The organism is Cupriavidus sp. BIS7 (genome assembly GCF_000292345.1).
In the GTDB taxonomy this organism is placed as follows: domain Bacteria; phylum Pseudomonadota; class Gammaproteobacteria; order Burkholderiales; family Burkholderiaceae; genus Cupriavidus.
This window is the reverse complement of the sequence record NZ_ALOU01000069.1, coordinates 1-55550: the sequence shown is the minus strand read 5'-3', so window position 1 is coordinate 55550 and position 55550 is coordinate 1. Positions and strand designations below refer to the sequence as shown.

Sequence of the window (55550 nt, the reverse complement as noted above, 5' to 3'; positions counted from 1 at the left end):
TGCGCGGCGGCCGCACAACCTTGAAGTACACCCTGAACAGTCTTGGGGTGTTGTCGGTGGCCGCAGCGGTCACCCTGACTGTCAGCCAGCAATGGCGGACGTCGCTTGCCGGCGCGCTGGCAGGCAACGAAGCACCGGCCGTACTGGTCGAGGCAGCGATGACCGATGCCCCGGCCAGCAGCAACGTGCCGGCGATGTCGGCCGACGTGGCCGCTTCGCGCCTGATGGCCGCCGTCGGCCATGGCGCCACGGGTCTGCCGTCCGTATCGGGCGTGGACGAGTGGAGCCAGACGGCAGCAGGCAAGGTGCCGTCGGTAGCCCATCTGGCCGCCCAGATTCCGGTCCAGCGTGTGGCGCTCGACGCGCGCAGCACGTCCGCGCTCGGTTCCGCGCGCGAACAGGCCGCCGTGGCTGAATACATCGCCCGCAAGTACCGCGTGGCGACGCAGGCGACTGCCCAGCTCGTGAAGGCCGCATACATGACCGGCCGCGAGGTTGGCATTGATCCGCTGCTGATCCTTGGCGTGATTGCCATCGAATCGAGCTTCAATCCGTATGCCGAAAGCGGCGTCGGTGCGCAGGGCCTGATGCAGGTGATGACGAAGGTCCACCAGGACAAGTACGAGGCCGTGGGCGGCGTGTCCGCCGCGCTGAATCCGTACGCCAACATCAAGATTGGTGCGCTGGTTCTGAAGGACTGCATCGCGCGCGCTGGTTCGCTCGAAGGCGGCCTGAAGTACTACGTGGGCTCCACGAGCAATACCGACGGCGGCTATGGCGCCAAGGTGCTGGCTGAGCGTGCGCGCCTGCGTGCACTGCTGGGCCTGCCGAACTCCGAGCGGGCTTCGGCCGGCGACGCGAAGACGCAGGCCGAGCATCACCAGGGCAACGAGAAGCTCGAAGCCTCGGGCAATACGGCACAGTCGGCCTGATCGGCGGATTCACGCTGCAAACGAAAAAAGCGCACCAGCTGGTGCGCTTTTTTCGTTTGCGGACAACTTTCGCAAGCCTGCCGGTTGTTTGACGGCCAACGCCGCAAAGCTGTCGGTTTGATCCAGCACGGCAGCATTTGATGCGCCGGCCCTCTCCCCCAGCCCCTCTCCCGCAGGCGGGAGAGGGGAGCAGACCTGCGGGCGAATCGCGAACGCCCTCACCGCAAGAAATGATGCAGCCGCTGCATCGCGTCCTCGATATTCGCCATCGACGTGGCGTACGAGATCCGGATGTAGTCGCGCGCCGTGTGCGGGCCGAAGTCCGTGCCGGGTACCATGACCACGCCGGCGTCGTGCAGGATGGCCTGCGTCAGGCGGTCGGCGTCGCCGGCGGCGGGGTGGTTCACATGGCGGCAATCGGCGTAGACGTAGAACGCGCCGTCCGGCTTGACCGGCACGCGCAGGCCCAGCGCTTCCAGTGCGGGCAGGATCGCATCGCGGCGGCGGCGGAATTCGGCCTTGCGTTCGTCGTAGATCGCCAATGCCTCGGGCGAGAAGCAGGCCAGTGCCGCGTGCTGGGCCACGGCCGATGGGCAGATGAACAGATTCTGCGCCACCTTCTCGAACGCCGGCACCAGCGAGTCCGGCACCACCAGCCAGCCCAGGCGCCAGCCAGTCATGTTGAAGTACTTCGAGAAACTGTTGACGGTCACCACATTGTCATCGAGCGACAACGCCGAGACCGGCGGCGCGTCATACGACAGGCCCTGGTAAATCTCGTCGAGGATGGCAAAGCCCTGGCGCTTGCGGACCTCGGCCAGGATCGCCTTGAGTTCGTCGGGCAGGATAGACGTGCCGGTCGGGTTCGACGGCGATGCCAGCAGCACGCCGCGCGTATTCTCGCCCCAGTGCTCGGTCACCTGGGCGGCGGTGAGCTGGAAGCGCTCGTCCGGGCCGCTCGGAATCATCTTGGCATGGCCGTCGAACGCCGCCACGAAATGCCGGTTGCACGGATAACTCGGGTCCGGCATCAGCACCTCGGCACCGATTTCCACAAGCACGGCGCAGGCCAGCAGCAGCGCACCCGACGCCCCGGCCGTGACAATCACGCGACGTGCCGGGACGTCCAGCCCATAGGCGGTCTTGTAGTAACCGGCGATTGCCTCGCGCAGCGCGTGGATGCCAAGTGCGCCCGTGTACTGGGTGACGCCGCGGCGCATCGCCGCCTCGGCGGCATGGATCACGGGCGCCGGGGCCGTGAAGTCGGGTTCGCCGATGCCCATATGGATGATGTGGCGCCCGGCGCGTTCCAGTTCGGCGGCCTGCTTGGCCAGTTCCATCACGTGGAAGGCGTCGATGTGGGCGAGGCGGGAAGCGGTGGCAAGGCGCGGGAAGTCCATGGCAATCGGGGCTGGCCCGTCAGAGGGCCGCAAAAAGGTTGGCGTGGCACCTTGGCGCGCACGCGGGAAATCGGGTCATCAAACAAAAACACCCGCCGAGGCGGGTGTCTTGCCGGCGCAGGGCATCATCGGATGCCCTGCACAGAAATGCAACATCTGTTTGAAATGCGCGAATCAGCGGCGGGCCGATACTTCCGGAGCGCGCACCTGTGCGGCCAACTTGTCGAGCACGCCGTTGACGTACTTGTAGCCTTCCACGCCGCCGAAGGTCTTGGTCAACTCGACGGCCTCGTTGATGACGACCTTGTACGGGATGTCCAGGCAATGCACAAGCTCGTAGCTGCCAACCAGCAGCGCCGCGCGTTCCACCGGCGACAGTTCGTCGACCTTACGGTCCAGGAACGGCTCGAAAGCGGCCGTCAGGCGAGCTTCCTCGCGCACGGCGCCGCCCAGCAGGGCATCGAAGTGCTCACGGTCAGCCTTGTTGAAGCCCTGGGCATCGCGCAGGTGGGCCTGAATGGCGCCAATATCGTTACGGTTCAGCAGCCACTGGTAGAGGCCCTGAAGCGCGAGTTCGCGCGAACGGCGGCGTGCGCTCTTGGGCGGTGCCTTCGGCTCGGTGCGAGCCTTGGCGCCGGCAGCCTTGTCGCTCACGCCCTTGTCGCCGGTGTCGGGCGCATCACTCATCATCTTCCTCGTCTTCTTCGTCTTCGGCACCGTGCTCGCGCAGCGAATCGAGCGCGACGACCAGGTTCGCCATTTCCACGGCGGTGCGGGCGCAGTCGCGGCCCTTCTCACGCGTGCGGGCGTGGGCCTGGGCGTCCGTGTCGACGGTCAGGATGCCGTTGGCGATCGGTACATTGAAGTCAAGGCCAACGCGGGAGATGCCAGCGCCGGACTCGTTCGAAACCAGTTCGAAGTGGTAGGTCTCGCCGCGCACCACCGCGCCCAGCGCGATCAGTGCGTCGAACTGGCCGCTCTCGGCCATCTTCTGCAGCGCCAGCGGCACTTCCAGCGCGCCCGGCACGGTGACCAGCAGCGTGTCTTCGCCTTCGACACCCAGCTTTTCCAGTTCGGCCACGCAGGCCTCGCGCAGCTCGTCGCAGACGGGCTCGTTGAAGCGGGCCTGCACGATACCGATACGCAGGCCTTCGCCGTCGAGGTTGCTCTCGTAGAAGCCGTGATCCATCGTTATTTCTCCAGTGATTCGGTCAGGCAGCCGCGCGGGACGCGCCGCCGCCAGGTCTATCGGTATGCCCGGTTCCCGCTCAATCGCAGTTCGGCTCGCCACTCATCGACTGGCAGCCGACGATCTCCAGGTCGTAGCCGGTCATGCTCGGCATCTTCTGCGGCGAACCCAGCACGCGCATCTTGCCCACGCCCACGTCGCGCAGGATCTGTGCGCCCACGCCGTAGGTGCGCAGGTCCGGCTTGCGGCGCGGACGGTTGTGCGGGGCATCGAGCGCGGCGAACTGTTCGAACAGCAGTTCGGGCGAATCGCCACAGTTCAGCAGCACCATCACGCCGTGCTCGGCGCCGTGCAGCACTTCCAGCGCAGCCGGAAGGCCCCATGAGTGGGTGGTACGGCCGGCTTCGAGCATGTCCAGCACGGACAGCGGCTCGTGCACACGCACCAGCGTCTCGCGTTCGGGGTGTGGCTTGCCCTTGACCAGCGCCACATGGGCGCGGCCGGTCGGCTTGTCACGATACAGCACGCTGTGGAACGTACCCCACGGCGTCTGCATCTCGCGCTCGCCCATCCGTTCGATGATGCTTTCGGTGCGGCTGCGGTAGTGGATGAGGTCGGCGATCGTACCGATCTTGAGGTCGTGCTCTTGCGCGAACTCGATCAGGTCCGGCAGCCGCGCCATCGTACCGTCGTCCTTCATGATTTCGCAGATCACCGCCGCGGGCGTCACGCCGGCCAGCGCGCCGAGGTCGCAGCCGGCCTCGGTGTGGCCAGCGCGGATCAGCACGCCGCCGGGCTGGGCCGTCAGCGGGAAGATGTGGCCGGGCTGGACCAGGTCGCTCGCCTTGGCGTCGCGCGCCACGGCAGCCTGCACGGTGCGCGAGCGGTCTGCGGCCGAAATGCCGGTGGTCACGCCTTCGGCCGCCTCGATCGAGACGGTGAAGTTGGTGCCGTGTACCGTGCCGTTGCGCGACACCATCGGATACAGCTCCAGCTGGCGGCAACGCTCGGCGGTCAGCGTCAGGCAGATCAGGCCACGGCCGTACTTGGCCATGAAATTGATGGCCTCGGGCGTTACGAAATCAGCTGCCAGGACAAGGTCACCCTCATTTTCACGGTCTTCCTCGTCTACAAGGATGACCATGCGGCCGGCACGAATGTCGGCAATGATGTCTTCGATACGAGAGATAGTCATGGCTGGGGCGACGTAAGAATGGCGAGCGGAATGCTTTTCGGCGGGCAGGGCCGGCGGCAGAATGCTGCGACGCCGGTGAAATCAAGGCCGCTATTGTACGCCAAGCCGTGCATTGCTGGCCCGCCTTGACCCGACCCGCATCGGGCTGGGGTCTTGTACGAATATGAATAAAAAGGCACTTAACGGTGTAATTGCCGTTTTGCAGTTGCCGCACTGACCAGGAGATCACGCATGACCCCGCCGCTGCAAGGCATCCGCATTGTCGAGTTCGAAGGGATTGGCCCCGGGCCGCTGGCTGGCCGCATGCTGGCCGACATGGGCGCGGAAGTGACGGTTATCGCGCGGCGCCAGCGTGTGGCCGTGGCCGAGCAGCTTGGTGGCGACAAGGCCAGCCCGCTGCGGCGCGGCAAGATCATCCGCCCGCTGGATCTGAAGCAGCCCGGCGATCTGGCCGAGGCGATGCGCCTGGTGGAGCAGGCCGATGCCTTGATCGAGGGCAATCGGCCCGGCGTGATGGAGCGGCTCGGCCTGGGCCCGGCCGATTGCGCCGCGCGCAATCCGAAGCTGGTGTATGGCCGCATGACGGGTTGGGGCCAGTCCGGCCCGCTTGCGCAGACCGCCGGGCACGATCTGAACTACGTGGCGCTGACCGGCATGCTGTCGCTGTCGGCCAGGCCGGGCGAGGCGCCGATGATCCCGCCCACCGTGCTTGGCGATGCGGGCGGCGCGCTGGGGCTGGCATTCGGCATCGTCTGCGCGATGCTCGACGCCCGTGCCACCGGGCGAGGCCGCGTCGTAGACGGCGCCATCGTCGACATGGTGGCGATGCTCGGTGGCATCGCGCTGTGGGTGCGCAATAACGGGCAACTCGGCGGACCGGCGCCGAGCCCATTCCATCAATCACCGTTCTACGATGTCTATGCCTGTGCCGACGGCGGCTTCATCACGATCGGCGCGCTGGAGCCGCAGTTCTACGCGCTGCTGCTGGAGAAGCTTGGCATGACCGATGTCGACCCTGCGCGGCAGTATGACCATGCGAGTTGGCCCGCGCTGAAGCAACGGTTCACCACGCTGTTCGCCAGCCAGCCGCGCGCGCATTGGGATGCGTTGCTTGGCGGCACCGATGTCTGCTATGCGCCGGTGCTCAGCATCGCGGAAGCGGCACGGCATCCGCATAACGTGGCGCGCGGCACGTTTATCGGGCAGCAGGATGGAGCGCTCGATGTATCGGGGGCGCCGAGGTTCAGCGCGCTCTCGCCGGATGCCGATTCCGGGCAGAGCATCGACATCAAGCCATGAGGCTGTTCTGAAACAGCCTCTTTATGGTGGTGTGGCCTCCGGTATGCTTGCCGGGGCCGTTTTCAACTGGCGGGACCGGGAGGGGAAATGATGCGATACGCATTGGTGGTGGCTGCACTGTGCCTGAGCTTTTCCGCATTCGCCCAGGAGGCGCCGCTCGACGAGAGCGTCACGACCGTGACCCTGCCACGTGGCACGGAACTGAACCTGGTGGTCAGCAAGAAGCCCGGCTCCAGGCCGACGACAGCCGCGCTGTTGTTTCCCGGCTATCCGGGCGTGCTGAGGGTGGAAGTCCAGAACGGCGCCCCCGTATATCAGTTACGTGGCAATTTCCTGGTGCGCGCGCGCCGCCATCTGGTGTCCGATCAGCTAATGACGGTACTGGTCGATTGTCCGAAGGACCACTGGAACGATTGCGGCGATACGTACAGGACGTCGGGCCAGCATGCGGCCGACGTGGGCGCCGCGATCGACAGGATCAAAGCGGATTTCGGTGTCAGCAAGATATACGTGGTCGGCACGAGTTACGGCACGGTGTCCAGCGCATTCCTGGCGCGCAAGCTCGATGGCCGCATCGATGGCGCGGTGCATTCGGCGACGTTCACCGATCCGAGTGCGGGGCGAGGCCGCAACGTGCACGGCCTGCCAATGTGGAACTTCGACTGGACAGCCACACACGTCGACCAACTCTTCGTCCACCATCACGATGATCCGTGCCCAGTGACGGAATATCGAACCATCGTGGCCAGGCACGGCAGCATCCCGCTGATCACGGTGCAGGGATCGAAAGGCGTGCGCGGCGAGCCGTGCGAGGCGTTCTCGCAACATGGCTTCGTCGGCCGCGAGCAGCCGGTCATGCAGGCGATCGGCGACTGGATCATGACGCGCAAGGTGGTGGAGACCGTGGGCGAAAAGCGGGACGAGTGACGATTTGAGGCCAAGCGAGGCCAAGCGACGCCCAAGCAGGGCTCAAGCTATCCAGAATCCCGCCGAAAACACGGATGCGGGGCCACGTGCGGCCCTATTTTTCGAAAACTCTTCCTCCGTGTGACTCATGGTCGGCTTTCCCGATCCCGGCAATCCGCATTTCATATCCGATGAGGGATTGCCGCAAGATTCCTCGCTGGGTCCGGGCCCGCTTTCCGCCAGCCAACCGTCGAAAATCGGCCTGGCGCTGCAGGATCTTGCCTGGCTGCAATGCCGGGGCCGGCTGCACGGGCGTGGCGGATACACGATGGCATCCACGCTGCTGCAGGTGAATCCGCTGGCGCGGACTTTCGTCCTGGAGGGTTGCCGGACCTCGTCCGAACAGGATTTCCTGCTGAAGTCGGGTGAAGTCGTCTTTTCATCGCGGCTGCGCGGCATGCCGATTCGCTTCCCCATCGTCAATCCGCGAACGATCCGGTACCAGGGCGAACTTGCGTGCGCCTCGGACTTTCCTTCCAACATGGAGTTTGCCGAGCGGCGGCGCCAGCCGCGTGCACTGATCGCTCCTGACAGGAACTACACGTGCCGGCTGCTGGCGCCCGGTGGCCAGTGGCTGGAACTGGGCATCGACAACCTGTCGCAGGGCGGTGTGGGGCTGAGTTCGATGTCGACGCTCTCCAGGATCGTGCCCGCGGGCACGATCCTGAACCGGTGCAGCCTCGACTTCGGCCCGCATGGAAAGCTGGAAGCGTCGCTGCAGACTGCCGGGCACGGGATTATCCGACGCCACGAACTGTTGCATCACCTTGTTGGCTGTACCTTCCTGGCGCTCACGCCTTCGCAGCGGACGTTCGTGCAGCGCCTCGTCTACCAGTTCGAACTATCGGATCTGTCCGGTCGGCCTGACCGCGATTGAATCCAGTCGCCTCGATGCGCGCATGGCGCCGCCGAGCGCCATGACGTGTCGTATGTGGCAGATAAAGCACTGGAAACGTGCCCAATCAGATTGCTTCGTCGGCGGAGGCGTCAGACGCCGACAGCATCCTCTCCACGTACCGCGCGATCAGGTCGATCTCCAGATTCACGCGCTTGCCCGGCGCCAGTTCGTTGAGCGTGGTGACTTCCACGGTATGCGGGATCAGGTTGATCGAGAACACGCAGCCGTCGGCTTCGTCGCTGACGCTGTTGACGGTCAGCGATACGCCGTTGACCACCACCGACCCCTTGTAGGCCAGGTAGCGGCCCAGCTCGCGCGGCGCGCGGATGCGCAGCTCGTGCGATTCGCCAACCGGCGCGAAGCGGACAACTTCGCCGAGTCCGTCCACATGGCCCGACACCAGGTGCCCGCCGAGGCGATCGGCCAGCCGCAGCGCCTTTTCCAGATTGACGCGGCCCGGTTGGTCGAGGCCGACGGTCTTGTCGAGCGATTCGCGCGAAACATCGACGTCGAAGTGGCCGGCATCAAGCGTCACCACGGTCATGCAGGCGCCCTGGATGGCAATGCTGTCGCCAATGCCCACGTCCGTCAGGTCCAGGTCGCCAGCGGCTACGCGCAGGCGCACGCCTGCGTTGGCGTCATTACCGAGCGGTGAGATGGATTCGATGCGGCCAACCGCCGCCACGATGCCAGTAAACATGCTTGCCTCTTCGATGTGTGATTTCGTTCAGAATTTGCTGTCGGCGCGACGCGCGATCAGGCGCAGGTCGTCGCCAATCTGGCGGATCTCGTGCCAGCGGAATGCAGCGGCGTCTTCGAGCCTGGACAGCGGCGGCAGGTTGAACATGCCCTGCGCATCGCCGAGCAGTTTCGGCGCCAGATAGACCAGCAGCTCGTCGGCGCAACCTTCGCGGATCAGCGAACCATTGAGCTTGAAGCCGGCTTCCACGTGGAGTTCATTGATCCCGCGACGGCCGAGTTCCTCGAGCATGTGGCGCAGTTCGACCTTGCCATGCGGATTCGGCAGGACCACGACTTCGGCGCCACGGGCTTCCAGCGCACGCTGGCGGGCCTTGTCTTCGATGGCGCAGAACACCAGCACCGGTTTGGCGAAGTCACCGGTATCGCGATTCAGGATCTGCGCGTCCAGCGGGACTTCCAGCCGCGAATCGACCAGCACGCGTTGCGGTTGGCGCGGCGTGGGAATCGCGCGCACTGTGAGCGCCGGGTTGTCATCGCGGACGGTACCGATGCCGGTCAGGATGGCGCAGGCGCGGGCACGCCACGCGTGGCCGTCATCGCGCGCGGCCTGGCCAGTGATCCATTGGCTCGTGCCATCGTGCAGGGCTGTGCCGCCATCGAGCGATGCCGCCACCTTGACGCGGACCCATGGCAGGCCGCGCGTCATGCGCGAGACAAAGCCGATGTTCAGGTCACGCGCTTCCTTTTCCAGCAAGCCGCAGCGCACGTCGATACCTGCATCGCGCAATCGTTGCAACCCCCGGCCGGATACCGATGGGTTCGGGTCTTCCATGGCGGCCACCACGCGGGCGATACGCGCACGCACCAGCGCGTCTGCACACGGAGGTGTGCGGCCGAAGTGGCTGCAGGGCTCCAGCGTGACGTAGGCCGTGGCGCCTGCGGGATCATGCCCGCGCGAGATGGCGTCCTTCATGGCCTGGATCTCGGCGTGATCCTGGCCGGCCGGCTGCGTGTAGCCCTGTCCGATCACCTGACCATCCTTCATCAGCACACAACCGACACGCGGATTCGGTGTGGTGATGAACATGCCGCGCGCCGCAAGCGCAAGGGCCTGCTCCATGGCGGTGTGGTCGGAGTCGGAAAACATAGTGTGGCGATTCGGGCCGAAGGGTTTGTCGGGTGTCCGGATGCGGGTCAGTCGGGTTCAGTTGCAGTCGACATCGACACCGGGCCGGCAGATCCGGATGCGCCCCTGGGCACCTAGCCGGACCTGGCGCTGCGCATCGTGGCAGCGCACCTGGAACGTAGCGGCAAAGAAGCCGCCTTGTTCAGATCGTGAGTATCCCACAGGTGTCAGGCGCAGGCTTTGTGGTCCCGCCTCGCCCGCCGTGCCGCGCAGCGTGATCCGCAGGCAGGAATCTGTCACGGCAGCGACAAAAAATGGAGGCGCCGCGCTGGTGGCGAGTTGCCAGCCGCCGCCCAGTGTGCTGGCGCCGGCGAGTGGGCCAAGGCTTACCTCCGTGCGCCGGCTTGCCGCCGTTGTGCGTGCCAGCGCCAGCGACGCAGCCAGCCGGTCCGCAGCATGTGCGGCGGTTTGCTCCGCCAGCAGGTTGCGCAGCACTGGCCACGCCGCCACCGCCAGAACGGCGGCGATGGCCAACGAGATCAGCAGTTCGGGCAGGGTGGCGCCTGGCGCCATGCGGGCGGGTTCATGCATCTCAGCACTCCATTGGCAGTGGGGCGGTATCGCCGGTTGCCATGGGCATGGAAAGCCACTCGCCATTGCTGCGCAGGATCAGCGTGCCGCACGGCATGTCCGCGTGGACAGGTGTGGCGCGCACCTCCACGCAGCGCGACAGATCCATGCCCGAGCAACTTGTGGCGGCCAGCCAGTGCCGCGTGCGGGCCGGCGGGGGCGGCACCGGTCTGGGCCATCTGCCGGCCGGTGTTTCGGCGCCGGGCGCGCTGGCGAACGATGCGTTGGCCAGCGCGTGGCGTTCCAGCGTCAACATCGCCGAGATCAGTTCTGCGCGCGCCTGCATGCGCCAGCCTCGTTCCAGATGGCGCTGCCACGCCGGGAGTGCCAGCACGGCGAGCATGGCGACGATCATCGTGACCGCCAGCAATTCGATCAGGCTGAAGCCATTGGCGCTTCGTCTGGGGGTGAAGGTGCGCGGCGTCATGGATTCGTCCGGATCAGTTCGCGCCAGCCAAGCCGGCCACGGCGGCGGCTCAGCCGTGCCTGCTGCAGGAGATAAGCCGTATCGCCGTCAATGCGCCACAGGCTCACTTCGAATATGTCGCGGGCCATCCTGCCGGCCTCTGTGGGGTTGCCCGCCAGGACGGAAGACATGACGGTAACTGGCGCACCGAACCGGTCGTCGAACGGCAAGCCGGTGACGGCAGGTGTTGGCAAGCCATCCGGCCCTGTCAGCGTGGCCGATTCCCCGCTCGCGGCATCGATCAGGTAGCTGCGGGCACGGCCGTCGGGCGTCACGGTAGTGAAGTGCAGGTGCACGGGGCCGGCCATCTCAAGGTTCGTAATCGATTCGTCAGGATGTGGGAGCGCCAGCGTCCAGCCATTCGCGGCTGTGTCGCCTTGCTGTCGGCTCCTGTGCAGCACAACGCCGCCACCTGCTGCGACAGCGTCGATCCGGGACGGAGCGCCTTGCGCGCGGCGGCGATCCGGAATCGCGGATAGCTCGCTGCCGCTTGCGTAGACGATGAATGGTCCCGTAGCCGTGTGCACGATGACGGGAGGTTCCGCGCTGGCACCGCGGCCTTGCCGATGGAGGCATGCGGCAGGGTTTGCCGCGTTGCCGGTGCCGAGGTGTTCGAGTCCGAATCGCCAGAGCCTGCCCTGGTCGTCTGTTGCATAGGCGGCCCGGGCACGGCCACTCGCATCGGCATCGACGGTAGTGGCCAGCAGCCGGGTGGTGGATCTGTCCGCACCACATCCGGCGTCTGGCAGCAGCAGCCGAATGATGGCGCCGGATGGGTACCACGCCGCTACGGGGCGGTCGAGCGGCAGCAACGCCAGGCCGGCACGCGTGCCGATATCCGGTACCGGCGCAAGAATGGTGACGGCCGCCCAGCGTCGTACGTCTTGTTCAATCCACAAGGCTGCGCGGATGGGGCCGGCGCCAGTGAGCGGCAACGCGTCGGTGGCCGATACCTCCATCATCAGGCCGATTGGCGTATCGCCATCCGGTGACGAAACATCGAGCACGAATATGGCAGCCGTCTGCGCTTGCGTTGCCGGCACGCTGCACAGAAGCAGCGTTCTCCAGGTGCCCGATGGATCGGCATCCATGCTTTCCGGGCGAGGGCAGGGCAGTGATGGTGTGGCGCCCTGCGGTGCGGTTAGCGCCGCGGCGCCGGGCAGCATGGCGCGGGGCAGAAAGCCCGCGAGTTCGTCGCCCGTCACCGCATCGAAGCCGTGCACGATGCCGTCGCGCGTGCCGATCCACACAGCGGTGCGACGACGGGCGTGCTTCTGGCGAAAGGCCGTGTGCCCCGCTTGCATCGGCAGCCACGCGGGCGGCGGTACGACGCGCACCTTGGCGCCGGTGCTGCTGGCCAGGCGCGTATCCCGCTGCCGCAGCGTGGGGTCAGAGCGGGACCCTCGCAGCCACGCGAGCCGTGCGCCGCCGTTTCCGGTGGGCTCGGGGCCGTTCAGTATGTCCTGCGCGTGGGCATCAATGGCATGCCAGTGCAGCGGCGCAAGGCGTTCGCCGCCAAGGTACAGCCTGCGGGACTGGATATCGCGCCGGTCGAGCAAGGAGCCGGCTTCCCATTGCGTGAGCGCCGCCGATACATGGAGGCCGGCAGTGCGGAAGGCGAGTGCGTGGAGCCGGCCTGTCCAGGGAAAGGCGCCCGCCGACATTCGGTAGCCAAGCGGCAGTTGACCGGCGTCGGCACCGTATGCAGACGATACGGGGGCCAGCCCCGCGAACAGGAACAGGATCAGCGTCAAAACGCATCTGCGGCAGGATTCGTGCTGGATCACGGCTGGAACTCCGTTTGCAGCAGCACGCGCACGCTGGTGTCGCGCCCCAGGCCAACGGCCGTAATGCGGAAGCGTGGCCACATGTCGGCCAACATGCCGGTGTGGTTTTCAAGCACTTCGATCAGGTAACGCGGTGGCATGGTTGCGCCGATCACGCCATCCGGCAGCGTGGGCATGGCGGCGCCGGTGAACGTGCCGAGCGCAATGCCGGCGCTGTCTGGCGTATCGCCGTCGAGCCACGGCAGCCAGGCCGCCCTGTCGCCATCGGCCCGGCAAAGGCCAAGTCGCGGCCCCGTGCCGCAGGTGCCCGGATGTGGCCACGAGGCTAGCCGTGCACCGCCGTTGTTGGTGGTTGCAGCGATCAGATCCGCCTCCGCATCAAGCAGCGCCACTTCGGCGGATCGAAAGGCAATCTCGCGGTCGAGCCACTGGCTGGTCATGGCTCGTCCGGCGAATAGGTGGTGCATGGCAGCCACACTGATGGCGCCCATCACCAGCATCAACGTGCCCAGAAACGCGAGCAGCGCTGCGCCGGATTGCTGTCGTGCGATCAACATGTGGCCACCCGGCATGGTGAGGGATTGCGTAGCCGGACTGTGGTGGCGAAGACGCGGCGCCTCGTTTCGCGGTCGGTCGTGGGGCGCTGGCCACGGAGAACAAGCGTGATCTGCACCACGTTCACGCGATGCCAGATTGCGTCATCTTGCTGCGCAGCAGCCGCCTGCTCATCCAGGAATTCCACGCCGCCATCGTTGTCCATGCCGAAGCGCAGTTGCATCGATTCAACGCCACGCACCAATGTGCCGGACGTGTACGTGGTGGACTGCACGCGGCTGCCCACGCGGCGCGGATAGCGGCACAGCAACTGGGGCACGCCGTCGCTGCCGGTGCCGATATAGAACAGGTTTGTCGCCGCATGGTGCGGTGGCAGGGCGTCGGTGGCGACGACGGCCTTTGCGGGCAGCGGATAGCCGCTGCAGTCGGTCATCGTGCCATCAGCCATGGTGGGGTCGACCACCCGTCCGCTGCCGGAGAAGCGTACGAGCAGCGCATCGCTGCCACGGAAGCCGCTTCGTCCGCAGTGGAGCGTGCCGTCGATGTAAGGGGCACCACAATCGTCGCGGCCTTCCATCGGCGCAACCGGGGCCGGGTGTGCGGCTGCCAGTGCCACCTGAGCCGGAACCCAGCCCGCCTGACGCACGGCATGGGCGACGATGGCCAGCGCACGCTGGCCGCGTTCTTCCAACTCGATGCTGTCCGCAACGCTGGCATAGGCGTCCCGCATGACCTGCCACGTAGCGAAGGCGGCAAGCATCGCAGTCATGCCCAGTGCCACGCCGACCATCGTGCCAGTCAACGTAAAGCCGTGATGGCGTCGTGCCGGCTTCACGGTGTCACCCATAGCGCCACGCGCGCGGGCAGTGCCGCGATGCCGGGTACGTCTTCTGCCGCGCGACGTTCAACGACTGCCACCGCAAGTCGGTTGCCGGGTATGCAGGCTCCATCCGCGCTGGCCGTCTGACAGCGCGAAACCAGACTGGCCTCACCGCTGATCAGCGGCAACGAAAACGCGCCAGCCTCGACAAAGTCGCCAACTTCGGCCTGCTCGGCGGCCATCCACAACGCGGCGGTCAGACGTTCCTGCTCGTTGGTCCAGCGCAGCCAGACCGTGCCCAGCATCGCCAGCGGCAAGGCCCCTAGTCCGATGACGGCCAGGCTGATCAATGCCTCGAACAGGACGTAGCCGCGCGAGGGTGCAGCAGGAGCAGGAAAGGGATGACAGAAGGGACGACTGAAGGGATGACGGAAAGCGGCCATGGCGCATCGGTTCGGTTGGAACGGATGGCCACGATAGCCGCCTGATGGACGCTAAAACGTGTCCGAATCTGGAGGAGTGGTGTCAGTGTGTTTCCGACTGGGGGGTGGGAAACTTCGGTGTGAGTATCGGAAGCCTCAGGGCGTGGCCGCTGGCATGGCGCACGTGTCGCCTTCGCGATTCGGATTGCACACGCGCGCCCGGCCGAGCAGGTTGATATCCACGACGCGGCTGTTCTGGTCGAGCTGGAAGCCGACGGTCATCGACATCTGCGTCTTGGCCGGAACAGTCTGCGAGTAGCCGACCGGCGAGAACGAGACGTAGCCAAGCCCTGGCGGGACCGTTGCCGACGTGACGGCGATGCCGGGCGGCAGTTGATCGTGCTGTGCGATCAGCGTATCGGTCCCGGGAGCGTATGCGCCATCTGGCGTCCCCCCTTCCTTGAAGACCTGCCAACCGTTGCGCCAGTCGCCGCCGATCGCCGCCACGCTCACGTAGCTGTTGCTGGCGGCCGCAATCGTGCGCGCCTGTGCCACGGCCGAGTTCAGGCCGTCTGCGGCGGTGGTCACCTGCTGGCTGCGCAGGAAGCTGGACATGTTCGGTACCGCAATGCTGATCAGCACACCGGCAACCGCGATGGTTGCGAGCATCTCCAGCAGCGTGAAGCCGCGTGGTCGCATTGAAGGGCAGGCAGGTGTGCGCATGGGGATCACCAGCAGTTGGGGGTGTTCACGTAGGCAGTAGTGCCGGCAAGAATGTTGAACTTCTCGCCGGTACTGCGTAGCACCAGCGTGCCGCACATCGCGTCTCCCCGGTTGGGGCGGGCCTGCAGTTCCACGCACTGGCCATTGCCGCTGCCGCACTGGGTGTTGGCCGCGATGGTGTAGAAGCCGCTGTTGGCGTTGTCGCCGGACCAGGTCTTGTAGCCGGTCCACGTGGTGTTCGTGGCGCTTGACACGTTGTACGTGTTGACCTGCGAGAAGTGGCGCTCGAATAGCTGCATGTCGTCCATCAAGGCAGCTTTCGCCTCAGCGCGCCGGCCCTTGAGAACGAACTGCTGATAAGACGGATAGGCCACCGAGGCCAGGATGGCCACGATGGTGACTGTGATCATCAGCTCGGTCAGTGTATAGCCGGCAGAGCGGTGTCGAAGGGTACGTTTCATGGCGGATGTCATGGTCAGTTCGACGAAACCTTGAAGTTGCGGACCTCGCGCCAGTTGATGCGGCCCGGGCGCGACGACGAGTTCACGGGCGCCGAAGCCGTCAATGCCCCCGAGGTGCTGGAACTGAGGATCTGCGTTGTCGTGGTTTGCCCAATGCCGCCCACGGACCCGCGGTCACCCACGGCCACGCTTGTAATGATGACGATGGGCGCGCCGAGCAGGCCGGTCGTCGACAGGTTGCCTGTGACGGCGACATCGGACGGCCCACCGGGAATACCGATGGTTGGCATGCCGGTGAGCACGTTCACCGCGTAGCTTCGACTGCCGCCTCCCGTATCGCAGGAGACCGCCGTGGTGTAGATCGAGTTGAAGTACACCTTGCCGTTCGCTACGGCAGCCGAGGTAATCTGCCGCTCGCTCGGGTCGATGAAGTCCATGACCCAGCCCGGCTTGCGCGGAGACGTATAGCCGGGCGACGTGGCGCTTCCGGTAAACTGAATCGACTTGCCGCTATCGTACGAGCTCAGTGTGAGCTGGTTCAGCTGACTGCGATCCGTGACGTAGTTCGTGCCACCACCGTCATAGACGCCGTAGAAGGAATTGCCCTGCGTGGAATTCGTGTTGGTGTCCGCAAGCTCGTAGTACTTGCCCGTGCCGAACAGCACCATGTAACCACCCGGCGCGTAGACCACCTGCGGTTGCATCGTGATCGGCTGGCGCACGCTGCCGGCTGTTTTTGGCGTCGTGGCCACGAACATCGGCTTGGCAGGCGTGCCGCCGAACGGGGGCAGGGCGCCGTTGGCATTGCCATTCCAGGTGGACGGCAGGCCCGAGAGGACGAATTTCCAGAGGTTGCCCTGCAGGTCGCCCGCATAGAGAACCGTGGCTGCGCCGTTGCCCGACGTCAGCATGGCCGGAGTGCTCAGGCCATTGGCCGTGGTGTAGGGCGGCGTGGCGTTTGGCGTCGGCGTGACGACCTTCCAGTAGTTCGAGTTCAGCGACCATGGGGCGCCAGCGGCCTTGTCCAGCGACAGGATGAACAACACACCCGGAGCATTGGTGTTGGCATTGCCATCCGGCTGGTTCGAATTGAGGCCATTGCCGACGATGACGAACCATTGGTAGACGGGCTGCTTGTTGGTGTCATAGCCGGTCAGCAGCTTTGCGATGACCGGTGCGCCCATGACGTTGCCCATGTCGGCGTCATCCTTGTCGGTGAATTCCCAGATGACGTTGGACGCGCTGAACCGGCCGCCGCTCATGCTGCCAGTCGGGTCCGTCACATCGAGCGCGTAGACGCCCTGGGCACCACCGCCGAATCCGCCTGTCAGCACCGATTTCCAGTTGCCGCCGACCTGCGCTTCCGATACCACCGGCGTTGCGTCCACATATGCCATGTGGTTGTAGGTGGGGGAGGTCAGTTGATTGAGGTTGGGCAGGACGGCGTTTGGTACGTAGGCGAAGACTTCGTCGCCGGTGGTCGCGTTGAATCCATGCAGCATGCCGTCGTTCGCGCCGACGTACACCATCGGCGTGCGCGTCGAGTATGTGGAGAGGAACGTCGAGTAACCTGTGCCGGAACGGCCGGACGACGGAGCGCCCACGTAGGCCGGGCCGGAATTGATGATGTCCCCGAAGACTGTCTTGCGCCCGCGGAAAATGCCGCCGTTGCCCTGGCTGTCGGCTTCCTGGCTGCGGTCGCCGGACAGGTACGCCACGCGCTGCTGGCCGAGGTTGTCACTGCTGTTCGTGCCGGGGTTGAGGTTCAGCGCGTTCTGTTGCGCCTTGGCAAGGCTATTCCAGGCGAAGGGAATGCCCGCGCCAGTGTCGCTCTTCAGCGTGAAGATGGAGCGCGTCGAATAACTGCGGCCCGCAAGCTTTGCTCCGGCCTCCCATGCCGCCGCCGATGACACCACGATGTTGCCGCTGGCATCCTTGACAAGCGGGAAGGCCGTGAGCTTGCCGTTCCACTGCTGGTCGAAGCTCGGTGTGTAGACGTAGCCGCTCTGCACGATCCGGTTGCTGCTCAATGCAATGCCGGACAGCGTGCCCGCCGAACTCGTGATCTGCGTGAAGATATTCTTGATCGCGGCGATCATCTGAGCCGGCTGGCTGGCCAGGAACCAGTTCGCGGGAACAGTGGAGTTTGAGGCCACCCATTCGGAGTCGTCGGTGATCGTTGTATTGTTGGGGCCCAGTGTCTTGAAGGGGTTGCCGTCCTTGTTCTTGTCGTTGAAGCCGCCATACTTGGCGGCCAGGTAGATCTGGCTCTGTGTCTGGGTGGACCCGACGGTGCCATTGCCGTTTTCGTTCACGTCGATACCGAACGTGGTCACGCGGGCATCCGGCATGTTCGGGCGGAACCCATAGGTGTGTGCCCAGTAGGCAATGCCGGCGATGTAGTAGGTGGACCAGTTCGACGTCGGGTGATTCTTGCTGCCAAGGTTCGTGAAGGACGAGTTGAGCGGATTCGCGTTGCCGGCTGCCGGCGTGTTGGTTTCCAGGGCGCCAACCTTGTTGGTCCAGTCCATCACGTTGAAGCCACTCCATGTGTCGGCCGCGCGTGCCGGATCACCCTGGCCCGTGATCGAGTTGCCCGGGATGTAGTGGTCCTGGTGAGTGTTGATGTCGCCAATCGTCAGCACGTAGTTGGGCTGGCACTTGTTGATCATCGGATCGGCGTCCCACTTCGAATACACCGCAAAGTTGTCAGCGTAGGCAGTTGTAATGCCGCTGACCGCTTCCGGGGTGGGGCCGTCGGGGTGGAACTGAAGATAGCGGATGCTCTCGTAGAACAGTTCGCTGATCGGGTCGTACGTCTTGTAGTTGCCGAGCGGATTGTCGGTGGGCGTGCCCATGCTCGCCGTCATCGTCCGGCCGAACTTGTTCAGGTAGTTGATGACGCCACTGTTGGGGTAGGTCGGGTCGTTCAGCGGGTTCGTTACCAGCACGCCGTAGGCATCCCATTCCTTGGCGGCGTTTGGGATCAGGTTCAACGACGTATTGACCGCGTTGTCGCCCAGATACTTCATTGGGGCACGCAACACGCCGCCATAGCGCTCGTTCTGGGCCTGGTTCGAATTATTGGTGCCGTCGTTGAGGTAGCCAAAGGCTGCGAAGCGCATGCGGTCCGCGTTGCGCTGCATTTCGCCGACAGGCTTGTAGTTGGTGCCGTCGTAGCTGTAGCAGAGGTCGGTGCGGGTGGTGGCTTCGTTGGCGTCACAAACCTGCACCTGCACGCGGTAGCCGCGGCGTTCGGTGACAGCACCCTTGGAGTTCGTGACGTCCGCGTACTTGCCAAGGCTCGAGCAACTGGCCTTGGAATCATCGGCATCCGAGAAGAAGATGTGGTTGCCGCACGACGCCATGACAAGCGCGTTGTACTTGAACGGGGTGACCTTGTTGGGTGCGCTGCTCCCGTTCTGGCCGTTGATGGACTTGAGCGGGAAGTAGCTGCCGTTCTTGAAGAAGTCGCCGCGTAACAGCGCGCGTTGCAGCACGGTTTGCGTGCGGGTGTCCGTGACTCGGTCGCCGCCTGTCATGGCCATCCGCAGCTCGTCAATGGCTGACGAGGCCGCCCAGTTCATGAAATTGCCGCTGAAGTTGCCGCCGCATTCGTGCGTGTCGCTTGTGGCGTTGCCGTTGATCTTGAAGTAGCCGTTCGTGGCGTCGTAGTCGTAGCACTTCGTGTTGTTGAAGTAGCCCAGGTACGCCGTCGAGCTGGTGTAGCCGCCACGGTAGGCGGCGCCCGTGGTCGGAAACTCCACGGACAGCGTCAGCATCAGGTTGGGGTGGATGTTCTGTGACTGGCCGTACAGTGGCGTGTTCGCGATCGACACGGTTGGCACGGTACTCGTTGCGGCATGCAGCAGCGCGCTGGCGAGCAGGGCGCAGGCTGGCAACAGGCGATGGATGATCTTCATGATGGCGGTCCCGGTTCGTGGAATCAGGAATCGGTCTTGCGATAGGTCGACTGCACCATCGCGCGAGTAGTGTCATTGGGCCCGAAGCCGATAGCGGTGACCCGGTACATGTACCGGGTGCTGTCGCTGCCGCTGGCCGCCCCCCCGCTGGTGTTGTCGCGCAGCAGTTCGATCAGGTAGCGCGGCCGGCGGGCGGGCGTGATGCCACTGCCCGTAGGGAACGCGCGGCCGGTGAACGTGCCGTACTCCACGGTCTTGTTGCCGATGGCGGCTGTCCAGTCGATCGTGTTCCAGACCGGCTCGCCGGAATCCGTGAAGGTGTCGCAAAGCCCAAGGTATGGCGCGGATTTGTCGGTTCCCGTATTGCAGTCGCCGGCCAGGAAGCCTTGCGCCGAGCTTGGCACGAACATGGCCGAGCGGGAGCTGTTGCCGGCGGCGCTCTGGATATCGAGCTCCGCATCGCGCAGTGCTGCCTCGGCGGCCATGTAGGCGATCTCGTAGTCGCGCTGGTTGCGCGAGGCGCGCTTGGAGTCAAGTGCGGTGCGGGCACCGGCAAGTGCCAGCAGCGTGATCACGAGCAGCATGATCACAACTGTGACCAATGCAATGCCGTGGGACTTCCTGGTGCGCAGGCGTCGGGCGGGTCGGATGGTCACGAGCATGACGGATCTCCGCAGGACTGGTAGTTTCGAATCTGCACGGTGGCGTAGTAGAGCTTGCGCGCGGACCCGGTCTCGACGGTCGGCGTATAGGTGGCGCCGTTGCCCGGATAAAGCGGGCCGAACATCTGGATCGAAGCAGGCGCGCCCGCATCGGCGCTGGCATTGTCGGCACGGACTACCAGCGCGATCTTGATGGCGAAGACGTTGGGCCAGTCGGTGCTGGAGACGGAACCTGCCGTCACGAACTTGTCCGGTACGTCGTCACCATTGGTGGAAACACCGTAGAGCACCTTCATCGCTTCAACGCCGGGCACCAGCTCCTGCATGACGTAGGTGTCCTTGATCTCCTGACCATTGACGTCGCGCGGCCGGTACATGCACATCAGGGAGGGCTTGCCGTTGGCGCCGTTGCCGATGTAGAGGGTCGACAGCCCACGCTGCGCGCTGGCCTCGTCCACACTGGTCGCGCCGGCAACGCCAAGACCGGAGCAGTCCACGACGGAGCCGTCCGGAGTCTTCGCATCGCCGGGCTGGCCCATGCCGTAGAAGCGCAACATCAGCGCGTCGCTGTTATTGATGGCAGTGCCATTGCCGCACGAGAGTGTTTCGATGCCGGTGGCCGCGGGGACGGTGATGCTTGGCGTCGAGCAGCCGTCGAGCCCGGAGATCATCTGGGTGCTGATCGGCATGGAGCCGCCATTGCTGCCTGTGGGCACGTATGCCGCCTGTCTTGTCAGGCGCATCAGCGTGGACAAGGCGAAATTTCCACGCTCCTCCAGGCTGGCGTTGTCATCGATGGTGCTGTAGCTGCTGCGGCTCATCAGGTAGAAAGACACGGCCGCCATCAGCACAAGCAGGCTGATAACGAGCGCAACCATCAGTTCGACCAGTGTGTAGCCAGCGCTGCGCCCACGGAATGAAGTGCGATGTAAGCGCGGCATCAGCTATTGACCCCCGGAAGTACCACCACTACCAGTTGAGGCGTTGCAGCGCCGTTGGCGGCTGCGGAGTCGGGCATGGTGGTGCCGGTCGCGACGTCGGCGCCCTGGCGATCGGCAAAGCGCGAGACCCAGCCGATCTTGATGACCAGTGGTGTATTGGAGGGATTGCTCGCGTCGGGCTGCGAGCAGGGCCAGTCGTAACCGGACGTGAGCGAGTACGTGTTCGCGTCGCGGCAAATGACTGCCCGGCCGCCGGGCAGGCTCGACTGCACCCTGTTCACCCATTCGGCGATGTCGAATGCCGCGGTGACGGGCGCACAGTCGATCGGCGCGGCAGTGCACGCGGTCTTGTACAGGTTGCTCGTGTCCGAGAGTTGCGTTCCCGGGCTGCCTGTGTCGATGTTGTCGAAGGCCTTGTTGAGCGTTTGCGCCTCGTTCGCCCGCATGCGATCCGCCATGTCGTTGGCCAGTTGCAGCGCAACGATGTCATAAGAGGATTGCTGGGCGAATCGGAATGACTTGATGAGCAGGTTGGCGACCCCGAGCACGCCGAAGGCGAGCACGATGATCGCTACCAATGCTTCAAGCATGGTAAAGCCGGCCGCACGGCAGCGTGCCTGACCCATAGATGACTCCCGATCGAAAAAAACGACTGCTCTTTTAGTTTTCTTACTTACGTAGCGCGCCAGGAGCTTTGGGAAGCTGGTTGCGTCCGATCCTCTTCCGGGACCGGTTCGCTATGGGTCGCGGTGATCCGCGATTGAAACGCGCGCTCGAAACAATCCCCTAACCCAGGGAGATTAGTGCAGATTAGACAGCTTTTTTTGTGACGTGGCTACCCCTTTCGTGGGGTGGGCGGGGAAAACTCATCGAGTACGTCGCGAAACTCCGACACATCCTCGAAGCTCCGATAGACGGACGCAAACCGGATATAGGCGATCTTGTCGAGCTTGCGCAGCTCGCGCATGACCAGTTCGCCAACCTGGCTGCTGGGGATTTCCTTCTCGCCCAGGGCCAGCAATTTTTCCTCGATGCGAGTGATCGCTTCGTCGATGGCCTCGGCCGATACAGGCCGCTTGCGCAGCGCCAGCCGCATCGAATCCTTGAGCTTGGCGCGCGTGTAGTCCACGCGGGAGCCGTTTTTCTTGACGATGGCGGGGAAGAACAACTCGATCCGCTCGTAGGTGGTGAAGCGGCGGTCGCAGGCCTCGCAGCGCCGGCGTCGGCGCACGGTATCGCCGTCTTCGGAGACGCGGCTGTCAAGGACCTGAGTGTTGGAATGACCGCAGAAGGGGCATTTCATGCCTGACCACCTGAAAAATAGAGCCAGACCGCATTTTGCATGTTTGATTTCTGTTGCGGTCGTGCAGTTGGAGAAACGGCGCTGCCACCGTCAGGGTGGCAGCGCCGTTTGTGCGCGCTAACTATGTCGCGATGATGCGGCCAGTCAGCCGTACACCGGGAAGCGGCGGGTCAGTGCGGAGACCTGTTCGCGCACGGCGGCGATGTTGGCCTCGTCGTGCGGGTTGTCCAGCACGTCGGCGATCAGGTTGGCCACCTGGCGCGCTTCGTCTTCCTTGAAGCCGCGCGTGGTCATGGCCGGCGAACCCAGGCGGATGCCCGAGGTCACGAACGGCTTTTCCGGATCGTTCGGGATGGCGTTCTTGTTCACCGTGATATGGGCGTCGCCGAGGATCTTCTCGGCTTCCTTGCCGGTGATCTTCTTGGCGCGCAGGTCCACCAGCATCACGTGGCTTTCGGTACGGCCCGACACGATGCGCAGACCGCGGGCGATCAGCGTTTCGGCCAGTACGGCGGCGTTCTTCACCACCTGTTCCTGGTAAGCCTTGAATTCAGGCTGCAGCGCTTCCTTGAAGGCCACGGCCTTGCCGGCGATCACGTGCATCAGCGGGCCACCCTGGATGCCCGGGAAGATTGCCGAGTTGATGGCCTTCTCATGCTCGGCCTTCATCAGGATCACGCCACCGCGCGGGCCGCGCAGGCTCTTGTGGGTGGTGGTGGTCACGAAGTCAGCGTGCGGCACCGGGTTCGGGTACACGCCGGCGGCGATCAGGCCGGCGTAGTGGGCCATGTCCACCATGAAGTAGGCGCCAACCGCCTTGGCCACCTTGGAGATGCGTTCGAAGTCGATACGCAGCGCGAAGGCCGAGGCACCGGCGATGATCAGCTTCGGCTTCTTTTCGTGGGCCAGCTTTTCCAGCGCGTCGTAGTCGATGTCTTCCTGCGCGTTCAGGCCGTAGCTGACCACGTTGAACCACTTGCCGCTCATGTTCAGCGCCATGCCGTGGGTCAGGTGACCGCCTTCGGCCAGGCTCATGCCCATGATCGTGTCGCCCGGCTTGAGCATGGCGAAGAACACGCCCTGGTTGGCCTGCGAGCCCGAGTTCGGCTGCACGTTGGCGGCTTCGGCGCCGAACAGTTGCTTCACGCGGTCGATGGCGAGCTGTTCCACCACGTCCACATATTCGCAACCGCCGTAGTAGCGCTTGCCCGGATAACCTTCGGCGTACTTGTTGGTGAGCTGCGAACCCTGGGCGGCCATCACGGCCGGCGAGGTGTAGTTCTCGGAAGCGATCAGTTCGATATGGTCTTCCTGACGCTGGTCTTCCTTCTGGATCGCGGCAAAGACTTCGGGGTCGATCTGCTCGATCGTGAAACGGCTACGTTCAAACATGGCGTGACTCGTCTGTTTAAAAAGGAAAGCGGATGGCAGGTCGATGTGAGGATCGGGTGCTATCGGCGCTTTTCGGTATTGCGGGATTACTTCGCGTTTTAGGGCGCGCGGGGAAGGCACTGGCGTCCAGCGCCGGGCGCCGCAAAATGTGGCGGACCGGCACAGGGCGCACCCTGCTTCCCATTCGCTGCCCAGGCGAGCGGCAGGCGCATCGAAATATCACGCCCAATGAACTTGCGCTTCCTCGTGGTAGTACCCACTGACTTCGCCAGTCGCGCAAGGTGGAATGGTTGCGGCAGAGTTTACGCGAGCGCGCGGCTTGCCGCAAGCCGGGGGGCACCGCCAATGCGGGGCTGGCCCAGATTCGGCAAGGCTTGGCAAGGGATGGCTCGCAACTTGCTGTTGCAAAGTCGCCCGCGGGTTTACCAGTGCGCTCCGTTACAATGCCCGCCATGCAAAATTTCGTGTGGCCGTTGCGCGTGTATTGGGAAGATACCGACGCTGGCGGCGTGGTGTTCTACGCCAACTACCTGAAGTTCTTCGAACGGGCCCGTACCGAATGGCTGCGCTCGCTTGGCGTTGAGCAGCAAAGCCTGGCCGATGTGTCCGGTGTGGTCTTCATCGTCCGCAGCACGGCTGTGGAATACAATGCGCCCGCCCGGCTGGACGACCAGCTCGAGATTCGTACGCATATCGAACGCGTTGGGCCGGCGTCGGTCCAATTTGCCCAGGAAGCCTGGCGCGGTGAGCTGATGCTGGCCAGCGGCCATATCCGGGTTGGATGTGTTGATAAAGGCACATTCCGCCCGGCTCCGATTCCTGCCCCTGTTCTCGCCACTATTAAAAACGCTCGATGAATCCGGTGACCGTCACACAAGACCTGTCGATCATTACGCTGGTACTTCACGCCAGCCTGCTGGCACAGGCCGTCATGGCATTGCTGATGGTGATGTCCCTGTTCTCGTGGACCTACATTTTCCGCAAGCATCTGGCCCTGCGCTCCGCGCGCACGCAGACCGAAGGTTTCGAGCGCGACTTCTGGGCCGGCGGCGACCTCCAGGCGCTCTATAACAGTGCCGTCAATAACCGTCACAACACCGGCGCGCTGGAACGGATCTTTGAATCCGGTATGGGCGAGTTCCTGAAGGCACGCGAGCGTGGCAATGAGGCCGGCGCGCTGCTGGACGCCGCCCGCCGCGCGATGCGCGCTGCGTACCAGCGTGAAATGGATGTGCTCGAATCGCACCTGCCGTTCCTGGCGTCGGTTGGTTCGGTCAGCCCGTATATCGGCCTGTTCGGCACGGTCTGGGGGATCATGAACGCGTTCCGCGGACTGTCGAATGTGCAGCAGGCAACGCTTGCCTCGGTCGCGCCGGGTATTGCCGAAGCACTGGTGGCCACCGCGATCGGCCTGTTCGCCGCCATCCCTGCCGTGATTGCCTACAACCGGTATGCCACCGAGATCGATCGCCTGGCCATCCGTTTTGAAAGCTTCATGGAAGAATTCCTGAACATCCTTCAGCGTCAGACGCGTTAAACCTGAGCGGGAGCACCAGTCATGGCAGCCATCCAGCGCCGCGGCGGCTCACGCCGCCGAGCCAGCGCAGAGATCAACGTCGTACCATATATCGACGTCATGCTCGTGCTGCTCGTCATCTTCATGGTGGCGGCACCTATCGTGAACCCGGCCGTTGTAGACCTGCCGTCGGTGGCCAATGCCACGCCGCAGCAGCAGACGCCGCCGATCATCGTCACCGTGCATGAGGACGGTGAACTGACCGCGCGCGGCAAGGACAATGCCGGCAACGCGTTCGAGCGCAAGCTCGACAAGAATGGGCTGATCGACTTCGTGCATCAGCGCCAGAACGAGAATCCGGATCAGCCGGTGGTGATCGCCGCCGACCGCTCCGTCAAGTACGAAGCCGTGCTTGACGTGATGTCCGTCTTGAAGGCCGACGGCGTCAAGCGCGTCGGCCTGATGGTGAAGTCCAAGTAAGCGACCCAACAAGCGCCCCAACGACGCAACCCAAAGTGGCCAGCCTTTCGTCCCGTCACCCGCATCACCGGCCTCCGCGCCCGGTGAAGGCCGCCGCCTATCCGTACCAGCCGGTCAAGGAACGCGGCACGCTGCGCTCGTTCCTGCTGGCGCTGCTGATGCACGTGCTGCTTGGCGTGGTGCTTTACTACGGGGTGCACTGGCAGAGCAGCACGCCGGTGGGCGCCGAGGCCGAGCTCTGGGAAGAGGTTCCGGAAACCGCCCCCGCGCCGCCGCCGCGTCCGGTCGAGCAGCCGCGCCCGACGCCGCCCGAGCCCGCTGTGCGCAGCAAGACCGAGGAAGAGGCCGATATCGCGCTGGAGCGCCAGAAGCGCAAGCAGGCCGAGGAGGCCGCCGCGCGTGAAGCCGCGCGCCAGGAGGCGGCCCGCAAGGATCAGGAACGCAAGGACCAGGAAAAGAAGGAAGCTCAGCGCAAGGAAGACCTGCTGCACCAGCAGCAGCTGGAGGCGCAGCGCAAGGAAGACGCCAAGAAGAAGGCCGATCAGGATCGCAAGGAAGCCGCGGACGCCAAGGCCAAAGCCGAGGCCGACCAGAAGGCGAAGGCCAAGGCTGACGCCGAAGCCAAGGCGAAGGCCGATGCGGAACAGAAGGCAAAGGCCAAGGCGGACGCCGAAGCCAAGGCCAAGGCCAACGCGCAGGCCAATGCGCAGCGCAACGCTCAGCTTGCACGCTTGCAGGCGATGGCTGGCGGTAGCGCCACGACCAGCGGCGGCGGTGTGGGCAATGCCGCAGGTTCGGGTGCCGGCTCGGGCGGCAAGGCTTCGCCGGGCTACTCGGACAAGGTGCGCCGCCGCGTGAAGCCGAACATCGTCTTCGGTGGCGATGTGGAGGGCAATCCGGCGGCCGTGGTTTCGGTATCGCTGGCACCGGACGGCGCGCTGCTGTCCGCACGCCTGACCAAGTCGAGCGGCAACTCGGATTGGGACAATGCCGTGCTACGCGCGGTGCAGCGCTCCGATCCGCTGCCAGTCGACGATAACGGAAAGGCACCTGCCAGTTTCACGATCACGTTCCATCCGAAGGACTGAACGGTCGGAGTATCGATAGCGCCATGATTTGCAACATAATGCAACCTTCATCGTTGGCCTTCAGTCCCACAGCTACGATGAATGGTTGCCTGACGCGGCCGGCAGCGTGCCAATCGTACGCTTTTCGGGCCATGCGCCAAGCCGCATGCAGCCCGAATCGCCGTACTTTTGCCGTGCCCGCCGCACCGGTGAAACCTGAAATCGATTGAGGAGCAGCATGCGAAAGCTTTGGGTCCCAGGCTGGCTATCCCGGCGCCAGAACATCAAAACCACCCGCGACCAGAGTCGCCACGCACTGATGGTGTGGCTGGCGGCAGCGCTGATGTCCGCAGGCGCGGCGCACGCGCAACTGAACGTGGAAATCACTGGCGTAGGATCGAACCAGTTCCCGGTTGCCACGGCCAACTTCCAGGGCGAGGCCCAGGCCCCGCAGAACCTGACCGCGATCATCCGCAGTGACCTGACGAACAGCGGCCGCTTCCGCAATGTGGATCCCGCTGGCGCCACCGTGGCCGAATCGGCCCAGGTGGATCTCGGCAGCTGGAAGGCCAAGGGTGCCGATGCCTTCGTGGCAGGCAGCGTGACGCCGGCCGGCAACGGCCAGTACGAAGTGCGCTTCCGCCTGTACGACACGGGCAAGGGCCAGAGCCTTGGCGGCCTGGCGTTCACCGTCTCGCAGAGCCAGCTCCGTGTGACCGCGCACAAGATTGCCGACTACATCTACGAAAAGCTGCTGGGCGAGCGCGGAGTGTTTGCCACGCGCCTGTCGTACGTGTCGAAGGTGGGCAAGCGCTATCAGTTGCTGATCTCGGATTCGGACGGCCAGAACGCGCAAGTGGCGCTGACCAGCACCGAGCCGATCATCTCGCCGGCGTGGTCGCCCGATGGCCGCCGCGTAGCCTATGTGTCGTTCGAGGCGAAGAAACCGGTGGTCTATGTGCATGACCTGGCCACGGGCAAGCGCGTGCTGGTATCGAACCAGAAGGGCAACAACAGTGCCCCGTCGTGGTCGCCGGATGGCCAGCGCCTGGCCGTGGCGCTTTCGCGCGATGGCAATACGCAGATCTACATGGTCAACGCGGACGGCTCCGGCCTGCGTCGCCTGACGCGCAGCAGCGCCATCGACACCGAGCCGCAGTTCGCCCCCGATGGCCGCAGCATCTATTTCACCAGCGATCGCGGCGGCGCGCCGCAGATCTACCGCATGCCGGCTTCTGGCGAGGAATCCGGCTCGGCGCAACGTGTGACCTTCAAAGGCAGCTACAACGTCAGCCCGCGCATTTCGCCGGACGGCAAGTACCTGGCCTATATCACGCGTACCGGCGGCTTCAGGCTGCAGCTGCAGGACCTGTCGAACGGTGATGTGACTTCTCTCACCGATACGGCCAACGACGAATCCCCGAGCTTCGCGGCCAACGGCAAGTACATTCTTTACGCCACCCGCGTGGGCGGCCGTTCGGTATTGGCGGCGGTCTCCACGGACGGCCGTACCAAACAGGTTCTGTCTCTTCAGTCCGGCGATGTTCGTGAGCCGTCCTGGGGGCCTTTCATGCAGTAAAAAAAGAGGAGTCTCTCGCCATGTCCCAAATGATGACCAAATCGCTTGCCCTTGCCGCTCTGCTGGCACTGGGCGCCTGCAGCTCGGGTGTGAAGCTCGACGACACCAGCAAGACCGGCGCCGGCGCCGGTGCGGCCACCGACGCGCGCAACGTGGCGCCGGTTGACGTTTCGAAGGATCCGCTGAACGATCCGAACGGCCCGCTGGCCAAGCGCAGCGTGTACTTCGACTTTGACAGCTACGCCGTGAAGCAGGACTACCAGGGCATGCTGCAAGCCCACTCGCAATACCTTGGCTCGAACAAGGGGCGCAAGATCCTGATCCAGGGCAATACCGACGAGCGCGGTACCAGCGAGTACAACCTGGCCCTGGGCCAGAAGCGCGCCGAGGCCGTGCGCCGTTCGCTGGCGACGATGGGTGTGCCTGACTCGCAGATGGAAGCTGTGAGCCTGGGCAAGGAAAAGCCGAAGGCCGACGGCCACGACGAAGCATCGTGGGCTGAAAACCGTCGCGCCGATATCGTTTACTGATCCACGGATAATCCTTCATGAATGCTCGTGTTTCCACGCTGCTGTGGCTGGCCGCTGTCTCCGGTGGCGGCTTGCTGGCAGCCACTTCCGCTCACGCCGGCGTCTTTGACGACGACGAGGCGCGCCGCGCGGTGATCCAGCTCAGGGACCAGTTCAACGGTTTCCAGGCCACGGCTTCGCAGCGCATCGATCAGAACAGCCGGACAACGCTCGACATGCAGAACCAGCTTGAAGGTCTGCGTCAGGAAGTGGCTCGTCTGCGCGGTCAGAACGAGGTGCTGCAGAACACGGTGGACACGCTCCAGAAGCAGCAGAAGGATTACTACGCCGACCTGGACGCACGGCTCAAGAAGTTCGAGCCGCAACAGGTGACGGTGGATGGACGCGAGGGCTTGTCCCAACCGAACGAGAAGCCCGAGTACGACGCCGCGCTGAAGCAGTTCCAGTCGGGCGATTTCAAGGGTGCGGGCAGCGCCTTCTCGGCGTTTGCGAAGAAGTATCCGCAAAGCCCGTACCTGCCGCTGGCCCAGTTCTGGCTCGGCAATTCGCTCTACGCACAGCGCGACTACAAGGGGTCGACCAACGTGCTGGAAAACATGGTGAAGACCTTCCCGACGCATCCGAAGGCACCCGACGCCATGATCGCCATCGCCAACAACCAGTTCGAGTCCGGCCAGAAGGCCGCGGCGAAGAAGACGCTGGAAGCCGTGGTGGCGAAGTACCCGGGGACCGAAGGCGCCCAGGCAGCCAGCAACCGGCTGAAGACGCTGAAGTAACCGATGCAGTACGTTGTCAGAAGAGGGTCCGCGTGAGCGGGCCCTCTTCTTTTTGGGATCCCGCTTTCTTCGTTCTCCTGTCAGGCAGGAAAGGGGAGCCGAACGGCAACCGCGCTAAAATACGCGATTCGCCCGATCCGGGCGTATCTACAGCGCGCTTGTTCCGCGCGCAACCATCATGACCAAACGCGCCATCGTCCTGCTTTCCGGCGGTCTAGATTCCGCCACAGTCCTTGCCATGGCCAATGCGGCCGGCTTCGAAACCTATGCACTGTCCATGCGCTATGGCCAGCGCCATTCGTCTGAGCTTGAGGCCGCCAAAAGCGTGGCGGCGGCGCTCGGCGCGAAGCGCCACGAGATCATCGACCTCGACCTGCGCCGCTTTGGCGGCTCGGCGCTGACCGATGACGCGCTCGACGTGCCAACCGATGGCGCTGCAGGCGGTATCCCGATTACCTACGTACCGGCGCGCAATACGATCATGCTGTCGCTGGCGCTTGGCTGGGCCGAGGCAATTGGCGGGCGCGACCTGTTTTTCGGCGCCAATGCCGTCGACTACTCGGGCTATCCCGACTGCCGCCCCGAGTATGTAGCGGCATACGAGAAGCTGGCCAACCTGGCCACGAAGGCCGGCGTGGAAGGCGACCACTTCCGCGTGCATGCACCGATCATCGACATGACCAAGGCCGAGATCATCCGTGCTGGCGTGAAGCTTGGCGTGGACTACGGCCTGACCGTTTCGTGCTACAAGGCAGACGACGAAGGCCGCGCCTGCGGCGTGTGTGATTCGTGCCGCATTCGCCGGGCCGGCTTTGAAGCGGCCGGCGTGCCCGACCCGACGCGTTACCAGACTCCCCACTGATTCCATACTGATTGCCTTGACGAGGGGCGCCGGCAGAGCGCCCCCAATCGGATAGAAATCCACGAGCCACCCCCGGTCCACCATGCCCGATATCGACATCCCCGCGCTCACGCATACCGTACTGCTGAGCACCTTCGTTCTGACCTTCCTGTTTGGCGCGGTGCTGCAGCGTACGCACTTCTGCACGATGGGCGCCGTCTCCGACATCGTCAACATCGGCGACTGGAGCCGCATGCGCATGTGGATCATGGCCATTGGCGTGGCGATGATCGGCACTGGCGTGCTGGCCTGGGCCGGACTGATCGACCCGACCAAGACGATCTACACGTCGGCCAGGCTCGGCTGGTTGTCCACAGCCGTGGGCGGACTGATGTTCGGCTTCGGCATGGTGCTGGCTTCGGGGTGCGGCAGCAAGACGCTGGTGCGAATCGGCGCGGGCAATTTGAAGTCGCTGGTGGTGTTCGTTTTCCTTGGGCTCTCGGCCTACATGACGCTGCGTGGGCTGTTCGGCGTGGTGCGCGTGAACACGGTGGATACCGTGGCCGTGGCGCTGCCGTCGACGCAAGACCTGCCGTCGCTGGTCTCGCACGGCACCGGCATCGCGCTCGGTACGCTGCAGCTTGCGCTCGGCGTTGTGATCGGCGCCGTGCTGGTCATCTGGGCGCTGCTCGGCAACGGCTTCCGCACGTTCGACAACCTGCTCGGCGGCCTGGCCGTGGGCCTGATCATTGTCGGCATGTGGTATGTGTCGGGTCATATCGGCTATGTGTCCGAAGACCCGAACACGCTTGAGGAACTGTTCGTCGCAAGCAACAGCGGCCGCATGGAGAGCTTGAGCTTCGTGGCGCCGTACGCGTACACGCTGGACTGGCTGATGATGTTCAGCGACAAGAGCAAGGTGCTGACAATCGGAACCGTCAGTGTGATCGGCGTCATCGCCGGGGCGGCAAGCTACGCGCTGGCCTCGCGCACGTTCCGCTGGGAAGGTTTTGGCAACGCCGAGGATGTGGCCAACCACATGGTCGGCGGCATCCTGATGGGGGCGGGCGGCGTAACGGCGCTCGGCTGCACCGTGGGGCAGGGGCTGTCTGGCGTGTCGACGCTGGCGATCGGTTCCTTCATCGCGTTTGCCGCCATCATCGTGGGCGCGATGCTGGCGTTCAAGTACCAGATGTGGCGGTTGGAACGTATGGCGTGAGCCGTGAACGTCAGGCCATACTCTTGACACCCCGAGGGGGTCTCCCTATAATCGCGGATTCAGTTTTTCCGGGTCGTTAGCTCAGTCGGTAGAGCAGCGGACTTTTAATCCGTTGGTCGCGTGTTCGAGTCACGCACGACCCACCAGTATTGCGAAAGGCGTAGCGGGCAACCGCTACGCCTTTTTTGCGTTCGGGCTACCTCTTCAGGTGCCTCGCTGGCGTCGGAGCCGAGCGCACGATTCAGCATTTCAACGGAAAACGATGAGCAGGCCGTGGCTCTGGTTGCACGCGTTTCAACTCATGCGGCACTTCAAACAGTCCTCATGAGATCAGGTTTTGGCGCCGGGCCGATCATGGTATTTAATCCGGATATCTTCAGGCTGGTCGTCACACCGCATCATCGCGGGAGACCGATGAGAGGACGTCATGAAGGGGCTCGCAGGCCGGCTGGCCATTCTTCTTGCCCTGGGCCTCGCCGCCGCCACCGGCGCGCGGGCGTCGGAGATTGCCTGTCCGCCGAACTATCAGGCCAGTACGGTTCGGTGTGTCGATGGGTCCTCCAGATACTGCGCGCGGCCGCTTGACCGGAACGCGCCGGGGGAGCGGTTGATCTGCGAATACGCGATGCTCAACGTCGCCTACCAGGACATCTATGTCGAGCAGCAGCGCAGGCTGCGCGCGGGCACGTTGCAGATGAGCGATCTGACGGCCTGGCGCAGGAAGCGCAATGCCTGTGAAACGGTGAGGTGCGTCGACGCCGTGTTTGCCGAGTGGCGGCGGATGGCGCAGAGTCGGCCGCCGGTACACGCGCCATTGCCATTGCCCAGGACCGTTGCGGCGCCGGAAAGCAGGCCGGTCCACGCCGTACCGGCTCCAGCCGCGCCGCCGCCGCCGCTGATTGCAGACACATCGCCGCCGATGCGGCCGGACCCGCCGCCCGTCGTGCCAGTCAAGGCCGAGCCTGTGTTTCTATCGGCGTCGCCTACGCCGGTTCGTCCGCCTGCGCGCTCCTTCGCACCGTTGGCATTTGCCTGGCTTGCTTTGCCGGTGGCGATCGTCTGCACGCTGGCCTGGGCGTTGCTGCATGGCAGGGGGCGTGACCCGGCGCCGACACCGGGTCGGTCGCTCGCTGACCGCTTGCACCACTTGCCGCACCTGTCGGTTGTCCTCGGTGCCCTGGTGGTGATCAATGGCGTCCTGCTGGTCATGGTGCTGGCAAGCTGACACGGCATCTGTCAGATTTGAATTAACCAGTCTGAGTTAGAGACACCCCGCGCGGCCTCATCGACAATGAAATTGCCACGCCACATTTCGGGCGTGGCGGTGTCATCGACGATACCGGGGCTCCGGTACGGGAAGTCTTGAATGCAGCGAGCTGGTGTAGCAAGCCTGCCGGCCAATGAGCATGTACTGCACCTCATCTGGCCGTTCGTTCCGGTTGTTCTGACGCTGGCCTTGTTCTGCATTGCCAGTGTGGATGTCCTGTCCGCCGCGCGCAGCTTCGTGGCCGGCGAGAGTCTCTGGACCAAGGGTCAGAAGGCAGCGGTCCTGCATCTGCTGAGCTATTCGCGAAGCCAGCTTGATTCCGATTATGACGCCTATCTTGTCGCCATCGCCGTGCCACTCGGCGACCATCGGGCACGTATCGAACTTGAGAGACGTCCGGACTACGACCACGCTAGGGCGGTCGAAGGGTTGCTGATCGGCGGCAATCATTCTGACGACATTGCGGGGATGGTCCGGCTTTATCGCAACTTCCGCGAAGTTGCCGAGATCGACGAGGCGATTGGCATCTGGGCCGCGGCGGATGTCGACATCATCCGGCTTGACGCGTTGGCCAGGCAACTGCGCGAACGCTTTCGCGCCGGCGGCTGCGATGCGCATTGCGTTGCCCCGATCCAGCGCGAGATCGTCGAAATCGATTCGCGGCTGACCCCGCAGGAAGCGGCATTCTCCTCGGCACTCGGCAAGGCCTCGCGGCGCGTGCGTGGGCTGCTGGCCTCAAGTTCGATTGCGCTGGCGGTGATGCTGCTGGCGTGGGTCACGTGGGTGTCCAGGCGGATGATGGCCAAGGAACGGCGGCTTCGCGCGGCACTCTCGGCCAGCGAGGAACGCCTGCAACTGGCGGTGGCCGGCAGCAGCGACGGGCTGTGGGATTGGCATCCGCATCGCGGCGAACTTTACTTCTCGCCGCGATGCGCCGAGATGCTCGGCTACGGTGCCAACGAGCTGCCGCACGCGCGGGAAACCTTGCTGGCCCTGATGCATCCCGACGATGTGCCCGAATTGGGGCGCCGCCTGTCCGGGCATTTGCGCGAAGGCATGCCGTACGACATCGAATTGCGGCTGCGCAGGAAAGGTGGGGGGTACCTGTGGATGCGTGCCCGGGGGCGCATGGTGCGCAGCGCGGTTGGCAAGGCCATGCGCATGGCGGGATCGCTCAGCGATATATCGGACCGCAAGCGCTTCGAGGCGCAACTATTTGCGGAGAAGGAGCGCGCGCAGGTTACGTTGCAGGCAATCGGCGAGGCCGTGATCACCACCGATGTCTGGGGGCGGATCGAATCGCTGAACCCGGTGGCGGAGTCGATGACCGGCTGGTCAGAGGCAGAGGCCGCCGGCTGCTTCCTGCCACAGGTTTGCCCGTTGACCGATGAAGCCACGCGGGAGGCGATCAACGACCTGGTGCCAAGCGCGCTGGCCGGCAAGTGGCCAAGCCAGACTGTCACGGTGTTGAGCCGGCGCACGCCCGGCGATTCTGCCGCCACCGTCGTCGTCAAGCCCTCGGTGGCGCTGATCCGCGACAAGGCAGGGCAGGCGATCGGCGTAGTGGTCGTGTTGCATGACGTCAGCCTGGAGCGTGCACATGCTGCCCAGTTGGCCTATGAGGCGAGCCACGATCCGTTGACGGGACTCGTGAACCGGCTCGAGTTCGAGCGCAGGCTCGGGTCGGCCATCGTGCGGGCCCAGCAGGAGGGCTGCGCGCATACGCTGATGTATCTCGATCTCGACCGTTTCAAGGCCGTCAACGATACTTGCGGGCACGCCGCGGGGGACGAGTTGCTTTGCCAGATCGCCGACATCATGCGCCAGCAGCTTCGGCGCAGCGATACGCTGGCGCGGCTTGGCGGCGACGAATTTGCCGTATTGCTCGAATACTGTGCCGCAGCAGACGGTGAGCGCGTGGCGGAAGCCCTGCGCAACGCCGTCGCCGCGTTCCGATACACGTGCCGGGGGCATACGTTCTCGGTCGGCGTGAGCGTCGGGCTGGTCAAGCTTGATGAGCGGACCGGCAAGCTCGAGGAAGCGCTTGCCACTGCCGACGTGGCTTGCTACCGGGCCAAGCGGGCAGGGCGCAATCGTGTGGAGATCAGCTAGCCTGCCAGAGGCAGCGGGTCAGGGTTGCTGCTGCGTGGACGTTTCCGGGGGAGACTGCACCAACGGATCGCGGAAGCCGGTATCGGCAGGTTTGGACTCAGGCGAGGAATCCGCAGCAGGCCGTTGCGATTTCCTCAGGGTCTTGAAGGCCCAGTAGCCAGCGCCGGCTAGCGCGCTGGCCTTCGACAGCTTCCAGGCGATGCGGCCAATCGGCGTGCGCCGCAGCAACGGCAGCGCCAGCGTGATCGCCGTGCTGACCATCGGGTACTCGCGCGTCAGGCCCATCAGCTTCAGCCAGCCCGGCGCCTGTGTCAGGCGCGGCAGCCAGGTGCCGAGGCTGGTCATGCGGCGGGCACCGCCCCTGACCTGTTGCAGCGCTTGCGCGGCGTCATAGCGCTCCAGCGCGGCACGCGTAATCAGCAGTTCCTTGCGGATTGCCAGTGGCAGTCGTACTTCCTTGGAGAAGCGGACCGGGCGTGCGTGCTCATGGCGCTGGCCCAGGTTGTTCGATTCGGTCTCGGGCGTGGTCATCGGCGCAGCATCTCCCTGTCTTTGTCGAGCTCGGCCAGCGTGGCTTCGAACAGCGGCGGCGCGCGATGGACCATGCGGCGCGCCAGCAACAGGAAGATCGCGGCGCAAGCCAGGTACACCAGGATAATGGCGCCGATGGCCTGCCAGCGGTAGCTTTCCCAGAACACGATGGCCACCAGCAGCGTGAACGTCATCAGCGCCATGCTGAAGAACACCAGCCCGACGCATGCCAGCAACGCAACCTTCATCAGCCGGCCGCGTTCCTCGGCCAGTTCAACGCTGGCCAGTTCCAGGCGTGTCTGCAGCATCGACACCACGGAACTGACGAGGTTGCGAAGGGACTCCAGGAACTTGGGGGAAGGGGATTCGCTCATGCGGCTCCGGCGGGAAATCGATGCGCCGGCAGCGGCGGCATCTGCAACAGAAAGGCCCGGGCACGGCTGGCGACGCCGCGGTCCGGTCCAGTCACAACGCTTCAGGGCGTCCGGCGCAGATGCGCGGCCAGGACGCCTTGCTGCAATGCGTGTTTACTTGCGGTTCAGCAGCAGACCGATCAGCAGGCCCACACCGGCTGCGACGCCGACGGCGCGCCAGGGGTGGTCATGTACGTAGTCGTCGGTAGCGCGTGCGGCGGCCTTGCTCTTGGTAACCACGGCGTCTTGCAGATCCTGGGCTTTTTCCTTGGCTTGCTTCAGCAGGCCCATGCCACGCTCGCGCAGTTCGGCAGCTTTCTCGCCGGTGGTCGATGCCGCTTGCTTAAGCAGTTCTTCGGCATCGGACAGAACGGTCTTGACATCGCTCATTAGTTTCTCCTGTTTGCGGGCGGTTGGTTCAAGTGGTGACATTTTGCCTTGCCAACACCGGCTTGTGGCGTTTCTTGTCGCCTAAGTAGCATATGTGGCGGGCCACCATCGTTTCAAGTCTCGCGCCACATATCCACATTGTTGTCACCTGTCATGCCAGCAGATGCGGCATGCGGACTCAAGGTCTTTATGACTTCGAGTGATTTTGTAGTGACTTTATATTCGTTTGGGTTGGAAGGCAATCCAACTAAGCTGGGTCCCCTGTCTTGGCCTGTTGTTCCTTTGATTAATTGCAGCTTCTCTGGAGACCCCCGATGGCACTGCGTCTTGGCGATATCGCACCGGATTTTGAACAGGAATCGAGCGAGGGCCGTATCCGCTTCCATGAATGGCTCGGCGATGGCTGGGGCGTCCTGTTTTCGCACCCGGCCGACTACACCCCGGTGTGCACGACCGAACTGGGCCTGACTGCCCAACTGAAGGAAGAGTTCGCCCGGCGCAATGTCAAGGCCATCGCACTGTCGGTGGACAGCGTGGAGTCGCACCACGGCTGGATCCGGGACATCAACGAGACCCAGTCGACCACGGTCAACTTCCCGATCCTGGCCGATGGCGACCGCAAGGTGTCCGAACTCTACGACATGATTCACCCGAACGCCAACGAGACGCTGACCGTGCGTTCGCTGTTCGTGATCGACCCGAAGAAGAAGGTCCGCCTGATCATTACCTATCCGGCCAGTACGGGCCGCAACTTCAACGAGATCCTGCGCGTCATCGATTCGCTGCAACTGACCGACAACCACAGCGTGGCCACGCCGGGCAACTGGCAGGACGGCGACGACGTGGTGATCGTGCCGTCGTTGAAGGACGAAGACGTGATCCGCCAGAAATTCCCGAAGGGTTACAAGGCTGTGCGTCCGTATCTGCGCCTCACGCCGCAACCCAACAAGTAAGAAAAAACCGGGCGAGGGGTTTGCCCCTGGCCCGGTTCGGTACCACTGACTGATCTTTCGACCGATGTCGTAAAACGGCGGGCTTGCCCGTCGTCTCCTTGGTAGTGTGCTTCCGCCCGGCTTGATGACTCAAGACCGGGCGTTTTTTCGACCCTCCGGCTTCAGAAGAATGCCTGGAGGCCGGTTTGCGCACGGCCCAGGATCAGCGCGTGGATGTCATGGGTGCCTTCGTAGGTATTGACGACCTCGAGGTTGACCACGTGGCGGATGACGCCGAACTCGTCGGAGATGCCGTTGCCGCCGAGCATGTCACGTGCCACGCGGGCGATGTCGAGCGACTTGCCGCACGAATTGCGCTTCATGATCGACGTGATTTCCACTGCGGCGGTGCCTTCGTCCTTCATGCGGCCCAGGCGCAGGCAGCCTTGCAGGGCCAGCGTGATTTCGGTCTGCATGTCGGCCAGTTTCTTCTGCACCAGCTGCGTGGCGGCCAGCGGGCGGCCGAACTGCTTGCGGTCCAGCGTGTACTGACGGGCGGTGTGCCAGCAGAATTCCGCCGCGCCGAGCGCACCCCAGGCGATGCCGTAGCGCGCCGAGTTCAGGCAGGTGAACGGACCCTTGAGGCCCTTCACGCCCGGCATGATGTTCTCTTCCGGTACGAAGACCTGGTCCAGCACGATTTCACCGGTGATCGACGTGCGCAGGCCAACCTTGCCGTGAATGGCCGGGGCGCTCAGGCCCTTCCAGCCCTTTTCCAGGATGAAACCGCGGATATCTTCCTTGCCGTCTTCGCCAGCCAGCTTGGCCCACACCACGAAGACGTCGGCGATCGGCGAGTTCGTGATCCACATCTTGGCGCCGCTCAGCTCATAGCCGCCATCGACCTTCTTCGCGCGGGTCACCATCGAGCCCGGGTCCGAGCCGTGGTTCGGTTCGGTCAGGCCGAAGCAGCCAATCCACTCGCCGGTGGCCAGCTTGGGCAGGTACTTCTGCTTCTGCGCTTCGGTGCCGAACTCGTAGATCGGTACCATCACGAGCGAGGACTGCACGCTCATCATCGAGCGGTAGCCCGAATCCACGCGCTCCACTTCACGCGCGATCAGGCCGTAGCTGACGTAGTTCAGACCGGGGCCGCCGTATTCCTCGGGGATGGTGGGGCCGAGCAGGCCCAGTTCGCCCATCTCGCGGAAGATCTCCACATCAGTCTTCTCGTTGCGGAACGACTGCAGAACGCGCGGCATCAGCTTGTCCTGGCAGTAGGCCGCGGCGGCGTCGCGCACCATGCGCTCGTCGGCGGTCAGTTGCTGGTCCAGCAGCAGCGGGTCGGCCCAGTGGAATTCGGCATTGGCAGCCATGGAGGTCTCCTTCTTTGGTGAGGCGATGAAGGCTCGTAGCCTTCACATAGTCCGGAAAAACAACCCGAAGCGGGGATTGGGCGGAATTTCTTTGGTTCCGCATTGCGGAACTTTGTTCCGATGAGCTAGTATAGCCGAACCGATCTGCGCTGCAACAGGGGAATTCTCGGGCCCCGGAGATTTGCGTTCGGCAATCGACCAACCCTACCTGGAGTTTCGCCTTGGCCACTTCCACCACTTCCGCCGCGTCAGCCGCCGAGCCGGAACAGCGCGAACGCGAAAGCGATCCGAACTTCGTCACCGCACTGGCGCGTGGGCTGGAACTGCTGCGTTGCTTCCGCACTGGCGAAGTGATGCTCGGCAACCAGGATTTCGTCCGCCGCACCGGCTTCCCGAAAGCGACGGTGAGCCGGCTGGCAGGCACGTTGGTCCAGCTTGGCTACCTGCGCTATGACGACAGCCTGGGCAAGTATGCGCTCGATGCCGGCGTGCTGGCACTCGGCTTTTCCTATCTGTCGGCGTCCGATGCGGTGGCGCTGGCCCGCCCGCACATGCTGGCGTTCGCGCAGCAGCATGGCGTGTCGGTGTCGCTTGGCAAGCGCGAGCGTCTGGACGTCATCTATCTGGAGTCGATCCGCAACGATGCCGGCGCGATGCTTGGCCTGGGCGTGGGGTCGCGTCTTTCGCTGGTATCGAGTTCGATGGGCCGCGCCTATCTGGCAGCGTTGCCGCAGGCAAGGCGCGAGAAGGTGCTGGCCGAGTTCGCGCAGGCGTTCCCCGAGCAATGGAAGGTCCAGCAAGCGCCGATGCGTGCGGCCCTGGCGGCCGCCGAGCGCGATGGATATGCGGCGTCTTTTCGTGACTGGCATCCCGCCATTCACGCGTGCGCCGTGGCGTTCAGGCCAGTGGGGGAAAAGGATCTGCACATGCTGAGTTGCAGTGCATCGTATGGCGCGGTCAGCGAAGACGTGTTCCGCGAAAAGCTGGCGCCTGCGTTGCAGGCGCTGGGCGCCCGGCTGTCTGATCCGGCCGGGCGCTGATCGGGGTCAGAGGTCCGTCCGCAGCTTCCACAGTTCCGGGAACAGCACCACGTCGAGCATCCTGCGCAGATAGCTGACGCCTTCGGTGCCGCCGGTGCCGCGCTTGAAGCCGATCACGCGTTCCACCGTCGTGACATGGCGGAAGCGCCATTGGCGGAAGGAGTCTTCCAGGTCGACGAACTTCTCGCCGAGTTCGTAGAGCTCCCAGTGCGCCGACGGGTTGCGATAGACCTCGAGCCACGCGGCTTCGACCGATGCGTTGTACTGCGTCGGCTGGGTCCAGTCCCGTTCGACCACTTCGGCGTCGATCTTGAACCCGCGCCGCGCCATCAGGCGGATCGCCTCGTCATACATCGACGGCGTATTCAGCGCGGTCTCCACGAGGTTCAGATGCTCGGGCCGGTGCGCATGCGGGCGCAGCATCGCCGCGTTCTTGTTGCCGAGGATGAACTCGATCTCGCGATACTGGTACGACTGGAAGCCTGACGACGCGCCAAGGTACGGGCGCATGGCCGAGTACTCGGGCGGCGTCATCGTCGCCAGCACGTTCCACGCCTGCACCAGCTGGTCCATGATGCGCGATACGCGTGCCAGCATCTTGAAAGCCGGCTGGAGCTGGTCGGTCTTCACGCCGTCACGGGCCGCGCGCAGTTCATGCAGCATCAGCTTCATCCACAGTTCGGTGGTCTGATGCTGGATGATGAACAGCATCTCGTTGTGATCGGGCGACAGCGGATGCTGCGCGCTCAGGATCTGATCCAGGCCGAGATAGTCCCCATAGCTCATGTCGCGCGCAAAATCCATCTGCGCGCCGTGCCAGCCATCCTCGCCATTCGGGTTGGCGCCGTGCCCCATCGGGCATCCCTTGAATTCGCTCATGATGGACTCCGCTCAGGTCACCGCCGTCCGCACGGCAAAGCGGGCGTCGCGGTAGGCGCCGCTGTCGAGCACATCGCGCATGATCTCCACGGCGTCCCACACTTCAGTAAAGCTCGTATAGAGCGGCGTGAAGCCGAAGCGGGCAATGCCGGGTTCGCGATAGTCGCCGATGACGCCGCGCTCGATCAGCGCGGCCACCAGCGCGTAGCCATCGGGATGCGCAAAGCTGACCTGGCTGCCGCGCTTCGTGTGGTCGCGCGGCGTGACCAGCGACAGCGGGTGCGCGGCGCAGCGGGCCTCGACCAGCTCGATAAACAGATCGGTCAGCTTCAGCGACTTGGCGCGCAGCGCGGTCATGCTGGTCTGCACGAAGATGTCCAGGCCGCACTCGACCATGGCCAGCGACGTCATCGGTTGCGTGCCGCACAGGAAGCGGTTGATGCCGCGGGCCGGTTCATATTGCGGCGACATCGCGAACGGTGCGCCATGGCCCCACCAGCCCGACAGCGGCTGCCAGAACTGGTCGCGCAGCGCGGGGGCCACCCACACGAAAGCCGGGGAGCCCGGGCCGCCGTTCAGGTACTTGTAGGTGCAGCCGATTGCGTAGTCGGCCTTCGCCGCGTTGAGCGCGACGGGCACTGCGCCGGCCGAGTGCGCCAGGTCCCACACGGTCAGCACGCCGCGCGCATGGGCCATCTCGGTCAGACCGGCCATGTCGAGCATCTCGCCGGTCTTGTAGTTGACGTGCGTAAGCATCAGCACGGCGGTGTCGGCGCCCACGGCCGCATCGATCTCGTCCGGGCTGTTGACCAGCCGCACTTCATATCCCTGCTGCAGCAGGTCGGCCAGGCCCTGGGCGATATAGAGATCGGTCGGGAAGTTGCTGGCCTCGGACACGATCACGCGGCGCGCCGGATCGCGTTGCTGCTGCACGCGCAGCGCGGCGGCCAGCACCTTGAACAGGTTGATCGACGTGGTGTCGGTCACCACCACTTCGTCGGTGCCGGCGCCGATCAGCGGGGCCAGCAGATTGCCAAGGCGGCGCGGCAGGTCGAACCAGCCTGCGGTGTTCCAGCTGCGGATCAGGCCGTTGCCCCATTCCTCGCTCACCACCTGTGCGGCACGTGCCGCGGCCGCGCGCGGGCGGGCGCCGAGCGAATTGCCGTCAAGGTAGATCACGCCCTCGGGCAGGGCGAACTGTTCGCGCAGTGCGCGGAGCGGGTCATCCCGATCCAGCGCCTGACAGTGTTCACGGGTCAGCGTTGTCATGCGTACTTCTTCCGTTTGGTAAGCGGTTGTGTTGAGGGCGTGTGAGTCAGGGAAGCTCGCGCAGCACGGCGCGCACCGGGCTCGCGTCGAGCGTGGCCAGGCGCAGCGGCAGCGCGATCAGTTCGTAGTCGCCAGCCGGTACCTCGTCCAGCACGATGCCTTCGAGGATGGCCAGCCGGTGGTCACGCACGGCGTGGTGCGCGTCCATCGTCTTCGAGGTTTCGGGGTCGAGTGATGGCGTATCGATGCCGACCAGCCTGACGCCATGGCGGGCCAGCAGGGCGATCGTTTCGGGGGCCACGGCACAGAAGGCAGAATCCCACGTGGCTTGCGGCGCCCGTGCATAGGTGCGCAGCAGCACGCGCGGCGGCGTGTCGGCCAGTGCGTGTTCGATGTGATGGGGCTCCACGCGCGGCGCGGCGCCGATGCAATGGATCACGCGGCAGGGGCCCAGATAGGCGTCCAGCGGCACCGCGCCAATCGGCGCGCCATCAGCGGCGTAGTGCAGCGGTGCATCGGCGTGGGCGCCGGTGTGCGGCGACATCGTGATGCGGCCGACGTTGACCGGGCAATGCTCGTCGAGCTGCCAGGACGGCTCGTGCTGGAACGGCGTGTCGCCAGGCCAGACCGGCGTGGCTGGCGAGACTGGCGGCGTGATATCCCAGATGCGGCGGCCGTAGTGAATAAAGGGGGCGTGGGGCATGTTGTCTCGGATCGGCGTGTTCTTGTCGACGCGGTGTGTGTGGGGATCATAGTCAAACTCCCCGAAAAAAGCCTTGCGAAATGGGCCGTCGATTCAGCCTTCTTTCGCATAAAATTGTTCGCACCAGTTAAATATTCGTGGATTCTGCGAAATGACCCTTGATCCGATCGATTTGCGCATCCTGACGTGCCTGCAGGAGAACGGCCGCATCAGCAATCAGGACCTGGCGGACCGCGTGGCGCTGTCACCGTCGGCCTGCCTGCGGCGGGTACGGCTGCTCGAAGAAAGTGGCGTAATCGGCGGTTATCGGGCGTGGTTCGATGCCGAGCAGCTTGGGCTGGAGATCGAGGCAATCGTGCAGGTGTCGATGCGGCACGATGTGGAGGGCTGGCACGACACGTTCAACGCGGTCGTGCAGACGTGGCCGGAAGTGCTCACGGCCTATGTCATCACGGGGGACAGCAACTACATCCTGCGCGTTCAGGCGCGCAACCTGAAGCACTATTCGGACTTCATCGTGAACCGGCTCTACCGCACGCCGGGCGTCATGGATATCCGTTCGAACATCGTGCTGCAGCGGATCAAGACCGACGGATCGCCGCTGGCGATCGTGAAGGATGCAGGCTGAGGGAAGCCGAGGTAGCTTGAGGGGCTACCGGTCCAGCGGTGTGAGCGTGGAGAACTGGGCGCCCTGGAACACCAGCGGCCGGCCGCCGGTATCGAACGTGCCGCAACGCTCCACTTCGCCGACGAAGATCACGTGGTCGCCTTCGTCATAGCGGCTGCGGTTGTGGCATTCGAACCAGGCCAGTGCGTTGGCGAGGATCGGCAGCCCGGTCTCGGACAGGCGATAGTCCACGCCCGCGAAGCGGTCGCCCTTGAGCGTGGCAAAGCGCTGGCACAGGTCGAGCTGCGACGCCGCCAGCACGTTGATGATGTAGTGCGAACCGTCGCGGAACATCGGCAGGCTGTTGGCGCGGTTGGCCATGCTCCAGAGCACGAGCGGCGGGTCCAGCGAAACGGAGTTGAACGAACTTGCCGTGATGCCGACGAACGGTGCGCCGTTGGCATGGGCGTGGCCCGCCGCGCGCGTCGTGATCACTGTCACGCCGGTGGCGAACTGCGACAGCGCCCGCTTGAAATGCTGGCTGTCAAAATCGGGGGCGGCGGCCTTGCGGCCCACTAGCGGGGCCTCGGCCTCGGGCATGCCCATGTCTCGGGCTCCACACAAATCCATGATCTTCATATCGGGATGGCCGGCGAGCATTCAACGAACTCCAACCTAATCCCCGTCCACAAGGTTTTCGGTGGCTTTTCGCACAAAGGGCGTGCGCCAGCGATGTTCGAGATTGTAGCGGAGTCCTGACAACCACCGAGGATGTGATGTTCGCGCCCGTCCGCGCGATTTTTGCCTGCAGCGCCACGCCCGGTTGCTTATGCTAGACAAGATGCCCGATTGAGCCAGCGCGGCGTCCGGGCTGGAAGAGGAGCGAGCAGATGGAACAGGGCCTTGAGATCGCCACGCTCGGCGGAGGCTGCTTCTGGTGTCTGGAGGCGGTGTTTCAACAGGTTGACGGCGTGCGCGCCGTGGAATCGGGCTACACCGGCGGGCATGTCAGCCGGCCCAGCTATTCCGACGTCTGCGAAGGCGAGACCGGGCACGCCGAAGTGGTGCGCGTTAGCTTCGATCCGTCTGTGGTCAACTACCGGGAGATCCTTGAGATCTTCTTCTCGATCCACGATCCGACACAACTGAACCGGCAGGGCAACGACATCGGCACGCAGTATCGGTCGATCATCTTCACGCATTCCGAGGCGCAACGCGCGGTGGCCGAGTACGTGATCCGCGAACTGGAAGCCGGCCATGCGTACGATGCACGGATTGTCACGCAGATCGAGCCGGAGCAGCCTTACTGGCGCGCCGAGGCGAGCCACCAGAACTACTATCAGGAGCATCCGGCGCAGGGCTACTGCGCGTTTGTGATCTCGCCGAAGCTGGTCAAGTTCCGGCGCGATTTCTCGCACCACGTGCGCCGCTAGGACGCAAGCCGGTCGGCAATGACTTCGGCCAGTCGCACGATGCTCAGCGGCGCGCAGCCTTCGGCGTTATTGCTGACGATGACGTAGGCGGGTTGGCCATTGCGCAGCGTGCGCACGACCACATCGGCGATGGCGTGACGCGTTGCCACGTCTTCATCCGCGAGCTTGTCGAACGGCGCGAAGGCCTGCTCGGCCATCGCGTATGAGCGGCGCTCGCGCAGCATCCATCGCAATACCAGCGGGCCCGCCGTGCCTTCGTCCATCAGTGCCTGGGCGTGGGCCTGCCGCAGGACGGGCGGCAGGCGATCGCGTGCGGCCAGGCAGAAGCGTATGCCCCGCTCGCGCAGCAGGCGAATGTAGCGCGGCGTCAGCAACGCGGCATCGCGCATCTCCACGGCATAGCAGGCGTGCGGTGTTTGTGTGGTGTCCAGCGGGGGCAGTGCCGCCAGGAAAGTCTCGAGCCGCGCGAAGAACGCGGGGCCGTCGTCGGCCAGGCCCGCAAGCGGCGATAGCTGGAACAGCAGCGGGCCGCAGCGCTGACCGAGTCCGCCGGTGGCCGGTACGATGAAATCGCGAATCGCGATCTCTGCATCGAGGAATGCCGCGTTTGGCAGACGGCCCGCGCCATCGGGGCCGCGCAACCATGCGTCACACACGCTGGCCGGGGCCTTGACCAGAAAGCGGAAGTCCTCTGGCACCTGTGCCGCGTAGTTCAGGTAATCGGCCAGCGGAATCGGGCCATAGAAGCCGCGATCGATGCCGGCAGCACGCAGCAGCGGATGCTGGCCGCACGCGCTCAGGCCTTTGCGCGACAGCAGGCTTTCGGTGTATTGGCCGTCGTAGACCATGCCGTGCCAGCCCGGATAGGACCATGATGAGGTGCCGAAGTAGAGATTCGAAGGCAGCCGGCTTGCAAGCGCCACCAGTGAGGCGTCGGGTGTCCAGGGCTGGACCACCTTGCCAACGGGTTTCTTCTTCTCGGGTTCGCCCGCCGCGCCGGGAGTAACGGAATGGGCGGCGGGCTTCGTAGTGGACGGCGATGCCGGGGCATCGCCGAAGAGGTCGAGGTTGTCAGTCAAACGTCAGGACGGCGTACCAATGGGAGACGCGTAAATATAGCGCCGCGAAAGCGGGAACGTGTCGGCATTGAGATTCGCCTTCTGGCATACCACCTGGTGAATCGACATCTTCCCGGTCGTGAACGCGTGACCACAGCCTGCCAGGTACACGCGCCAGATACGGTACTTCTTCTCGCCCACCATCGCACGGATGGTCTCTCCATTGGCTTCGAAGTTCTCCGCCCAGTGGCGCAACGTCTGCGCATAGTGGCGGCGCAGCAACTCCACGTCGAACGCTTCGAGGCCGCCTTTCTGCATTGTGGTCAGCACCAGGCCGATATGCGGCAGTTCGCCCTGCGGGAATACGTAGCGATCCATGAAGCCGGAGCCGTCCATCGGCACCTGGCCGCTGTCCGGGTCCGTTACCGTGATGCCGTGGTTCATCGCCACGCCGCCATCGGCCAGCAACTCACGAACCCGGGCGAAGTAGCCAGGGAGATTGGCCTTGCCGACGTGTTCGAACATGCCAACGCTTGTGATGCGGTCGAACTGGCCTCGGATGTCGCGATAGTCCTGCAGGCGAATCTCGATGCGACCCTGCAAGCCGGCAGCCTTCACGCGTTCGGTGGCCAGGTCGAACTGGTTCTGGGACAGCGTGATGCCCACGCACTTCGCGCCGAACTTCTGCGCGGCGCGCAGTACCAGCGCACCCCAGCCGCAACCGATGTCGAGCAGTGTCTGGTCCGGCTGCACCCGGATCTTGGTCAGGATGTGGTCAATCTTCTTGAGCTGCGCGGTGGCAAGGTCTTCATTGCCGTTCTCGAAATACGCACATGAGTAGACCATGTTCGGATCGAGCCAGAGCTTGTAGAAGTCGTTCGAGACATCGTAGTGATACTGGATCGATGCCTTGTCCTCGGCCTTGGTGTGGGTGAAGTGCAGGGCAACCTTGGCCAATGCGCCGCCCGCCCTGCGTGCAGCAGTGGCCGAGAGGCCGTAGCCCACCTTGATGATGTCGGCCAGGCGGCCGTCGAGATCGATCTTCTCCTGGACATACGCTTCACCGAGGTTGTCCAGGCTGGGCACCAGCAGGAAAGGCAGCGCGGAGGCCTCGCGCACTGTCAGCGTAACGGCTGGTCTTTCGAACTTGCCGAGCTGATATTCATTGCCATTCCAGAGTCGGAGCTTGACGGGCAGGTTGGCGTGCTCGCGCACGTCGGCGATCCAGCTATCGAGTTGCTTGTCCAGGGTCTGCTTGAAAAACATGCGGCTTTCTCCCGATTGGTTGGTTATCCCTCTCGAACGAATGCCCCACGGTCGGCTGCGCTTACTGCGTGCGGTACGCAGCGCTGGCCTTGGGGGCGCGCAGCGGTACATAGCCGCTGCGGCACCGTAAAACTTTACGACAAAATAAAAAATTGTGAAGTGCAGGCCTCTAATCTGGTTACCACCTGTCAGAACATGTAGACAAGGACACGTCAGGGAGACAGGCGCACGATCTGCCAGTTGCCATCGGCTTGCATGCGATAGCCGATGCGGTCGTGCAGCCGCGAAGGACGCCCTTGCCAGAACTCGATCCAGGTCGGCTTGAGCCGATAGCCACCCCAATGTGGCGGCCGCGGCGGGTTCTCGCCGAATTTGCTACGGAAATCGGCCTCGCGCGCTTCCAGCACGTCGCGGCCCGCGACCTCGCGGCTCTGTTCGGATGCCCAGGCGCCAAGACGCGAACCGAGCGGGCGCGAAGCATAGTAGGCATCGCTCTCCGCTTCATCGACTTTCTCGACGAGGCCTTCCACGCGAACCTGGCGCTCGAGCTGTACCCAATGGAACAGCAGCGCGGCGTGCGGATTAGCCAGCAGGTCCACGCCCTTGCGGCTTTCGTAGTTGGTGAAGAAGGTAAAGCCGCCCGCATCCATGCCCTTGAGCAGCACGATGCGTGCGGATGGCTGGCCGCCGGCGTCCACGGTGGCCAGGGTCATCGCGTTGGGTTCAGGCAGCTTGGCCTGCATGGCCTCGTCGAACCAGGACTTGAACTGGCGGATGGGGTCGGGGGCGACGTCGGATTCGGAAAGCGCACTCAGCATGTAGTTGCGGCGCAGGTCGGCGAGTTGGGTCATGTCGCGTATCAGGATGGTTTCCGGTCCGCGCACGAATCGCGCGGACAAGCATACTTTGAGTATAGCGAATGCGCTGCACGCTGCATTTGCGTTGTCGCAATGCGCCGGGTGCGTTGCAGTCGGGCAGGTCCAGCGTCGAGGGGGCGGGCCGTGGTGCGGTGCAATTCCGCAACAGCTTCGATCCGCGGACTGTTGCGAATTGGCACCGAATTCGCACGAACGGGCCATGGCATACAACTAGCCACCCTGGTAAAGCTGGCGGTCGTTGGCAGGAAGCAACGAACCTTGCGGTGAACTTTGCTGTGAGGGGGGCGCGGGCTGCCGAGCCCTGGGTCGAGGCTTGCCCGGCGGCGTAGCGATGAGCGGCCGCTTCTTCAGTTCCGCGAGCAGTCTGCCGCACTGGCTTTCCTCGGGCGGCGTGATGTCCAGCAGCGGCACCACCATCGCCACCGGAACGGTCAGCGCCAGCGCCAGCGCCCCACCGGCGCGCAGCGCCAGGATGCCGATATTCGGACTGACGGAAGGTTTCTTGAAGCTTCCGCCCACGTAGAGCGGCGAGCGCAGCGAGATGATGCGCAGGCCCTTCGAGTCGGGGTGGATCGTCAGGGCGAGCTGCTCGTTCTTGAAGTCGATGGCGCCGTCCACTGTGATCACCGCGTCCTGCGTGTCGAGCACGAAAGTCTGGGCACGCGCCATGCCGTCAGTGAACCCGAACGCGCCGACGCCGCAGTTGATTTGCACGGGCTTGTCGCCGAACATCTTCGAAATCACCACGCTGCCGACGTTGAGGCCCATCGCTTCCAGAATGAACTTGCTGATCGTGCCGTTCTCGACCAGCAGCTTCGCCTCCCCGTTTGCCGAGCCCAGCAGTGCTGCCACCGAATTGCCGGTGGCGGCGAGCTTGGCACTGCCATTGACTTCGCCAAGGCTCGCCCGCATCGACGCAATGTTCGGGTAAAGCTGCCTGAGTTTCAGGTGGCGCGCATGCATGTCGACCAGGGCGCCCATCGGCTCGCGCTTGCCGTCAAGCTGGATCGTCGAGACAAGGTTTCCATCAGCGACGCCGAAGTTGAGCGGATCGAGCCGCAGTACGCCGTCGGTCAGCTTTACGTGCGTGGTCAGATCCGTGATCGGCAGCGATTCGCCGCGCACGATGCGCTCTCCCGTGAACTTCACGTCGGCATCGATGGCGTCCCAGCGCTCGGTGTGGAACGGCGCCACGGGCAGCGCCTTGTCCACTGGCTGCTTGACGGGACTTTCGGCCGCAGCCTCACCAGGCTTGGCTTCGGCGCCGATTATCGGTGCGAGGTCGGCGAACACGAGTTGCTTCGACACCAGTTCGCCGGACAGCAATGGCCGGGGCGACTTTTGCGCGAAGGTCAGCGTGCCGCCGAGATCGCTGCTGCCCACTTTGCCCGTGAAGTTGCGATAGGTATAGGTGGACGCGCCTTTCTTCAGCGTGGCCACGAGCCGGCCGCGAGTCTCGTACGGTGGCGTCGACGGCAGCACCACGCCCGTTAGCGCGTAAAGCCTGGCCATGTTGTCGCCGGCCAGCACCAGGCTCACGTCGAGCGCGCCAAGGTGCGCGGGGTTGGTCAGCGTTCCCTCTATCTGTGCGCGTGTGCCGCCCACGCGCACATCGGCCAGGATCGGGAACGGCGTATTGACGTCGCGCAGGCTCAGCACGGCCCCGGCCTTGCCCGTTCCGTTGATCGTGGCCTGGTGGTAATGGCCGACGACTTTCCAGCGGATGCCGTAGCGGTTTTCAGACATGCCTTCGGGCTTGCTTGCGGGCTTGCTTGCGGCGGCTGCCGGACCAGAAGTCGGGCCGGAAGCACCGGAAGCCGCCTGCGCTTCGGCAGGCACCACCAGGTCTCCGTCGCGCGCCTTGTCGTAGAGCGCCTGATCGCCGATGGTGTCGAGGGTGGCCTGTAGCTCGATCTTCGCGGCGTCGTCGTTCAGGGTCAGGTTGCCTCGTTGCAGCACGATCTCGCCGACGTCAAGATGCCACGGCGACTGACCGGTTTTGGGGCCTGTATCGAAGGTCCAGTTGTTGCGCTTGTCGGCACGGCGCTCCAGCCAGACGGCCGGGCTGTCCACGACGATCGTCGGGATGCTGATCCCGTGGACCAGCAATGGGGTGGGCCGCAAGATGAAAATCAGTTCGCGGACGGTCGCCATGTTGGGCTGTTTCGCCCAGTCCGGATTGCCGATCGTGATGTCGCTGGCCGACAGTCGAGGCCACGGCACCAGCGTGCGCCAGCCGGTTTCGCCCTCGGCGTGCCGCCACGTCACAACGAGATCCCCGTTGATCGCAAACGGTCGGCCAATGGCCTGCGAGACCTTGTCGTTGAGCCACGGCTTGAGCCGGTTCCAGTCGAACGTCAGTATCACGACAATCACGAGCGCGACGATGACCAGCGGTGCGAGCAGGCACCCGAAGACAATCTTGTTGCGGCGCGAGGCGGGCATGGTGATGAAGTCTCCTGGTGACGGCCATGCGGCGGATCAACCACTACTTTCGTATTGTAGGGAGACATTTGGCTTGTGGTTGTCAGCATTCGACTGACTCTGCGGTCTCCGCGATGCCCCGGCAGCGCGCGCTGGCATAAAATGCCGGCACGGTTCGCCAGCGGGCGGCCGCCCTGCCACAGAACAAGACAGCATGACCATCTCCACCAAGCCCATAGCGCCGGAGGACCTGCCAGCGCCGCTATCGCACGAAAGCCCTGCCGACGACGACTACCATCGCCGTTTCGGTGGCGTTGCGCGGCTGTATGGCGCCGAGGGGCTGGCGCGGCTCGAGTCGGCCAATGTCTGCGTGATCGGCATTGGCGGCGTGGGAAGCTGGGCGGCGGAGGCACTGGCGCGCAACGCGGTAGGCCGCCTGACGCTGATCGACCTCGACCACATCGCGGCATCGAATACGAACCGGCAGATTCATGCGCTTGGCGATGCCTATGGCCGCGCCAAGGTGGAAGCGATGGCCGAACGGATCCTGGCGATCAACCCGCGCTGCCGCGTGACGCCGGTGGACGACTTCGTGACTGAGGACAACGTCCCCGAGTTGCTGTCGGGCTTCGACTACGTGCTCGACGCGATCGATGCCGTGAAGGTCAAGACCGCCATCCTTGGCTGGGCGCGCCGCGAGGGCGCACGCGTGATCACATGCGGCGGGGCCGGCGGCCAGCTTGACGCGACGCGCGTGCGCATCGACGACCTCGCGCGTACGATCCAGGACCCGCTGCTGTCGAAGGTGCGCGGCAACCTGCGTCGTCAATGGGGCTTTCCGCGCGATCCGAAGAAGAAGTTCGGCATTCAGGCCGTGTATTCCGACGAGCCGCTGCGCTACCCAGAGCCCGAGCAGCAGGCGTGCGAGATCGACGAAGTTCCGCCCGCGTCGCGCCGCGGCCCGCAGGGGCTGGCCTGCGCAGGCTTTGGCTCGTCCGTGGCGGTGACAGCCGTGTTCGGCTTCGTGGCGGCCTCGGCGGTGATCGGCGCGATTGCTTCAGGCAGCCAGGGCCTGCAGTAGCTTCGCAATGGCTGCGTCGTCGGGCGCCAGGTTGTCGAAATAGATCAGTTCGGGGTGGTCGGCCGGGTCGGGCATGAAACGGCGCGTGCGATAGGCTTCCCAGTGCGTGAGCTTGTAGGCATCGTTGGGATTGCCGCGCCGGATGATGCGCGCATGGGCCTCGTCCTCGGGCAGGTGCACCCAGACGATGTGGGTCTGCGTGCCCTCGGGCACGTGAAGCCACTGCGGATCGGTGAGCCGGTGCGCGCGGATTTCGCGTGAGAGCGGACCGATCACGATCACGCTGATGCCGAGCATCAGGTTTTCACGCGCGGTGTCCAGCAGGCCTTCGTATTCCGGGTCGCGCAGGTTGTCCAGATAGGCCGGGCTGTCGCGATCGTTCGGATCGCCGGTGATCGCGTGCATGGCGGCGGCGCTGTAGCGGCCGTAGAGCGTGTCCTTGTCCAGCAGGCAGAATGGCTCGCCGGTGGCCTGCATCAGCGGGCCGATCAGGCGGTGTGCAAGCGTGGTCTTGCCGGTCCCAGCGTGGCCACAGAAAAAGATGAGTCGGGGCATTGCAGGCTTCTTGCTTGAAACATGAGCCTCAAGCATAACGTTGTTCAACGCGTCGTTTGCGGGAAATCAGATCGGGCCGGTGCGAAATCGGTATGCTTGCCGATTGTTCCAGCTTTCACACACTGCTGCCCCCATGACCAGTAACGATTCCCCCCAAGGCCTGTCGTCCGAAGGACTGCCTGACGAACTGCGCCTCGGCGAGCCTGTCACCGACGCCACCCACGCCGAATTCCTGCAACTCCTGGACGCCATGGTCAAGGCCGATGACGCTGGCTTTCCGGCCGCCTTCGACGAATGGATCGAGCATACGCGACACCACTTCGCGCAGGAGGAACAGTGGATGGAGGCGATGCAGTTCGGCCCGCGCTTCTGCCACACGAACGAACACCAGGGCGTGCTGTCCGTGGCCAAGGCCGTGCGCGACAAGATCGCCGAGGAACAGGCCGAGCCCGCCGGCCCCGCCAAAGGCGCGCTGTCGCTGGGCCGCCGCCTGGCGGGCGAACTGTCCGCCTGGTTCGACAATCACGTGAAGTCAATGGACACGATGATGGTCGAGCACATGAAAGCCAACGGCTTCACGTTGATCGAAGCGCCGGCGGAGGCCTGACGGCGCGCGCCGGCTTGTTTCGCGGCGTTTGGCGTGCTCAGTTCAACATCGTGCTGAGTTGCCGGCGCCACCGCGACACCACTTCTGGCTTGTCGCCCATTAGCTCGAAAACCGACAACATGGTCTTGCGGCCAATGTCGTCTTCAAAGCCGCGGTCGCGGCGCACGATTTCCAGCAACTGCTCGAGCGCGGATTCGTATTCGCGCCGGGCAATCAGCACCTTTGCCAAGTCCAGGCGAGCGGCCAGATCCGAAGGATTGGCAGCGACTTGCGCGCGCAGATCGGCGCCGTCGGGCAGGTCGCCCAGGCCCCTCATCGCTTCAAGGCGGGTCTGCAGCGCGGCGTAGGCGTCTTGCTGTGCGGCACGCGGGGTCAGCAGGCCAAACTCGGTTTCCGCTTCAGCGACTGAATTGCCGTCGAGCAGAAAGCCGATATACGCGAGCCGCACGTCATCCGCGCCGGGTTCATAGGCCAGTGCTGCCTGGAACGCGGCCTGCGCGCCTTCGCGGTCGCCGGCAGCGGCCAGTTCCAGCGCCTCGCGCAGAGCCAGTTCGCCCGGGTTCGGCGTCAGCCGGTCCAGGAACTCACGCAGTTGCGATTCGGGCAGCACGCCGATGAACTGGTCGACGGCCTGGCCATCGGCAAACGCCACGACATGGGGAATGCTGCGTACGCCGAAGTGAGCGGCGATCTGCTGGTTTTCGTCGACATTGACCTTGGCCAGCTTCCACTTGCCGCCGGACTCGGCTTCGAGCTTTTCCAGCATCGGGCCCAGCGTGCGGCACGGCCCGCACCACGGTGCCCAGAAGTCGACCAGCACGGGCACCTGACGCGACATCTCGATGACATCGGGTTCAAAGTTCTGCAGGGTGACGTCGCTCATTGTTCTGCACCTCGGAATCGCTTGGAATTGAACGGCCAAACGAGCTGGCCGGATCTGCCTATTGTGAGGGCGGAGGCGCCAAATGCAACCGCACACGCAGCAGGGGCGGGAAAACATCGGGTTGAAAATAGAACGGTCGTTCAGTTATATTGCCTGACCAATACGCGGGGCCCACCTCGCGAAGCCAGCGATCCCAGAAAACCGGTCAACGATTGACCGACCGCAGGAGACAACATGACCACCACGCCATCCGTTCGCCCGCATTTCCAGTTCTGGCCGAAGCGAGTGCCTACCGAGATCGTGCTGCCGGAGACTTCGCTCTGGTACAACCTCGAAGTCTCGGCGCACCGCTATGCCGACAAGGCCGCGATCCGCTATTTTGGCAACGCGATCACGTTTCGCGAACTGGAGGCACAGGCCACTGCGCTGGCCGGCTGGCTGCAGCAGAAGGCCGGGGTGAAGAAGGGCGAGCGTGTGCTGCTGTACATGCAGAATTGCCCGCAGTTCATCGTCAGCTACTACGCAATCCTGCGCGCCGACGCGGTGGTGGTGCCGGTCAACCCGATGAACCGCGCAGAGGAGTTCAAGCACTACGTGACCGATGCCCAGGCGCGCGTGGCGATTTGCACGGCGGACCTGGCCGCTGGCGTGGTGCAGGCCGACAGCGAGATTGCTGCCGATCAGCGCTTGCAGCACCTGCTCGTCACGCAGTACGCCGACGCACTGCCGCCGGCCCACGAATTCCCGGAGGACGCCCCGCCGGCCTGGTTGACCGCAGAGCATCCGCTGCCGGCCGGCGCCACGCCGTGGCGCGAGGCGCTTGGCGCGGGCCTGCAGCCGGGGCCGCATACCGCGGGGCCCGATGACATGGCCGTGATGCCCTATACGTCGGGCACCACGGGCTTCCCGAAGGGCTGCATCCACACCCACCGTTCGGTGATGCACAACATCATCGGCGGATCGACGTGGTCGGGCAGCGGCGCGGAATCGGTGATCCTGTCGGTGCTGCCGCTGTTCCACGTGACCGGCATGCAGTACGGCATGAACGGCCCGATCTATAGCGGTGCCACCGTGGTGATGCTGCCGCGCTGGGACCGCGAAGTGGCGGGCCGCCTGATCTCTCGCTACCAGGTCACGCACTGGACCAATATCCCGACGATGGTGATCGATTTCCTCAGCAGCCCGAACCTGGCGTCGTTCGACGTGCGCAGCCTGCGCTATATCGGTGGTGGCGGCGCGGCGATGCCCCAGGCCGTGGCGGAACGGCTGAAGACGCAGTTCGGCCTGAGCTATCTGGAGGGCTACGGGCTATCGGAAACCATGGCGCCGACGCACAGCAACCCGGCTGACCGCCCGAAGCTGCAATGCCTGGGCGTGCCGACGTTCAACACCGATGCACGCGTGATCGATCCGGTCACGCTACAGGAAGTGGCACCGAACGAAGTCGGCGAGATCATCGTGCGCGGCCCGCAGGTGTTCAAGGGCTACTGGGGCAAGCCGGACGCCACGCGCGACGCATTCATCGAGTTCGAAGGCCAGACGTACTTCCGCACCGGCGACCTCGGCCGCATGGACGAGGAAGGCTACTTCTTCATCACCGATCGCCTGAAGCGCATGATCAATGCGTCGGGCTTCAAGGTGTGGCCGGCGGAAGTCGAGAACCTGCTGTACAAGCACCCGGCCGTGCAGGAAGCCTGCATCATCGGCACGCGCGACGCCTATCGCGGTGAAACGGTGAAGGCAGTTGTGGTGCTGCGCGCCGATGCCAAGGGCAAGACCACGCCCGAGGACATCATCGAATGGGCCAAGGAGAACATGGCCGCGTACAAGTATCCGCGCGTGGTCGAGTTCGTCGATGCATTGCCGAAATCGGGCACCGGCAAGGTGATGTGGCGCCAGTTGCAGGAATCGGAGAACGCACGTCAGGCGGGGTGAGGTGCTCGGGGTTTGAAGCGCTGGCCCTCTCCCCCAACCCCTCTCCCGCAAGGCGGGAGAGGGGAGCGAACCGACAGTGTTTGAAATACTCCCGGCGTTCTCCCCTCTCCC

The 55550-nt window shown here is 64.4% G+C and carries 56 protein-coding genes, 1 tRNA gene and 1 riboswitch (1 of these 58 running past the window's edge); of the genes, 23 read left to right on the top strand and 34 right to left on the bottom strand.

Going from position 1 to position 55550, the window contains the following annotated elements:
- On the top strand, positions 1–932 hold the 3' portion of the coding sequence (locus B552_RS0121960) for a lytic transglycosylase domain-containing protein (RefSeq protein ID WP_026035924.1). It extends 133 nt beyond the left edge of the window; the window shows 932 of its 1065 coding nt (coding positions 134–1065); its start codon lies beyond the left edge, outside the window; its stop codon occupies positions 930–932.
- A gap of 218 nt (positions 933–1150) precedes the next feature.
- On the opposite strand, the gene B552_RS0121955 is transcribed toward B552_RS0121960, so the two are convergent.
- The 4 genes from B552_RS0121955 to ribBA form a co-directional block, all read right to left on the bottom strand.
- On the bottom strand, positions 1151–2332 hold the full coding sequence (locus B552_RS0121955) for a pyridoxal phosphate-dependent aminotransferase (protein ID WP_019451210.1): 1182 nt from the start codon (positions 2330–2332) through the stop codon (positions 1151–1153).
- Between the two features lie 174 nt (positions 2333–2506).
- A complete protein-coding gene (nusB, locus tag B552_RS0121950) occupies positions 2507–3019 on the bottom strand; it encodes a transcription antitermination factor NusB (RefSeq protein WP_019451209.1) in 513 nt (170 codons plus the stop codon).
- Entirely contained in the window at positions 3012–3521 is a 510-nt protein-coding gene (ribH, locus tag B552_RS0121945; protein WP_019451208.1) for a 6,7-dimethyl-8-ribityllumazine synthase, read from the bottom strand. The genes nusB and ribH overlap by 8 nt, the downstream gene beginning before the upstream one ends.
- 79 nt (positions 3522–3600) lie before the next feature.
- Positions 3601–4716 carry a bifunctional 3,4-dihydroxy-2-butanone-4-phosphate synthase/GTP cyclohydrolase II gene (ribBA, locus tag B552_RS0121940; protein WP_019451207.1) on the bottom strand — a complete coding sequence of 372 codons (1116 nt, stop codon included), beginning with the start codon at positions 4714–4716 and terminating at the stop codon, positions 3601–3603.
- 231 nt (positions 4717–4947) lie between these two features.
- On the opposite strand from ribBA, the gene B552_RS0121935 reads away from it, so the two are divergent.
- The 3 genes from B552_RS0121935 (at position 4948) to B552_RS27795 (ending at position 7858) form a co-directional block, all read left to right on the top strand.
- On the top strand, positions 4948–6015 hold the full coding sequence (locus B552_RS0121935; protein ID WP_019451206.1) for a CaiB/BaiF CoA-transferase family protein: 1068 nt from the start codon (positions 4948–4950) through the stop codon (positions 6013–6015).
- Positions 6016–6102: 87 nt separating this feature from the next.
- Complete coding sequence (locus B552_RS0121930) at positions 6103–6942, top strand: alpha/beta fold hydrolase (RefSeq protein ID WP_237718321.1); 840 nt, start codon at positions 6103–6105, stop codon at positions 6940–6942.
- Between the two features lie 178 nt (positions 6943–7120).
- On the top strand, positions 7121–7858 hold the full coding sequence (locus B552_RS27795) for a flagellar brake protein (RefSeq protein ID WP_162137622.1): 738 nt from the start codon (positions 7121–7123) through the stop codon (positions 7856–7858).
- A gap of 85 nt (positions 7859–7943) precedes the next feature.
- Here the strand turns inward: B552_RS27795 and B552_RS0121920 are convergent, their stop codons facing one another.
- The 16 genes from B552_RS0121920 to glyA all read right to left on the bottom strand — a co-directional run bounded on the left by B552_RS0121920 (position 7944) and on the right by glyA (position 23792).
- Positions 7944–8579, bottom strand: a complete 636-nt coding sequence (locus B552_RS0121920; RefSeq protein ID WP_019451203.1) for a riboflavin synthase — start codon at positions 8577–8579, stop codon at positions 7944–7946.
- A 27-nt stretch (positions 8580–8606) separates the two neighbouring features.
- Positions 8607–9728: a bifunctional diaminohydroxyphosphoribosylaminopyrimidine deaminase/5-amino-6-(5-phosphoribosylamino)uracil reductase RibD gene (ribD, locus tag B552_RS0121915; RefSeq protein ID WP_019451202.1), complete on the bottom strand. Its 1122-nt coding sequence runs from the start codon at positions 9726–9728 to the stop codon at positions 8607–8609.
- 57 nt (positions 9729–9785) lie between these two features.
- Positions 9786–10298 (bottom strand): GspH/FimT family pseudopilin, encoded by a 513-nt coding sequence (locus B552_RS0121910; protein ID WP_019451201.1) that lies wholly within the window; start codon positions 10296–10298, stop codon positions 9786–9788.
- A gap of 1 nt (position 10299) precedes the next feature.
- A complete protein-coding gene (locus tag B552_RS0121905) occupies positions 10300–10764 on the bottom strand; it encodes a prepilin-type N-terminal cleavage/methylation domain-containing protein (protein ID WP_019451200.1) in 465 nt (154 codons plus the stop codon).
- Positions 10761–12557 carry a PilC/PilY family type IV pilus protein gene (locus B552_RS0121900; protein ID WP_019451199.1) on the bottom strand — a complete coding sequence of 599 codons (1797 nt, stop codon included), beginning with the start codon at positions 12555–12557 and terminating at the stop codon, positions 10761–10763. The genes B552_RS0121905 and B552_RS0121900 overlap by 4 nt, the downstream gene beginning before the upstream one ends.
- A 29-nt stretch (positions 12558–12586) precedes the next feature.
- On the bottom strand, positions 12587–13147 hold the full coding sequence (locus B552_RS0121895; RefSeq protein WP_026035922.1) for a pilus assembly protein PilX: 561 nt from the start codon (positions 13145–13147) through the stop codon (positions 12587–12589).
- A complete protein-coding gene (locus tag B552_RS0121890) occupies positions 13141–13980 on the bottom strand; it encodes a PilW family protein (RefSeq protein WP_026035921.1) in 840 nt (279 codons plus the stop codon). Before B552_RS0121890 ends, B552_RS0121895 begins: the two co-directional genes overlap by 7 nt.
- Positions 13977–14408, bottom strand: a complete 432-nt coding sequence (locus B552_RS0121885) for a hypothetical protein (protein ID WP_237718319.1) — start codon at positions 14406–14408, stop codon at positions 13977–13979. The genes B552_RS0121890 and B552_RS0121885 overlap by 4 nt, the downstream gene beginning before the upstream one ends.
- Before the next feature lie 135 nt (positions 14409–14543).
- Positions 14544–15110 carry a GspH/FimT family pseudopilin gene (locus tag B552_RS0121880; RefSeq protein WP_026035920.1) on the bottom strand — a complete coding sequence of 189 codons (567 nt, stop codon included), beginning with the start codon at positions 15108–15110 and terminating at the stop codon, positions 14544–14546.
- Positions 15111–15115: 5 nt separating this feature from the next.
- Entirely contained in the window at positions 15116–15571 is a 456-nt protein-coding gene (locus B552_RS0121875; protein ID WP_237718317.1) for a type IV pilin protein, read from the bottom strand.
- A gap of 14 nt (positions 15572–15585) precedes the next feature.
- Complete coding sequence (locus B552_RS0121870; protein ID WP_019451193.1) at positions 15586–19494, bottom strand: PilC/PilY family type IV pilus protein; 3909 nt, start codon at positions 19492–19494, stop codon at positions 15586–15588.
- Between the two features lie 23 nt (positions 19495–19517).
- On the bottom strand, positions 19518–20156 hold the full coding sequence (locus tag B552_RS0121865; RefSeq protein ID WP_019451192.1) for a pilus assembly protein: 639 nt from the start codon (positions 20154–20156) through the stop codon (positions 19518–19520).
- Positions 20147–21097 (bottom strand): PilW family protein, encoded by a 951-nt coding sequence (locus tag B552_RS0121860; protein ID WP_019451191.1) that lies wholly within the window; start codon positions 21095–21097, stop codon positions 20147–20149. The genes B552_RS0121865 and B552_RS0121860 overlap by 10 nt, the downstream gene beginning before the upstream one ends.
- Complete coding sequence (gene pilV, locus B552_RS0121855; protein ID WP_019451190.1) at positions 21097–21723, bottom strand: type IV pilus modification protein PilV; 627 nt, start codon at positions 21721–21723, stop codon at positions 21097–21099. Before pilV ends, B552_RS0121860 begins: the two co-directional genes overlap by 1 nt.
- Before the next feature lie 209 nt (positions 21724–21932).
- Positions 21933–22400 carry a transcriptional regulator NrdR gene (gene nrdR / locus B552_RS0121850; protein ID WP_019451189.1) on the bottom strand — a complete coding sequence of 156 codons (468 nt, stop codon included), beginning with the start codon at positions 22398–22400 and terminating at the stop codon, positions 21933–21935.
- 144 nt (positions 22401–22544) lie between these two features.
- Positions 22545–23792, bottom strand: coding sequence for a serine hydroxymethyltransferase (gene glyA / locus B552_RS0121845; protein WP_019451188.1), 1248 nt, complete (start codon positions 23790–23792; stop codon positions 22545–22547).
- Positions 23793–23974: 182 nt separating this feature from the next.
- Positions 23975–24078, bottom strand: a riboswitch (ZMP/ZTP riboswitch).
- Positions 24079–24244: 166 nt separating this feature from the next.
- Between glyA and ybgC the strand changes: the two genes are divergently transcribed.
- From ybgC to B552_RS0121780, 12 genes are all read left to right on the top strand, one after another.
- Positions 24245–24649, top strand: a complete 405-nt coding sequence (gene ybgC, locus B552_RS0121840) for a tol-pal system-associated acyl-CoA thioesterase (protein WP_026035918.1) — start codon at positions 24245–24247, stop codon at positions 24647–24649.
- Positions 24646–25329 (top strand): protein TolQ, encoded by a 684-nt coding sequence (tolQ, locus tag B552_RS0121835; RefSeq protein WP_019451186.1) that lies wholly within the window; start codon positions 24646–24648, stop codon positions 25327–25329. Before ybgC ends, tolQ begins: the two co-directional genes overlap by 4 nt.
- A 21-nt stretch (positions 25330–25350) precedes the next feature.
- Positions 25351–25788, top strand: coding sequence for a protein TolR (tolR, locus tag B552_RS0121830; RefSeq protein WP_019451185.1), 438 nt, complete (start codon positions 25351–25353; stop codon positions 25786–25788).
- Between the two features lie 35 nt (positions 25789–25823).
- Positions 25824–26876 carry a cell envelope integrity protein TolA gene (tolA, locus tag B552_RS0121825; protein WP_035880169.1) on the top strand — a complete coding sequence of 351 codons (1053 nt, stop codon included), beginning with the start codon at positions 25824–25826 and terminating at the stop codon, positions 26874–26876.
- Between the two features lie 217 nt (positions 26877–27093).
- On the top strand, positions 27094–28434 hold the full coding sequence (tolB, locus tag B552_RS0121815) for a Tol-Pal system beta propeller repeat protein TolB (RefSeq protein WP_026035917.1): 1341 nt from the start codon (positions 27094–27096) through the stop codon (positions 28432–28434).
- Between the two features lie 20 nt (positions 28435–28454).
- Positions 28455–28964 (top strand): peptidoglycan-associated lipoprotein Pal, encoded by a 510-nt coding sequence (gene pal, locus B552_RS0121810; protein WP_026035916.1) that lies wholly within the window; start codon positions 28455–28457, stop codon positions 28962–28964.
- 17 nt (positions 28965–28981) lie between these two features.
- Positions 28982–29740 (top strand): tol-pal system protein YbgF, encoded by a 759-nt coding sequence (gene ybgF / locus B552_RS0121805; RefSeq protein ID WP_019451180.1) that lies wholly within the window; start codon positions 28982–28984, stop codon positions 29738–29740.
- A 178-nt stretch (positions 29741–29918) separates the two neighbouring features.
- Complete coding sequence (queC, locus tag B552_RS0121800; protein WP_019451179.1) at positions 29919–30602, top strand: 7-cyano-7-deazaguanine synthase QueC; 684 nt, start codon at positions 29919–29921, stop codon at positions 30600–30602.
- 82 nt (positions 30603–30684) lie between these two features.
- Positions 30685–31800, top strand: coding sequence for a YeeE/YedE family protein (locus tag B552_RS0121795; protein WP_019451178.1), 1116 nt, complete (start codon positions 30685–30687; stop codon positions 31798–31800).
- 70 nt (positions 31801–31870) lie between these two features.
- A tRNA-Lys gene (locus tag B552_RS0121790) sits at positions 31871–31946 on the top strand.
- Positions 31947–32227: 281 nt separating this feature from the next.
- Positions 32228–33025 carry a hypothetical protein gene (locus B552_RS0121785; RefSeq protein WP_019451177.1) on the top strand — a complete coding sequence of 266 codons (798 nt, stop codon included), beginning with the start codon at positions 32228–32230 and terminating at the stop codon, positions 33023–33025.
- A 141-nt stretch (positions 33026–33166) separates the two neighbouring features.
- Complete coding sequence (locus B552_RS0121780; protein WP_019451176.1) at positions 33167–35179, top strand: diguanylate cyclase; 2013 nt, start codon at positions 33167–33169, stop codon at positions 35177–35179.
- A gap of 18 nt (positions 35180–35197) precedes the next feature.
- Here B552_RS0121780 and B552_RS0121775 read toward each other — a convergent pair whose 3' ends face one another.
- The 3 genes from B552_RS0121775 to B552_RS0121765 form a co-directional block, all read right to left on the bottom strand.
- The gene (locus B552_RS0121775; protein WP_019451175.1) at positions 35198–35710 is read right to left on the bottom strand and encodes a DUF3318 domain-containing protein; all 513 of its coding nucleotides are present in this window, start codon (positions 35708–35710) and stop codon (positions 35198–35200) included.
- A complete protein-coding gene (locus tag B552_RS0121770; RefSeq protein ID WP_019451174.1) occupies positions 35707–36084 on the bottom strand; it encodes a phage holin family protein in 378 nt (125 codons plus the stop codon). Before B552_RS0121770 ends, B552_RS0121775 begins: the two co-directional genes overlap by 4 nt.
- A 153-nt stretch (positions 36085–36237) precedes the next feature.
- Positions 36238–36555, bottom strand: a complete 318-nt coding sequence (locus B552_RS0121765; RefSeq protein ID WP_317915246.1) for a DUF883 family protein — start codon at positions 36553–36555, stop codon at positions 36238–36240.
- Positions 36556–36827: 272 nt separating this feature from the next.
- Between B552_RS0121765 and B552_RS0121760 the strand changes: the two genes are divergently transcribed.
- Complete coding sequence (locus B552_RS0121760) at positions 36828–37466, top strand: peroxiredoxin (protein ID WP_019451173.1); 639 nt, start codon at positions 36828–36830, stop codon at positions 37464–37466.
- Between the two features lie 161 nt (positions 37467–37627).
- Here B552_RS0121760 and B552_RS0121755 read toward each other — a convergent pair whose 3' ends face one another.
- Entirely contained in the window at positions 37628–38821 is a 1194-nt protein-coding gene (locus B552_RS0121755; RefSeq protein ID WP_019451172.1) for an acyl-CoA dehydrogenase, read from the bottom strand.
- 221 nt (positions 38822–39042) lie between these two features.
- Here B552_RS0121755 and B552_RS0121750 point away from each other — a divergent pair, with 221 nt between their 5' ends.
- Positions 39043–39861 carry an IclR family transcriptional regulator gene (locus B552_RS0121750; RefSeq protein ID WP_019451171.1) on the top strand — a complete coding sequence of 273 codons (819 nt, stop codon included), beginning with the start codon at positions 39043–39045 and terminating at the stop codon, positions 39859–39861.
- Between the two features lie 6 nt (positions 39862–39867).
- On the opposite strand, the gene kynA is transcribed toward B552_RS0121750, so the two are convergent.
- The 3 genes from kynA to kynB are packed head-to-tail and all read right to left on the bottom strand — an operon-like array spanning position 39868 to position 42712.
- Positions 39868–40740 carry a tryptophan 2,3-dioxygenase gene (gene kynA / locus B552_RS0121745; RefSeq protein WP_019451170.1) on the bottom strand — a complete coding sequence of 291 codons (873 nt, stop codon included), beginning with the start codon at positions 40738–40740 and terminating at the stop codon, positions 39868–39870.
- Positions 40741–40752: 12 nt separating this feature from the next.
- Positions 40753–42009 carry a kynureninase gene (gene kynU / locus B552_RS0121740; RefSeq protein ID WP_019451169.1) on the bottom strand — a complete coding sequence of 419 codons (1257 nt, stop codon included), beginning with the start codon at positions 42007–42009 and terminating at the stop codon, positions 40753–40755.
- 46 nt (positions 42010–42055) lie between these two features.
- Positions 42056–42712, bottom strand: a complete 657-nt coding sequence (kynB, locus tag B552_RS0121735) for an arylformamidase (RefSeq protein ID WP_019451168.1) — start codon at positions 42710–42712, stop codon at positions 42056–42058.
- Between the two features lie 151 nt (positions 42713–42863).
- On the opposite strand from kynB, the gene B552_RS0121730 reads away from it, so the two are divergent.
- Complete coding sequence (locus B552_RS0121730; RefSeq protein ID WP_019451167.1) at positions 42864–43340, top strand: Lrp/AsnC family transcriptional regulator; 477 nt, start codon at positions 42864–42866, stop codon at positions 43338–43340.
- Between the two features lie 24 nt (positions 43341–43364).
- Here B552_RS0121730 and B552_RS0121725 read toward each other — a convergent pair whose 3' ends face one another.
- Positions 43365–43925, bottom strand: coding sequence for a flavin reductase family protein (locus B552_RS0121725; RefSeq protein ID WP_019451166.1), 561 nt, complete (start codon positions 43923–43925; stop codon positions 43365–43367).
- Between the two features lie 284 nt (positions 43926–44209).
- Between B552_RS0121725 and msrA the strand changes: the two genes are divergently transcribed.
- On the top strand, positions 44210–44752 hold the full coding sequence (gene msrA, locus B552_RS0121720) for a peptide-methionine (S)-S-oxide reductase MsrA (RefSeq protein ID WP_019451165.1): 543 nt from the start codon (positions 44210–44212) through the stop codon (positions 44750–44752).
- On the opposite strand, the gene B552_RS0121715 is transcribed toward msrA, so the two are convergent.
- The 4 genes from B552_RS0121715 to B552_RS0121700 all read right to left on the bottom strand — a co-directional run bounded on the left by B552_RS0121715 (position 44749) and on the right by B552_RS0121700 (position 50399).
- Positions 44749–45831 (bottom strand): DUF72 domain-containing protein, encoded by a 1083-nt coding sequence (locus B552_RS0121715; protein ID WP_019451164.1) that lies wholly within the window; start codon positions 45829–45831, stop codon positions 44749–44751. The two genes, msrA and B552_RS0121715, sit on opposite strands and share 4 nt — an antisense overlap.
- Before the next feature lie 3 nt (positions 45832–45834).
- A complete protein-coding gene (locus B552_RS0121710; protein WP_019451163.1) occupies positions 45835–47076 on the bottom strand; it encodes a cyclopropane-fatty-acyl-phospholipid synthase family protein in 1242 nt (413 codons plus the stop codon).
- Between the two features lie 212 nt (positions 47077–47288).
- Positions 47289–47927, bottom strand: a complete 639-nt coding sequence (gene pdxH, locus B552_RS0121705) for a pyridoxamine 5'-phosphate oxidase (protein ID WP_019451162.1) — start codon at positions 47925–47927, stop codon at positions 47289–47291.
- A 237-nt stretch (positions 47928–48164) separates the two neighbouring features.
- Complete coding sequence (locus tag B552_RS0121700; RefSeq protein ID WP_019451161.1) at positions 48165–50399, bottom strand: AsmA family protein; 2235 nt, start codon at positions 50397–50399, stop codon at positions 48165–48167.
- Between the two features lie 193 nt (positions 50400–50592).
- Here B552_RS0121700 and tcdA point away from each other — a divergent pair, with 193 nt between their 5' ends.
- The gene (gene tcdA, locus B552_RS0121695) at positions 50593–51459 is read left to right on the top strand and encodes a tRNA cyclic N6-threonylcarbamoyladenosine(37) synthase TcdA (RefSeq protein WP_019451160.1); all 867 of its coding nucleotides are present in this window, start codon (positions 50593–50595) and stop codon (positions 51457–51459) included.
- Here tcdA and B552_RS0121690 read toward each other — a convergent pair.
- Positions 51436–52014, bottom strand: coding sequence for an ATP-binding protein (locus B552_RS0121690; protein WP_026035914.1), 579 nt, complete (start codon positions 52012–52014; stop codon positions 51436–51438). The genes tcdA and B552_RS0121690 overlap by 24 nt on opposite strands.
- Positions 52015–52147: 133 nt before the next feature.
- On the opposite strand from B552_RS0121690, the gene B552_RS0121685 reads away from it, so the two are divergent.
- A complete protein-coding gene (locus B552_RS0121685; RefSeq protein WP_019451158.1) occupies positions 52148–52621 on the top strand; it encodes a bacteriohemerythrin in 474 nt (157 codons plus the stop codon).
- Between the two features lie 37 nt (positions 52622–52658).
- Here the strand turns inward: B552_RS0121685 and trxA are convergent, their stop codons facing one another.
- On the bottom strand, positions 52659–53504 hold the full coding sequence (gene trxA / locus B552_RS0121680) for a thioredoxin (protein ID WP_019451157.1): 846 nt from the start codon (positions 53502–53504) through the stop codon (positions 52659–52661).
- 234 nt (positions 53505–53738) lie between these two features.
- On the opposite strand from trxA, the gene B552_RS0121675 reads away from it, so the two are divergent.
- Complete coding sequence (locus B552_RS0121675; RefSeq protein WP_019451156.1) at positions 53739–55439, top strand: long-chain fatty acid--CoA ligase; 1701 nt, start codon at positions 53739–53741, stop codon at positions 55437–55439.
- The last annotated feature ends 111 nt before the right edge of the window (positions 55440–55550 follow it).

What these genes read in the sequence shown, in the direction of transcription:
- tolB (WP_026035917.1), top strand. Translation starts at nt 27,094, where the DNA reads ATGCGAAAGCTTTGGGTCCCAGGCTGGCTATCCCGGCGCCAGAACATC.
- B552_RS0121870 (WP_019451193.1), bottom strand. Translation starts at nt 19,494, where the DNA reads ATGAAGATCATCCATCGCCTGTTGCCAGCCTGCGCCCTGCTCGCCAGC.
- B552_RS0121780 (WP_019451176.1), top strand. Translation starts at nt 33,167, where the DNA reads ATGCAGCGAGCTGGTGTAGCAAGCCTGCCGGCCAATGAGCATGTACTG.
- nusB (WP_019451209.1), bottom strand. Translation starts at nt 3,019, where the DNA reads ATGAGTGATGCGCCCGACACCGGCGACAAGGGCGTGAGCGACAAGGCT.
- B552_RS0121775 (WP_019451175.1), bottom strand. Translation starts at nt 35,710, where the DNA reads ATGACCACGCCCGAGACCGAATCGAACAACCTGGGCCAGCGCCATGAG.
- B552_RS0121770 (WP_019451174.1), bottom strand. Translation starts at nt 36,084, where the DNA reads ATGAGCGAATCCCCTTCCCCCAAGTTCCTGGAGTCCCTTCGCAACCTC.
- B552_RS0121795 (WP_019451178.1), top strand. Translation starts at nt 30,685, where the DNA reads ATGCCCGATATCGACATCCCCGCGCTCACGCATACCGTACTGCTGAGC.
- B552_RS0121685 (WP_019451158.1), top strand. Translation starts at nt 52,148, where the DNA reads ATGACCAGTAACGATTCCCCCCAAGGCCTGTCGTCCGAAGGACTGCCT.
- tolQ (WP_019451186.1), top strand. Translation starts at nt 24,646, where the DNA reads ATGAATCCGGTGACCGTCACACAAGACCTGTCGATCATTACGCTGGTA.
- glyA (WP_019451188.1), bottom strand. Translation starts at nt 23,792, where the DNA reads ATGTTTGAACGTAGCCGTTTCACGATCGAGCAGATCGACCCCGAAGTC.
- ribBA (WP_019451207.1), bottom strand. Translation starts at nt 4,716, where the DNA reads ATGACTATCTCTCGTATCGAAGACATCATTGCCGACATTCGTGCCGGC.
- B552_RS0121860 (WP_019451191.1), bottom strand. Translation starts at nt 21,097, where the DNA reads ATGCCGCGCTTACATCGCACTTCATTCCGTGGGCGCAGCGCTGGCTAC.
- B552_RS0121765 (WP_317915246.1), bottom strand. Translation starts at nt 36,555, where the DNA reads ATGTCACCACTTGAACCAACCGCCCGCAAACAGGAGAAACTAATGAGC.
- nrdR (WP_019451189.1), bottom strand. Translation starts at nt 22,400, where the DNA reads ATGAAATGCCCCTTCTGCGGTCATTCCAACACTCAGGTCCTTGACAGC.
- B552_RS0121755 (WP_019451172.1), bottom strand. Translation starts at nt 38,821, where the DNA reads ATGGCTGCCAATGCCGAATTCCACTGGGCCGACCCGCTGCTGCTGGAC.
- pdxH (WP_019451162.1), bottom strand. Translation starts at nt 47,927, where the DNA reads ATGACCCAACTCGCCGACCTGCGCCGCAACTACATGCTGAGTGCGCTT.
- B552_RS0121700 (WP_019451161.1), bottom strand. Translation starts at nt 50,399, where the DNA reads ATGCCCGCCTCGCGCCGCAACAAGATTGTCTTCGGGTGCCTGCTCGCA.
- B552_RS0121785 (WP_019451177.1), top strand. Translation starts at nt 32,228, where the DNA reads ATGAAGGGGCTCGCAGGCCGGCTGGCCATTCTTCTTGCCCTGGGCCTC.
- B552_RS0121690 (WP_026035914.1), bottom strand. Translation starts at nt 52,014, where the DNA reads ATGCCCCGACTCATCTTTTTCTGTGGCCACGCTGGGACCGGCAAGACC.
- B552_RS0121875 (WP_237718317.1), bottom strand. Translation starts at nt 15,571, where the DNA reads ATGAAACGTACCCTTCGACACCGCTCTGCCGGCTATACACTGACCGAG.
- B552_RS0121955 (WP_019451210.1), bottom strand. Translation starts at nt 2,332, where the DNA reads ATGGACTTCCCGCGCCTTGCCACCGCTTCCCGCCTCGCCCACATCGAC.
- B552_RS0121710 (WP_019451163.1), bottom strand. Translation starts at nt 47,076, where the DNA reads ATGTTTTTCAAGCAGACCCTGGACAAGCAACTCGATAGCTGGATCGCC.
- B552_RS0121880 (WP_026035920.1), bottom strand. Translation starts at nt 15,110, where the DNA reads ATGCGCACACCTGCCTGCCCTTCAATGCGACCACGCGGCTTCACGCTG.
- tolR (WP_019451185.1), top strand. Translation starts at nt 25,351, where the DNA reads ATGGCAGCCATCCAGCGCCGCGGCGGCTCACGCCGCCGAGCCAGCGCA.
- pilV (WP_019451190.1), bottom strand. Translation starts at nt 21,723, where the DNA reads ATGGGTCAGGCACGCTGCCGTGCGGCCGGCTTTACCATGCTTGAAGCA.
- tcdA (WP_019451160.1), top strand. Translation starts at nt 50,593, where the DNA reads ATGACCATCTCCACCAAGCCCATAGCGCCGGAGGACCTGCCAGCGCCG.
- B552_RS0121930 (WP_237718321.1), top strand. Translation starts at nt 6,103, where the DNA reads ATGATGCGATACGCATTGGTGGTGGCTGCACTGTGCCTGAGCTTTTCC.
- B552_RS0121760 (WP_019451173.1), top strand. Translation starts at nt 36,828, where the DNA reads ATGGCACTGCGTCTTGGCGATATCGCACCGGATTTTGAACAGGAATCG.
- queC (WP_019451179.1), top strand. Translation starts at nt 29,919, where the DNA reads ATGACCAAACGCGCCATCGTCCTGCTTTCCGGCGGTCTAGATTCCGCC.
- B552_RS0121935 (WP_019451206.1), top strand. Translation starts at nt 4,948, where the DNA reads ATGACCCCGCCGCTGCAAGGCATCCGCATTGTCGAGTTCGAAGGGATT.
- trxA (WP_019451157.1), bottom strand. Translation starts at nt 53,504, where the DNA reads ATGAGCGACGTCACCCTGCAGAACTTTGAACCCGATGTCATCGAGATG.
- msrA (WP_019451165.1), top strand. Translation starts at nt 44,210, where the DNA reads ATGGAACAGGGCCTTGAGATCGCCACGCTCGGCGGAGGCTGCTTCTGG.
- B552_RS0121895 (WP_026035922.1), bottom strand. Translation starts at nt 13,147, where the DNA reads ATGTTGATCGCACGACAGCAATCCGGCGCAGCGCTGCTCGCGTTTCTG.
- B552_RS0121675 (WP_019451156.1), top strand. Translation starts at nt 53,739, where the DNA reads ATGACCACCACGCCATCCGTTCGCCCGCATTTCCAGTTCTGGCCGAAG.
- B552_RS0121905 (WP_019451200.1), bottom strand. Translation starts at nt 10,764, where the DNA reads ATGACGCCGCGCACCTTCACCCCCAGACGAAGCGCCAATGGCTTCAGC.
- B552_RS0121865 (WP_019451192.1), bottom strand. Translation starts at nt 20,156, where the DNA reads ATGCTCGTGACCATCCGACCCGCCCGACGCCTGCGCACCAGGAAGTCC.
- pal (WP_026035916.1), top strand. Translation starts at nt 28,455, where the DNA reads ATGTCCCAAATGATGACCAAATCGCTTGCCCTTGCCGCTCTGCTGGCA.
- ybgC (WP_026035918.1), top strand. Translation starts at nt 24,245, where the DNA reads ATGCAAAATTTCGTGTGGCCGTTGCGCGTGTATTGGGAAGATACCGAC.
- B552_RS0121730 (WP_019451167.1), top strand. Translation starts at nt 42,864, where the DNA reads ATGACCCTTGATCCGATCGATTTGCGCATCCTGACGTGCCTGCAGGAG.
- kynA (WP_019451170.1), bottom strand. Translation starts at nt 40,740, where the DNA reads ATGAGCGAATTCAAGGGATGCCCGATGGGGCACGGCGCCAACCCGAAT.
- ribH (WP_019451208.1), bottom strand. Translation starts at nt 3,521, where the DNA reads ATGGATCACGGCTTCTACGAGAGCAACCTCGACGGCGAAGGCCTGCGT.
- B552_RS0121885 (WP_237718319.1), bottom strand. Translation starts at nt 14,408, where the DNA reads ATGGCCGCTTTCCGTCATCCCTTCAGTCGTCCCTTCTGTCATCCCTTT.
- ribD (WP_019451202.1), bottom strand. Translation starts at nt 9,728, where the DNA reads ATGTTTTCCGACTCCGACCACACCGCCATGGAGCAGGCCCTTGCGCTT.
- ybgF (WP_019451180.1), top strand. Translation starts at nt 28,982, where the DNA reads ATGAATGCTCGTGTTTCCACGCTGCTGTGGCTGGCCGCTGTCTCCGGT.
- B552_RS0121725 (WP_019451166.1), bottom strand. Translation starts at nt 43,925, where the DNA reads ATGGGCATGCCCGAGGCCGAGGCCCCGCTAGTGGGCCGCAAGGCCGCC.
- B552_RS0121910 (WP_019451201.1), bottom strand. Translation starts at nt 10,298, where the DNA reads ATGCATGAACCCGCCCGCATGGCGCCAGGCGCCACCCTGCCCGAACTG.
- kynU (WP_019451169.1), bottom strand. Translation starts at nt 42,009, where the DNA reads ATGACAACGCTGACCCGTGAACACTGTCAGGCGCTGGATCGGGATGAC.
- kynB (WP_019451168.1), bottom strand. Translation starts at nt 42,712, where the DNA reads ATGCCCCACGCCCCCTTTATTCACTACGGCCGCCGCATCTGGGATATC.
- B552_RS0121920 (WP_019451203.1), bottom strand. Translation starts at nt 8,579, where the DNA reads ATGTTTACTGGCATCGTGGCGGCGGTTGGCCGCATCGAATCCATCTCA.